Annotated in this window: 52 protein-coding genes, 2 pseudogenes and 1 riboswitch (2 of these 55 running past the window's edge); of the genes and pseudogenes, 29 read left to right on the top strand and 25 right to left on the bottom strand. The window is 70.2% G+C overall.

Features of this window, described 5'->3' with window-relative positions:
• Positions 1–262, top strand: partial view of a DUF3050 domain-containing protein gene (locus M2271_RS13825; RefSeq protein WP_280887466.1) — the 3' end only. Its footprint begins 548 nt before the window's first position; the window shows 262 of its 810 coding nt (coding positions 549–810); its start codon lies off the left edge, out of view; its stop codon occupies positions 260–262.
• A 160-nt stretch (positions 263–422) separates the two neighbouring features.
• Here the strand turns inward: M2271_RS13825 and M2271_RS13820 are convergent, their stop codons facing one another.
• Complete coding sequence (locus M2271_RS13820) at positions 423–1265, bottom strand: DMT family transporter (protein WP_280887506.1); 843 nt, start codon at positions 1263–1265, stop codon at positions 423–425.
• A 155-nt stretch (positions 1266–1420) separates the two neighbouring features.
• Here M2271_RS13820 and M2271_RS13815 point away from each other — a divergent pair, with 155 nt between their 5' ends.
• On the top strand, positions 1421–1786 hold the full coding sequence (locus M2271_RS13815) for a hypothetical protein (RefSeq protein WP_280887465.1): 366 nt from the start codon (positions 1421–1423) through the stop codon (positions 1784–1786).
• Between the two features lie 136 nt (positions 1787–1922).
• Positions 1923–3161, top strand: coding sequence for a glutathionylspermidine synthase family protein (locus tag M2271_RS13810; RefSeq protein ID WP_280887464.1), 1239 nt, complete (start codon positions 1923–1925; stop codon positions 3159–3161).
• 35 nt (positions 3162–3196) lie between these two features.
• On the opposite strand, the gene rocD is transcribed toward M2271_RS13810, so the two are convergent.
• Complete coding sequence (gene rocD / locus M2271_RS13805; RefSeq protein WP_280887463.1) at positions 3197–4441, bottom strand: ornithine--oxo-acid transaminase; 1245 nt, start codon at positions 4439–4441, stop codon at positions 3197–3199.
• 92 nt (positions 4442–4533) lie between these two features.
• Positions 4534–4623: riboswitch (ZMP/ZTP riboswitch) on the top strand.
• 41 nt (positions 4624–4664) lie between these two features.
• Between rocD and M2271_RS13800 the strand changes: the two genes are divergently transcribed.
• From M2271_RS13800 to M2271_RS13785, 4 genes and pseudogenes are all read left to right on the top strand, one after another.
• On the top strand, positions 4665–6116 hold the full coding sequence (locus tag M2271_RS13800) for a glycine hydroxymethyltransferase (RefSeq protein WP_280887462.1): 1452 nt from the start codon (positions 4665–4667) through the stop codon (positions 6114–6116).
• Between the two features lie 129 nt (positions 6117–6245).
• Positions 6246–6401: pseudogene (locus tag M2271_RS13795) on the top strand (RNA-guided endonuclease TnpB family protein); the annotation flags it as partial.
• Positions 6402–6529: 128 nt separating this feature from the next.
• Positions 6530–7543 (top strand): tryptophan--tRNA ligase, encoded by a 1014-nt coding sequence (trpS, locus tag M2271_RS13790; RefSeq protein WP_280887461.1) that lies wholly within the window; start codon positions 6530–6532, stop codon positions 7541–7543.
• A 174-nt stretch (positions 7544–7717) separates the two neighbouring features.
• Complete coding sequence (locus M2271_RS13785) at positions 7718–8296, top strand: 2'-5' RNA ligase family protein (protein WP_280887460.1); 579 nt, start codon at positions 7718–7720, stop codon at positions 8294–8296.
• 87 nt (positions 8297–8383) lie between these two features.
• Here M2271_RS13785 and M2271_RS13780 read toward each other — a convergent pair whose 3' ends face one another.
• Together M2271_RS13780 and M2271_RS13775 are read right to left on the bottom strand one after the other, a co-directional pair.
• Entirely contained in the window at positions 8384–9139 is a 756-nt protein-coding gene (locus M2271_RS13780) for a decaprenylphospho-beta-D-erythro-pentofuranosid-2-ulose 2-reductase (protein ID WP_280887459.1), read from the bottom strand.
• A gap of 217 nt (positions 9140–9356) precedes the next feature.
• Positions 9357–10712 carry an FAD-binding oxidoreductase gene (locus tag M2271_RS13775; protein WP_280887458.1) on the bottom strand — a complete coding sequence of 452 codons (1356 nt, stop codon included), beginning with the start codon at positions 10710–10712 and terminating at the stop codon, positions 9357–9359.
• Positions 10713–10933: 221 nt separating this feature from the next.
• Here M2271_RS13775 and M2271_RS13770 point away from each other — a divergent pair, with 221 nt between their 5' ends.
• Complete coding sequence (locus M2271_RS13770) at positions 10934–11986, top strand: YhjD/YihY/BrkB family envelope integrity protein (protein ID WP_280887457.1); 1053 nt, start codon at positions 10934–10936, stop codon at positions 11984–11986.
• Here M2271_RS13770 and M2271_RS13765 read toward each other — a convergent pair.
• Positions 11934–13292, bottom strand: a complete 1359-nt coding sequence (locus M2271_RS13765) for a D-alanyl-D-alanine carboxypeptidase (protein WP_348539167.1) — start codon at positions 13290–13292, stop codon at positions 11934–11936. The genes M2271_RS13770 and M2271_RS13765 overlap by 53 nt on opposite strands.
• A gap of 91 nt (positions 13293–13383) precedes the next feature.
• Here M2271_RS13765 and M2271_RS13760 point away from each other — a divergent pair, with 91 nt between their 5' ends.
• Complete coding sequence (locus tag M2271_RS13760; protein WP_280887455.1) at positions 13384–13623, top strand: hypothetical protein; 240 nt, start codon at positions 13384–13386, stop codon at positions 13621–13623.
• Between the two features lie 120 nt (positions 13624–13743).
• Positions 13744–15105 carry a metallophosphoesterase gene (locus M2271_RS13755; RefSeq protein ID WP_280887454.1) on the top strand — a complete coding sequence of 454 codons (1362 nt, stop codon included), beginning with the start codon at positions 13744–13746 and terminating at the stop codon, positions 15103–15105.
• 145 nt (positions 15106–15250) lie between these two features.
• Here the strand turns inward: M2271_RS13755 and M2271_RS13750 are convergent, their stop codons facing one another.
• The gene (locus M2271_RS13750; protein ID WP_280887453.1) at positions 15251–16846 is read right to left on the bottom strand and encodes a HAMP domain-containing sensor histidine kinase; all 1596 of its coding nucleotides are present in this window, start codon (positions 16844–16846) and stop codon (positions 15251–15253) included.
• Between the two features lie 8 nt (positions 16847–16854).
• The gene (locus tag M2271_RS13745; RefSeq protein ID WP_280887452.1) at positions 16855–17544 is read right to left on the bottom strand and encodes a response regulator transcription factor; all 690 of its coding nucleotides are present in this window, start codon (positions 17542–17544) and stop codon (positions 16855–16857) included.
• Between the two features lie 174 nt (positions 17545–17718).
• Between M2271_RS13745 and M2271_RS13740 the strand changes: the two genes are divergently transcribed.
• Positions 17719–20142 carry an MMPL family transporter gene (locus tag M2271_RS13740; RefSeq protein ID WP_280887505.1) on the top strand — a complete coding sequence of 808 codons (2424 nt, stop codon included), beginning with the start codon at positions 17719–17721 and terminating at the stop codon, positions 20140–20142.
• Between the two features lie 179 nt (positions 20143–20321).
• Here M2271_RS13740 and M2271_RS13735 read toward each other — a convergent pair whose 3' ends face one another.
• The 7 genes and pseudogenes from M2271_RS13735 to M2271_RS13705 all read right to left on the bottom strand — a co-directional run bounded on the left by M2271_RS13735 (position 20322) and on the right by M2271_RS13705 (position 24822).
• The gene (locus M2271_RS13735) at positions 20322–20942 is read right to left on the bottom strand and encodes a Uma2 family endonuclease (RefSeq protein WP_280887451.1); all 621 of its coding nucleotides are present in this window, start codon (positions 20940–20942) and stop codon (positions 20322–20324) included.
• A gap of 66 nt (positions 20943–21008) precedes the next feature.
• A complete protein-coding gene (locus tag M2271_RS13730) occupies positions 21009–21779 on the bottom strand; it encodes a TetR family transcriptional regulator (protein ID WP_280887450.1) in 771 nt (256 codons plus the stop codon).
• Between the two features lie 185 nt (positions 21780–21964).
• Positions 21965–22423: pseudogene (locus M2271_RS13725) on the bottom strand (DCC1-like thiol-disulfide oxidoreductase family protein); the annotation flags it as partial.
• Positions 22424–22527: 104 nt separating this feature from the next.
• Positions 22528–22932: a hypothetical protein gene (locus M2271_RS13720; protein ID WP_280887449.1), complete on the bottom strand. Its 405-nt coding sequence runs from the start codon at positions 22930–22932 to the stop codon at positions 22528–22530.
• Between the two features lie 127 nt (positions 22933–23059).
• Positions 23060–23470: a VOC family protein gene (locus tag M2271_RS13715; RefSeq protein ID WP_280887448.1), complete on the bottom strand. Its 411-nt coding sequence runs from the start codon at positions 23468–23470 to the stop codon at positions 23060–23062.
• Between the two features lie 292 nt (positions 23471–23762).
• Positions 23763–23960: a DUF397 domain-containing protein gene (locus M2271_RS13710; RefSeq protein WP_280887447.1), complete on the bottom strand. Its 198-nt coding sequence runs from the start codon at positions 23958–23960 to the stop codon at positions 23763–23765.
• Between the two features lie 10 nt (positions 23961–23970).
• Positions 23971–24822 carry a helix-turn-helix transcriptional regulator gene (locus M2271_RS13705; protein WP_280887446.1) on the bottom strand — a complete coding sequence of 284 codons (852 nt, stop codon included), beginning with the start codon at positions 24820–24822 and terminating at the stop codon, positions 23971–23973.
• 234 nt (positions 24823–25056) lie between these two features.
• On the opposite strand from M2271_RS13705, the gene M2271_RS13700 reads away from it, so the two are divergent.
• Both M2271_RS13700 and M2271_RS13695 read left to right on the top strand, forming a co-directional pair.
• Entirely contained in the window at positions 25057–25566 is a 510-nt protein-coding gene (locus M2271_RS13700) for an ATP-binding protein (protein WP_280887445.1), read from the top strand.
• 70 nt (positions 25567–25636) lie between these two features.
• Positions 25637–26254: a Uma2 family endonuclease gene (locus M2271_RS13695; RefSeq protein ID WP_280887444.1), complete on the top strand. Its 618-nt coding sequence runs from the start codon at positions 25637–25639 to the stop codon at positions 26252–26254.
• Between the two features lie 71 nt (positions 26255–26325).
• Here the strand turns inward: M2271_RS13695 and M2271_RS13690 are convergent, their stop codons facing one another.
• The 5 genes from M2271_RS13690 to M2271_RS13670 all read right to left on the bottom strand — a co-directional run bounded on the left by M2271_RS13690 (position 26326) and on the right by M2271_RS13670 (position 30748).
• Complete coding sequence (locus tag M2271_RS13690) at positions 26326–27105, bottom strand: succinate dehydrogenase iron-sulfur subunit (RefSeq protein WP_280887443.1); 780 nt, start codon at positions 27103–27105, stop codon at positions 26326–26328.
• Complete coding sequence (sdhA, locus tag M2271_RS13685; RefSeq protein WP_280887442.1) at positions 27105–28859, bottom strand: succinate dehydrogenase flavoprotein subunit; 1755 nt, start codon at positions 28857–28859, stop codon at positions 27105–27107. The genes M2271_RS13690 and sdhA overlap by 1 nt, the downstream gene beginning before the upstream one ends.
• A 19-nt stretch (positions 28860–28878) precedes the next feature.
• Positions 28879–29373 (bottom strand): succinate dehydrogenase hydrophobic membrane anchor subunit, encoded by a 495-nt coding sequence (locus tag M2271_RS13680; RefSeq protein WP_280887441.1) that lies wholly within the window; start codon positions 29371–29373, stop codon positions 28879–28881.
• An 8-nt stretch (positions 29374–29381) separates the two neighbouring features.
• Positions 29382–29762 (bottom strand): succinate dehydrogenase, cytochrome b556 subunit, encoded by a 381-nt coding sequence (sdhC, locus tag M2271_RS13675; RefSeq protein ID WP_280887440.1) that lies wholly within the window; start codon positions 29760–29762, stop codon positions 29382–29384.
• Positions 29763–30205: 443 nt separating this feature from the next.
• Positions 30206–30748: a 2-oxo-4-hydroxy-4-carboxy-5-ureidoimidazoline decarboxylase gene (locus M2271_RS13670; protein WP_280887439.1), complete on the bottom strand. Its 543-nt coding sequence runs from the start codon at positions 30746–30748 to the stop codon at positions 30206–30208.
• Between the two features lie 155 nt (positions 30749–30903).
• Between M2271_RS13670 and M2271_RS13665 the strand changes: the two genes are divergently transcribed.
• The 7 genes from M2271_RS13665 to M2271_RS13635 all read left to right on the top strand — a co-directional run bounded on the left by M2271_RS13665 (position 30904) and on the right by M2271_RS13635 (position 38102).
• Complete coding sequence (locus M2271_RS13665; protein WP_280887438.1) at positions 30904–32568, top strand: family 20 glycosylhydrolase; 1665 nt, start codon at positions 30904–30906, stop codon at positions 32566–32568.
• A 291-nt stretch (positions 32569–32859) separates the two neighbouring features.
• Positions 32860–33513, top strand: a complete 654-nt coding sequence (locus M2271_RS13660) for a hypothetical protein (protein ID WP_280887437.1) — start codon at positions 32860–32862, stop codon at positions 33511–33513.
• A 172-nt stretch (positions 33514–33685) separates the two neighbouring features.
• Positions 33686–34084, top strand: a complete 399-nt coding sequence (locus M2271_RS13655; RefSeq protein ID WP_280887436.1) for a hypothetical protein — start codon at positions 33686–33688, stop codon at positions 34082–34084.
• A gap of 205 nt (positions 34085–34289) precedes the next feature.
• Entirely contained in the window at positions 34290–34919 is a 630-nt protein-coding gene (locus tag M2271_RS13650; RefSeq protein WP_280887435.1) for an RNA polymerase sigma factor, read from the top strand.
• Positions 34920–35137: 218 nt separating this feature from the next.
• Positions 35138–35926, top strand: coding sequence for a hypothetical protein (locus tag M2271_RS13645; protein ID WP_280887434.1), 789 nt, complete (start codon positions 35138–35140; stop codon positions 35924–35926).
• Positions 35927–36345: 419 nt separating this feature from the next.
• On the top strand, positions 36346–37008 hold the full coding sequence (locus M2271_RS13640; RefSeq protein WP_280887433.1) for an RNA polymerase sigma factor: 663 nt from the start codon (positions 36346–36348) through the stop codon (positions 37006–37008).
• Positions 37008–38102: a hypothetical protein gene (locus M2271_RS13635; RefSeq protein WP_280887432.1), complete on the top strand. Its 1095-nt coding sequence runs from the start codon at positions 37008–37010 to the stop codon at positions 38100–38102. Before M2271_RS13640 ends, M2271_RS13635 begins: the two co-directional genes overlap by 1 nt.
• 154 nt (positions 38103–38256) lie before the next feature.
• On the opposite strand, the gene M2271_RS13630 is transcribed toward M2271_RS13635, so the two are convergent.
• Positions 38257–39114, bottom strand: coding sequence for a L,D-transpeptidase family protein (locus M2271_RS13630; protein WP_280887504.1), 858 nt, complete (start codon positions 39112–39114; stop codon positions 38257–38259).
• A 303-nt stretch (positions 39115–39417) separates the two neighbouring features.
• Here M2271_RS13630 and M2271_RS13625 point away from each other — a divergent pair, with 303 nt between their 5' ends.
• A complete protein-coding gene (locus M2271_RS13625; RefSeq protein WP_280887431.1) occupies positions 39418–40998 on the top strand; it encodes a methylmalonyl-CoA mutase family protein in 1581 nt (526 codons plus the stop codon).
• Positions 40999–41175: 177 nt separating this feature from the next.
• Here the strand turns inward: M2271_RS13625 and M2271_RS13620 are convergent, their stop codons facing one another.
• The 4 genes from M2271_RS13620 to M2271_RS13605 form a co-directional block, all read right to left on the bottom strand.
• The gene (locus M2271_RS13620) at positions 41176–41373 is read right to left on the bottom strand and encodes a hypothetical protein (RefSeq protein WP_280887430.1); all 198 of its coding nucleotides are present in this window, start codon (positions 41371–41373) and stop codon (positions 41176–41178) included.
• 19 nt (positions 41374–41392) lie between these two features.
• Positions 41393–42496 carry an acyltransferase gene (locus M2271_RS13615; protein ID WP_280887503.1) on the bottom strand — a complete coding sequence of 368 codons (1104 nt, stop codon included), beginning with the start codon at positions 42494–42496 and terminating at the stop codon, positions 41393–41395.
• 856 nt (positions 42497–43352) lie between these two features.
• On the bottom strand, positions 43353–44684 hold the full coding sequence (locus tag M2271_RS13610) for an alpha-2,8-polysialyltransferase family protein (RefSeq protein ID WP_280887429.1): 1332 nt from the start codon (positions 44682–44684) through the stop codon (positions 43353–43355).
• Positions 44684–45670, bottom strand: coding sequence for a glycosyltransferase family 2 protein (locus M2271_RS13605; protein ID WP_280887428.1), 987 nt, complete (start codon positions 45668–45670; stop codon positions 44684–44686). Before M2271_RS13605 ends, M2271_RS13610 begins: the two co-directional genes overlap by 1 nt.
• Positions 45671–45868: 198 nt before the next feature.
• On the opposite strand from M2271_RS13605, the gene M2271_RS13600 reads away from it, so the two are divergent.
• From M2271_RS13600 to M2271_RS13585, 4 genes are all read left to right on the top strand, one after another.
• A complete protein-coding gene (locus M2271_RS13600; RefSeq protein ID WP_280887427.1) occupies positions 45869–47233 on the top strand; it encodes a DUF6716 putative glycosyltransferase in 1365 nt (454 codons plus the stop codon).
• Between the two features lie 26 nt (positions 47234–47259).
• On the top strand, positions 47260–48549 hold the full coding sequence (locus tag M2271_RS13595) for an N-acylneuraminate cytidylyltransferase (RefSeq protein ID WP_280887426.1): 1290 nt from the start codon (positions 47260–47262) through the stop codon (positions 48547–48549).
• Between the two features lie 14 nt (positions 48550–48563).
• Positions 48564–49502: an N-acetylneuraminate synthase family protein gene (locus M2271_RS13590; protein WP_280887425.1), complete on the top strand. Its 939-nt coding sequence runs from the start codon at positions 48564–48566 to the stop codon at positions 49500–49502.
• A 102-nt stretch (positions 49503–49604) separates the two neighbouring features.
• Positions 49605–50729 (top strand): hypothetical protein, encoded by a 1125-nt coding sequence (locus M2271_RS13585; RefSeq protein ID WP_280887424.1) that lies wholly within the window; start codon positions 49605–49607, stop codon positions 50727–50729.
• A 142-nt stretch (positions 50730–50871) separates the two neighbouring features.
• Here M2271_RS13585 and M2271_RS13580 read toward each other — a convergent pair whose 3' ends face one another.
• Positions 50872–51531: a class I SAM-dependent methyltransferase gene (locus M2271_RS13580; protein WP_280887423.1), complete on the bottom strand. Its 660-nt coding sequence runs from the start codon at positions 51529–51531 to the stop codon at positions 50872–50874.
• A 426-nt stretch (positions 51532–51957) separates the two neighbouring features.
• Here M2271_RS13580 and M2271_RS13575 point away from each other — a divergent pair, with 426 nt between their 5' ends.
• The 4 genes from M2271_RS13575 to M2271_RS13560 all read left to right on the top strand — a co-directional run.
• Entirely contained in the window at positions 51958–53181 is a 1224-nt protein-coding gene (locus tag M2271_RS13575; protein ID WP_280887422.1) for a M20 family metallopeptidase, read from the top strand.
• A 464-nt stretch (positions 53182–53645) separates the two neighbouring features.
• Positions 53646–54701 (top strand): BMP family ABC transporter substrate-binding protein, encoded by a 1056-nt coding sequence (locus M2271_RS13570; protein WP_280887421.1) that lies wholly within the window; start codon positions 53646–53648, stop codon positions 54699–54701.
• Positions 54702–54864: 163 nt separating this feature from the next.
• A complete protein-coding gene (locus M2271_RS13565; RefSeq protein WP_280887502.1) occupies positions 54865–56424 on the top strand; it encodes an ABC transporter ATP-binding protein in 1560 nt (519 codons plus the stop codon).
• Positions 56421–57243: the 5' portion of an ABC transporter permease gene (locus tag M2271_RS13560; RefSeq protein ID WP_280887420.1), read on the top strand. The gene runs 305 nt beyond the window's last position; only the first 823 of its 1128 coding nucleotides appear in the window; the start codon lies at positions 56421–56423; its stop codon lies beyond the right edge, outside the window. Before M2271_RS13565 ends, M2271_RS13560 begins: the two co-directional genes overlap by 4 nt.

Raw genomic sequence — 57243 nt, 5'->3', positions numbered from 1 at the left:
GTTCGACCAGGTCATCAAGGAGGAGGGCACCGACCCGTTCCCCCTCTTCCGCGACTACCTGGCCCGCCACATCGAGGTCGACGGCGAGGAGCACACCCCCATGGCCATGCAGATGGTCGCTGACCTCTGCGGCACGGACGAGATCCGCTGGCAGGAGGCCGTCGAGACGGCGCACCTCGCGTTGGAGGCGAGGGTCCGGCTGTGGGACGGGATCACGGAGGCCATGGAGGCCACGGAGGTCACGGAGGTCACGGTGGGGTGAGGGGTGAGGGTGGGGTGAGGGGCGACGGTTGAAGCGAGGGGGAGAGGGGCCTTCCTTCAGGCACGGGATGTCCTTCGCCCCGTTCCTTGCCTCGCATGCCTCCTCACCCCGTGCGTCTCCTCATCCGTACGTCTCCTCGCCCCTCGCCCCGTATGTCTCCTCACCCCGCATCGGCAGCCGCCGGGGCCGGCGGTGCCTCTCCGAACCGGGCCAGCGCCAACGCCCCCACCACCGCGATGAGGAACCCCAGCACCGCCGCCCACCCCAAGCCCTCCCGGGTGCGGTCACCGAGCCAGATCACGCCCACCGCCGCCGGGCCGACCGTCTCGCCGATCACCATGCCGGCGGTGACGGCCGTGACCGAGCCGGTGCGCAGCCCTGAGGTCAGGGACAGGAACGCCGCCGCGCCGCCCAGCAGCAGGGCGTACGCAGCCGGATCGCGGAGGAGGTCCAGGAGGGCGACCGAGTCGATCAGCCGTACCGCCACCTCGACCACCCCGAACCCGAACCCGGCCCCCAGTCCGAGCACCGCGGCCCGCACCCGCTGCGGCAGCCGTCCTCCGGCCAGCCCGAGCAGCAGCACCGCCACCGCCACCCCGAGCAGCGCGTACGGCAGCGCCGTCGGTCCGCCGCGGTCCCCCTCCGTCCCGGAGGCGATCCCCAACAAAGCGAGCCCCGCGCACACCACCGCCACGGCACCCCACTCCCGCCCACTCAGCCGCACCCGCAGCAGCCGCGCCCCGACCACCGCCGTCACCGCGAGGCTGGACGCGAGGGCTGCCCCGACGGCGTAGATCGGGACCGATCGCAACGCGGCGACCTGGAACAGGAAACCGAGCCCGTCCAGCGCCAGCCCCGCCACATACCGCCACTGCCGGACCGCCCGCAGAAGCAGCGCCGCCTCCCCGTCCCCACCTCCCGCGGCGTCCACCGCCCGTGCCGCCATCGCCTGCAACACCGTCGCCGTACCGAAACAGACCGCGGCGCCGAGGGCGCACAGCATTCCAAAGAGCACGAAGCGACTGTAGGGGAGGGAATGAGCGGCGTCCCGCCCGTGCGCGGCGTCCTGCGGATCCCTAAACTGTCCGCCGGACATCGAACACGGGTCGCACACGGTTCCGGCTCAAGGGCTACAGGGCTACAGGGGGAGACACGAACATGGCGGACGCACGTCGGCAACTTCGCTCGGGAACGGTCGCACTCGGCGGCGTGGGACTGCTCGCCGTGGCCCTCACGGCCTGTTCCTCGGACCCCGACAAGCGCTGCGTCGACCGCGACAGCTACACCCGCGGCAAGGGGTACCAGGTCGTCGCCGACAAGCACTGCAAGTCCTCCACCAGGGTCAACGGCGTCTACTACTACGGCGGCAAGAAGAACAGCGGCTGGGTCAACGACGGCTCCTTCAGTAAGTCCGGCAAGAAGTCCGGCAGTTCGGGCGGCAGCGGAGGCGGCGGCGTCGACCGCGGCGGCTTTGGCAGCGGAGGAAACGGCGACGACGGCGGCAAGGGCAGCTCCGGCGGCTGACAGGCCATCCAGACAGGAAGGTCTGCCTGACGACCCGCCCGACGCCCGCACCGCCCGACGCCCGCACCGACGGCCGACGCCCACACCGCCGACAACCTGCCCGTCGACCCGTCAGAGAGCCCCCAGGGAACCCCGCGTGGAACGCCACACCATCGAGCCCCGCCCCGGCTGGCAGCAGACCGTCGAGGAACAGGGGCTCATCTACCCCCTCACCCGCTACCCCGACAACTCCCTGCGCCCCTACTGGGACGAGAGCGCGTACTACGCCTTCACGCTCCCCGAGGTCGAGGCTCTGGAGGAGGTCGTCGAGGAACTCCACGGTATGTGCCTCGCGGCGGCGGAGCACATCGTCTCCGCTGGTCGCTTCGCCGACCTCGGCATCACCGACCCGCGCGTCGCAGAGGCGGTCGCCGAGGCATGGCGACGGCGCGCCGAACTCCCGTCCGTCTACGGCCGCTTCGACCTCCGCTACGACGGCACGGGCCCGGCGAAGCTCCTGGAGTACAACGCCGACACCCCCACCTCCCTCGTCGAGGCCGCCTCCCCCCAGTGGTTCTGGATGGAGGAACGCTTTCCCGGCGCCGACCAGTGGAACTCCCTCCACGAACGCCTCGTCGCCGCCTGGAAGAAACAGGCGGCCCTCCTCCCGCCCGGCAACCCCCTGTACTTCGCGCACTCCTCCGCCGACGAACTCGGCGAGGACCTCATGACGGTCGCCTACCTCAAGGAGACCGCGGTGCAGGCGGGCCTGGACACCGACTGGATCTCCATGGAGGAGATCGGCTGGGACCCGCTGTCCGGCCGCTTCGTCGACAACCAACTCCGCTTCATCCGTGGCTGCTTCAAGCTCTATCCCTGGGAGTGGCTCACCACCGACCGCTTCGCCGGCCACGTCCTGGACACCCTCGACAACGGCGGCGGCACGGGCAGCACCCTGTGGATCGAACCCGCGTGGAAGATGCTCCTCAGCAACAAAGCCCTGCTCGCCATCCTCTGGGAGCTGTATCCAGGCCACCCGAACCTCCTCCCCGCCTACCTCGACGGCCCACGGGAGCTGGCCCGGACGACCGGTTACGTCGCCAAGCCCCTCCTCGGCCGCGAGGGCGCGGGGGTGACCATCCACGATCCGGAGACGTCCGACCCCTCCGGCCCCTCCGACCCCTCCGCCCCCTCCGCCCCCTCCGGCACCGCCACCGCCCTCCGCGACGAGCCCTGCTGCTACCAGGAGTTGGCCCCCCTGCCCGACTTCGACGGCAACCGCGTCGTCCTCGGCGCCTGGGTCGTCGAGAACGAGTCCGCCGGCCTCGGTATCCGCGAGTCCTCCGGCCTCATCACGGACGAGTACGCCCGCTTCCTGCCCCACGTGATCCGCTGAGCGTCGCCGTCCACAGAGCATGTCGGACGGCCGCCTCACCGACGCCCTGTTCTGACCTCTTCCACCTCCGCGTCCTCCACATCCAGTACGGCACGCAGCTGGGCCAACCCCCAGTCCAGGTCCTCCTCGGAGACGACCAGGGGCGGCGCGATCCGGATCGTCGCCCCATGCGTGTCCTTCACCAGCACGCCCCGCTCCATCAGCCGCTCCGACACGTCCCGCCCCGTGCCGTACGCCGGGTCGATGTCGACGCCCGCCCACAGTCCGCGCCCGCGCACCGCCGTCAACCGGCCCGTCCCCGCGAGCACCCTCAGCTCCCGCAGCAGATGAGATCCGAGCTCCGCCGCCCGCGCCTGGTACTCGCCCGAGCGCAGCATCGCGATCACCTCCAGCGCCACCGCACAGGCCAGCGGATTCCCGCCGAACGTCGAACCGTGTTCCCCGGGCCGGAACACCCCGAGCACCTCGGCGCCCGCCACCACCGCCGACACCGGCAGGATTCCGCCGCCCAGCGCTTTCCCCAGTACGTACACGTCCGGCACCACCCCCTCGTGCTCACACGCGAACGTCCGCCCCGTCCGCCCCAGACCCGACTGGATCTCGTCCGCCACGAACAGCACGTTCCGCTCCCGCGTAAGCTCCCGCACTCCCGCCAGATAACCGGCCGGCGGCACCAGTACCCCCGCCTCCCCCTGGATCGGTTCGAGCAGCACGGCGACCGTGTTCTCGGTCACCGCCGCCCGCATCGCCGTCAGATCCCCGAACGGCACGATCTCGAAGCCCGGTGTGTACGGCCCGTAGTCCGCCCGCGCCTCCGGATCCGTGGAGAAGCTGATGACAGTCGTCGTCCGCCCGTGGAAGTTGCCGCCCGCGACCACGATCTTCGCCATCTCCGCCGGCACGCCCTTGATCCGGTATCCCCACTTCCGGGCCCCCTTCACGGCCGTCTCCACCGCCTCCGCGCCGGTGTTCATCGGCAGCACCATCTCCATGCCGCACAGCTCGGCGAGCTCGGTGCAGAACGCCGCGAACCGGTCGTGATGGAACGCCCGCGACGTCAGCGTCACCCGCTCCAACTGCGCCTTCGCCGCCTCGACCAGCCGCCGGTTGCCATGGCCGAAGTTGAGCGCCGAGTAACCGGCCAGCAGGTCCAGATACCGCCGCCCCTCCACATCCGTCATCCACGCGCCGTCGGCCGTGGCGACCACCACCGGCAGCGGACGGTAGGTGTGCGCACTGTGGGCCTCCGCCGCGGCGATGAGCCGTTCGGTCGTGGACACGGGACCTCCCGGGGTCAGACTGCCCTCCCTACCTATAGTCGCTCGCATGGCGGACAGGGAACCTTGGCCGTTCGCCGCGCCCGGTAGGCTGGCCGACAGGCCGTGACTGGCGCGCTGGGATGGGACGGACCATCGGGGAGCGGCCTGCGAGTGACCGAGTGCCGTGCGCCTGGGCCGAACCGTGAACCGTGACCGTTGCAAGCCACGCAGCCCGGAGGCCGCCATGTCAGAGCAGCAGCCCCTTTCCAACGAGTCCACCGCCTTCCGCGCGGCCCTCGACGTGATCCGCGCCGTCGAACCGCGCGTCGCCGACGCCATCGGCCAGGAGGTCGCCGACCAGCGCGAGATGCTCAAGCTGATCGCTTCCGAGAACTACGCCTCCCCGGCCACCCTCCTCGCGATGGGCAACTGGTTCAGCGACAAGTACGCCGAGGGCACCGTCGGCCGCCGCTTCTACGCCGGCTGCCGCAACGTCGACACCGTCGAGTCCCTGGCCGCCGAACACGCCCGCGAGCTCTTCGGCGCCCGGCACGCCTACGTCCAGCCGCACTCCGGCATCGATGCCAACCTCGTCGCCTTCTGGTCGGTCCTCGCCGCCCGCGTCGAGGCGCCCGCCCTGGAGAAGGCCGGCGTCCGCCAGGTCAACGACCTCTCCGACGCCGACTGGGCCGAGCTCCGCCAGGCCTTCGGCAACCAGCGCATGCTCGGCATGTCCCTGGACGCCGGCGGCCACCTCACCCACGGCTTCCGCCCGAACATCTCCGGCAAGATGTTCGACCAGCGTTCCTACGGCACCGACCCCGCCACCGGCCTCATCGACTACGAGGCGCTGCGCGCGTCGGCGCGCGAGTTCAAGCCGCTGATCATCGTCGCGGGCTATTCCGCCTACCCCCGTCTCGTGAACTTCCGGATCATGCGCGAGATCGCGGACGAGGTCGGAGCGACCCTGATGGTCGACATGGCCCACTTCGCGGGGCTGGTCGCCGGCAAGGTCCTGACCGGCGACTTCGACCCGGTCCCGCACGCCCAGATCGTCACCACCACCACCCACAAGTCCCTGCGCGGCCCCCGCGGTGGCATGGTCCTGTGCGACGACTCCCTCAAGGACCAGGTCGACCGAGGCTGCCCGATGGTCCTCGGCGGCCCGCTCCCGCACATCATGGCCGCCAAGGCCGTCGCCCTGGCCGAGGCCCGCCGGCCCTCCTTCCAGGACTACGCCCAGCGCATCGTCGACAACTCCCGCGCCCTCGCCGAGGGCCTGATGCGCCGAGGCGCCACCCTTGTCACCGGCGGTACGGACAACCACCTGAACCTGATCGATGTCGCCTCCTCCTACGGTCTCACCGGCCGCCAGGCCGAGGCCGCCCTGCTCGACTCGGGCATCGTCACCAACCGCAACTCCATCCCCGCCGACCCGAACGGCGCCTGGTACACCTCCGGCATCCGCATCGGCACCCCCGCCCTGACCACCCGTGGCCTCGGCACCGCCGAGATGGACGAGGTCGCCGGCCTCATCGACCGCGTCCTCACCACCACGGAGCCCGGCACCACCAGCAAGGGCGCCCCCTCCAAGGCCCAGCACGTCCTCGACCCGAAGATCGCGGACGAGATCTCCCACCGCGCCACCGACCTGGTCGCCGGCTTCCCGCTGTACCCGGAGATCGACCTCGCCTGACCTGACCTGACCTGACCTGACCCGCGATGGCCGGGCTCGGAGGCGCCCGCTCGACCATCGACTCGGACCCGGCCGCCCCCCCCGCATCCAGCGAACGCCCGCCTTAAGGGCGTGGGGGGGGACCCCCAGCCCCTGGGTGAGCGCACCTACACCTGCACCGCATGCGGAGCCGCGTCCCCACGGGACAAGAACTCCGCACGCGTCATGCTCATCCGGGCTGGTCTCAACCCGGCTGGTGCCGAGGGCACAAGACCTCCTGGAGCGCTGCTCCAGGAGGCAGCCTGAGCCAGGAATCCAGGGAGGGGAGGATTCAAACTGTTGGTACACCGCCGGAGCCGGATCGGTTCCCACCCGTGTCCGCTCTGTTTCCGACCAGTTCCGGACCGCCCCCGAGACCTGAGAGAATGGTGAGCATGGCTTCTGACCGACCCCGGGTGCTCTCCGGAATCCAGCCCACCGCAGGCTCGTTCCACCTCGGCAACTACCTCGGCGCCGTCCGCCAGTGGGTGGCCCTGCAGGAGTCCCACGACGCGTTCTACATGGTCGTCGACCTGCACGCGATCACGCTCCCGCAGGATCCCGCGGACCTGCGCGCGAACACCCGGCTGGCCGCCGCCCAGCTCCTCGCGGCCGGCCTCGACCCGGAGCGCTGCACGCTCTTCGTCCAGAGCCATGTCCCCGAGCACGCCCAGCTGGCCTGGGTCATGAACTGCCTCACGGGTTTCGGCGAGGCCTCCCGCATGACCCAGTTCAAGGACAAGTCCGCCAGGCAGGGCGCCGACCGCGCCTCCGTCGGCCTGTTCACGTACCCGATCCTCCAGGTCGCGGACATCCTGCTGTACCAGGCCCACGAGGTCCCGGTCGGTGAGGACCAGCGCCAGCACATCGAGCTCACCCGCGACCTCGCCGAGCGTTTCAACGGCCGCTTCGGTGAGACCTTCACCGTCCCGAAGCCGTACATCCTCAGGGAGACGGCGAAGATCTACGACCTCCAGGACCCGTCGATCAAGATGAGCAAGTCGGCGTCCACGCCGAAGGGCCTCATCAACCTCCTCGACGACCCGAAGGTGACCGCGAAGAAGGTAAGGAGCGCGGTGACCGACACGGACACCGTGATCCGTTTCGACCCGGAGAACAAGCCGGGTGTGAGCAACCTGCTCAGCATCTACGCGACGCTCACCGGCGCGAGTATCACCGAACTGGAAGAGAAGTACACCGGCAAGGGCTACGGTGCGCTCAAGACGGACCTCGCCGAGGTCATGGTCGACTTCGTGACGCCGTTCCGGGAGCGCACCCAGCAGTATCTGGACGACCCGGAGACGCTGGACTCGATCCTGGCCGAGGGCGCGGAGAAGGCACGTGCCGTAGCCGCGGAGACGCTGTCGCAGGTGTACGAGCGGGTCGGGTTCCTGCCCGCCAAGCACTGAGACTCCGGCGCGCAGGCGTACCAGCGGACGGTGCGCGCGCGTACCACCGGGTAGAGCGCTGCACATCACTACGACTACGCCTGCCCAGAGCACAGCCGTGGACGTACAGTCGATTGCCGGACGGCTGACAACGAAACCGACACAGGATCAAACGACACGACGACAGGAGATGACGTGGGGACCGTAACGATCGGTGTGTCGATCTCGGTCCCGGAGCCTCACGGCAGCCTGCTCCAGGAGCGGCGCGCGGGCTTCGGTGACGCCGCGGCTCACGGCATCCCCACCCACGTCACCCTGCTACCGCCGACCGAGGTCGAGGCGGCGCTGCTGCCGGCGATCGAGGCCCACCTCGGCGAGGTCGCGGAGGCCGGTCGCTCCTTCCCGATGCGGCTGTCCGGGACGGGCACGTTCCGACCGCTGTCGCCGGTCGTGTACGTCCAGGTCGCCGAGGGCGCCGAGGCCTGCACCTGGCTGCAGAAGCAGGTCCGGGACGCCTCCGGCCCCGTGGCACGCGAACTGCAGTTCCCGTACCACCCGCATGTCACGGTGGCGCACGGCATCGACGACGAGGCCATGGACCGCGCCTTCGAGGCACTCGCCGACTACGAGGCGCAGTGGCCCTGCACCGGCTTCGCGCTCTACGAGCAGGGCCCCGACGGCATATGGCGCAAGCTGCGCGAGTTCGCCTTCGGGGGACCGGTGGTGCCGCCGCAAGCGGGACACATCGAGCACGGCACCATCAGGAGCCATTAGCTCCAAGGAGTCGTCAGCTTCTGGAAGCCGTTACCTCCTGGAAGCAGTTGCCTTCAACAAGCCGTCAGCTTCTGGAAGCCGTTGCTCCTAGACCGGCAGCCGCCGGAACACCCCTCGCGGCAGGTGCCGCAGCGCCGACATCACGGCCTGCAGCGACCCCGGCACCCACACCGTCTCCGAGCGCCGTCGCAGCCCCAGCTCGATCGCCGTGGCGACCGCCTCGGGTGTCGTCGCGAGCGGTGGCTCCTCCAGGCCGGCCGTCATCTTCGTACGGACGAACCCGGGGCGTACGACCATGACGTGCGCGCCCGTGCCGTGCAGCGCGTCGCCGAGGCCCTGGGCGAAGGCGTCCAGGCCCGCCTTGCTGGAGCCGTAGATGAAGTCGGACCGGCGGGCCCGCTCGCCGGCCACGGAGGAGAGCACGACGAGTGAGCCGTGCCCCTGGGCCTGCAACGCGCGCGCGGAGACCAGTCCCGCGGACACCGCGCCCGTGTAGTTGGTCTGCGCGACCCGCACCGCACTCACCGGCTGCCGCTCGTCGCGGGACTGGTCGCCGAGGATCCCGAAGGCGAGCAGCACCACGTCGATGTCGCCCTCGGCGAACACCTTTCCGAGCACCGCCTCGTGGGCGTCGGGATCGAGCGCGTCGAAGGTGACGGTGTGCACGTCGGCCCCAAGAGTGCGCAGTTCCGAAGCGGCCGTCTCCAGGGCGGCCGTAGGTCGCCCGGCCAGCCACACCGTGCGGGTGCGGCGGGCGATCAGTCGGCGCGCGGTGGCCAGCGCGATCTCCGACGTACCGCCGAGGACCAGCAGGGACTGGGGAATGCCGAAGGCGTCCTTCACGACAGCTCCTAGCTAGAGGTTGCCTGATGGCCCGGGAAAGGGCTTGGAAAGGGGGCCCGGTAGCGGTCTGGCCGGCCTGGCGGGGGTGTGGAGCAGGCCCGGTAGCGGCCTGGCGGTGACTTGGAGCAGGCCCAGTAAGGCTGCGATGGCTTGGAGAGCGGCCTGGCGGTGGCCCGGCAACGGCCTGGGACGGCTGACGATGGCTTGGCGATGGACCCTAGAGGGCGAGACGGCGGGACAGGTCCGAGGTGAACACGCCCCGCGGGTCCAACTCCGCGCGAAGGGCCCGGAAGTCGTCCAGCCGTGGATACATCGCGGTAAGCAGCTCGGGCCGCAGCCGGGAGTCCTTGGCGAGGCAGACCCGCCCGCCGGCCGCGGCCACCTCCTCGTCCAGTTCGTCGAGGAAGGCCCCGAGACCGGGCAGCGCGGCCGGGATGTCCAGGGCGAGCGTCCAACCCGGCACGGGGAAGGACAGCCAGCCCGGATCGGCGTCCCCGAAGCGCTTGAGGACCGCGAGGACGGAGGGGCACCGGCGCTCCGAGATGCGGCGCACGATCCGGCGTACGGCGTCCTCCTGGTCGTGTCCGACGACGAACTGGTACCGCACGAAGCCGCCGCGGCCGTAGATCCGGTTCCTATGGGGGACGCCGTCGAGGGGGTGGAAGAAGGCGGAGATCTTCTGCAGCTCGCCGGTACGCGCGCGGGGGGCCGTTCGGTACCAGAGGTCGTTGTAGAGGCCGACGGTTGTCCGGCTGAGCAGGCTCTCGGGGAGGATGGCGGGGACAGCCGGGAGACGGGTGGGACGGAAGGCCAGCGGTTCCCTCCGCGCGCGCGTGCCCTTCGGTAGCGCCTCCAGGGGCGCGTGGTCGCCGCGGGTCAGCACCGCGCGGCCCGTCGCCGTGCCGCGTGCCAGGAGGTCGATCCACGCGACCGAGTAGCGGTAGCGGTGGTCGGTGGCCGCCAGGCGTGCCAGCAGGTCGTCGAGATCCCGCGCGCGCTCGGTGTCGACCGACATCAGCGAGGTCTCGACCGCATGGAGCTGCACGGTCGCGGTCAGGATCACGCCGGTCAGGCCCATGCCGCCGGTCGTCGCGTCGAACAGGGGCGTGCCGCGGCCGACCGTGCGGATCTCGCCGTCCGCGGTGAGCAGTTCCAGTGACAGGACGTGCCGGGAGAAGGAGCCGGAGACGTGGTGGTTCTTGCCGTGGATGTCCGAGCCGATCGCCCCTCCGACGGTGACGTAGCGGGTGCCGGGCGTCACCGGCACGAACCAGCCGAGCGGCAGCAGGACGTCGATCAGCCGGTGCAGGGACACGCCCGCGTCGCAGAGCACGATCCCGTCGGCCGCGTCGATGACGTGGACGCGGTCCAGGCCCGTCATGTCGAAGACCGCGCCGCCCGCGTTCTGCGCCGCGTCCCCGTACGACCGCCCCAGGCCCCTCGGGATGCCTCCGCGGGCCCCGCAGTCGCGGACGGCGGCAGCGGCCTCCTCGTACGTCCGTGGGCGGATCAGACGGGCGGCGGTGGGAGCGGTGCGGCCCCAACCGGTGACGGAAACGGTGTCGGCAGACATGCCGGTGACCGTATCGTCCCTCTATGAGGGATCGGTTATGAAACATCCTAAACGTCAATGCACTCCCCGAAATGGGTGATCAATAGGACTTCGCTCAATATTGTGCCTGTGCCGCGGCGGAGGAGTCCCGGCAAGGCGGAGTCTTTCGACGCTCCGCGCCAGGGGTGCCCACCCGCGCACATCAGGACATTGGTCTTCCGCAACCAGGGCAGAGTCGGACCATGGAATGGCTGAAGAAACTCCCCGTCGTCGGGCCGCTGCTGGCGCGGCTGATGGCCACGCACGCGTGGCGGTCGTACGACCGGCTGGACCGGGTGAAGTGGACACGGCTGGCCGCCGCGATGACCTTCACCAGCTTCGTGGCGCTGTTCCCGCTGCTCACCGTGGCCGCTGCGATCGCCGCCGCCACGCTCAGCGGCAGGCAGCAGAACACCATGGAGGACAAGATCGCCGAGCAGGTGCCCGGCATCTCCGACCAGCTCGACATCGGCGGTCTGGTCCAGAACTCCGGCACCGTCGGGGGCATCGCGGGCGCCCTCCTGCTGCTCACCGGGATCGGCTGGGCCGGTTCGACGCGCGAGAGTCTGCGGGCGGTGTGGGAACTGCCCGACGAGGAGGAGAACCCGGTCCTGCGCAAGGCCAAGGACCTGGGCATCCTGGTCGGGCTCGGCGGCGCCGTGCTGGTCACGCTCGCCGCCTCGACCGTCGCCTCCGCCATGGTCGGCTGGATCATCGACCGGCTCGGTATCGACGAGGCCGGCTGGGGCGGCATGCTGCTGCGGATCGCCGCGTTCGCGGTCGCCGTAGTGGCGGACTTCCTGCTGCTCCTGTACGTCCTCACGCTGCTGCCCGGAGTCGAGCCGGAGCGCCGCCGGCTGATCGTGGCCGCGCTGACCGGCGCGGTCGGCTTCGAACTGCTGAAGCTGCTGCTGAGCGGCTATCTGCAGGGCGTGGCCGCGAAAAACATGTACGGCGCGTTCGGCGTGCCCGTGGCCCTGCTGCTGTGGATCAACTTCACGTCGAAACTTGTCCTGTTCTGCGCCGCGTGGACGGCGACGCAGAGCAAGGAGCCCGGTCCCGCGGAGGAGCCCGGTCCTGCGGACGGGGCTGGTCCTGCGGACGAGCCCGGCCCCACAGGCGAGCCCGGCCCCACGGACGGGGCCGGTCCCACGGGCGAGCCCGGTCCCACGGACGGGTCCCGCCCCACGGACGAGTCCGACCTTACGGACGAGTCCGGCGACGCATCAGATCCGGCAGCGGCCAGCGGCGGTTGACCAGGAACGCGGCCCCCGCGAGCAGTACCAGCAGCCCGCCGGTGATCGCCAGCGCGACTCCCATGCCGCCGGAGCGGCCGCCGGTCGCGGCACTCGCCACCGGCTTCGACGAGCCGTCGGCCTCCGTGCCCCCGGTGTCCGCACCCCCGGCTTCCCCGGACACGTCCGACCCTGGCTGGGCGCTGGGCTGCGCGGCGCTCTTCGGCGGTACCAGCTCACCCACCGGCTGCACCTTGCCGGCCGCCTTGAAGCCCCAGTCGAAGAGATTCGCGGTCTCCTTGTAGATCTCGTTGTGCTCGCCCTTCTCGGGCTTCATGACCGTGACGAGCAGGACCTTGCCGTTGCGCTCGGCGACACCGGTGAAGGTGGCCCCCGCGTTGGTGGTGTTGCCGTTCTTGACGCCCGCGATGCCCTGGTAGACGGGGACGTCGGAGTCGCCGGTCAGCAGCCGGTTGGTGTTCTGGATCTCGAAGGACTCGCGGGTCGCCTTGCCCTTGTTCTTACCCTTCTTGGCCTTCGTCGTCTTGCCGGGAAACTTGGTGCGGACCGTCGAGCAGTACTCGCGGAAGTCCTTCTTCTGCAGCCCGGAGCGGGCGAACAGCGTCAGGTCGTACGCGGAGGAGACCTGGCGGGGAGCGTCGTAGCCGTCGGGGCTGACCACGTAGGTGTCGAGGGCCTGGAGCTCCTCGGCGTGCGCGTTCATCTCCTTGACGGTGGTGTCGATGCCGCCGTTCATCTGCGACAGCACATGCACGGCGTCGTTGCCGGAGCGCAGGAAGACGCCGAGCCACAGGTCGTGGACCGAGTAGGTCTCGCCCTCCTTTATCCCGACCATGCTGGAGCCGAAGCCGATGTCCGCCAGCTCGGAGGGGACGACCTTGTGCTTGTCGGTCTTCGGGAACTTCGGCAGGACGGTGTCCGCGAAGAGCATCTTCAGGGTGCTCGCCGGGGGCAGCCGCCAGTGCGCGTTGTGTGCGGCCAGCACATCACCGGACTCCGCGTCGGACACGATCCAGGAGCGTGCCGTCAGGTCCTTCGGCAGTACCGGAACCCCGCTCGTCAGATTCACCTGGGTGCCGGTCTGGCCGAGGCGTTCTCCGCCGACGGAGGACATGGTCGCCGGGGGAGTGGCCGAGGGGCTCGCCGACGGCTTTCCCGACGGCTTTCCCGACGGGCCGGCCGACGGCTTCGCAGTCGGTGACGGGCCGGGTGCGGCCCCGGAGACGGGCGCGGTCAGCGCGAGGGACGACAGGACGGCGGAGGCGACCAGCAGGGATCGCCCGACGGTCTTCTTCGGTGCGGGCACGGTGAGGAACGTACATGCCACAGGGCGTGAAGTCCCACCGCCCTCCCCACCCCGGACACGGAACCGGACACCCGGCGGCGATACTGGACGCATGAAGCTCAGCCGCCCCGTCTCCTGGTTCCTGCTCGCCTTCGGGGTGTGGAGCTGGGTCATCTGGGTCACTTTCGTCAAAAACCTGATCAAGGACAGCAGCGGGCTCGCCTTCGACGACGGTCACCCGACGGCGTACTTCTGGGTGCATCTGACGCTCGCCGTCGTCTCCTTCGTATGGGGGACGGTTGTCGGGGGCATCGGGTTGCGCGGAGTGCGCGCATTGCGCCGCACGTCATAACCGGCCGACGAATCCGGCCGACGAATCCGGTCGACGAATCCGGTCGAGAAACTCCGCCGATGATTCCTGCCGACCTCATCGCCGACAGCCCTGACCGCCCACAACGGGGGACACGACACCGTGGTCATACTCTTCGTCCTGCTCGCCCTCGCCGTCCTGGCCGTCCTGGTGGCGGCCAACTGGTACCTGTGGCGGCGCCTGTTCCGCGACACGACCCAGAGACCGGGCCTCGCGCGGCGTGCGGGCGTGGTGCTGATCGCCGGGGGGTGGGCGCTCGCGATCGGGGCGGTCGTGTCCGAACGCGCCGGCGCGCCCTTCTGGCTCCAGCGTGTGCTCGCCTGGCCGGGCTTCCTGTGGATGGCCCTGTCGGTCTACCTGCTGTTGGCGGTGATCGCGGGTGAGGTCGTACGACCGCTGCTGCGACGGTTCCTGGAACGGCGGGCACGCGCGGGGACGGCCGTACGGCAGCCGGTGCAGGGGACGGAGCAGGGGCTGGTGCCGGAAACCACGGCACCGGACCCTGTGCCGGAAACCACGGCACCGGACCCTGTGCCGGAAACCACGGCCGTGTCCGGTGCGGAACCGCAGGCCGGCCCGGCCGGGCCGACCGCCCCGCACACGTCCTCCTCCTCCCTCACTTCCGACCTCACCCCCGCACCCTCGCGCCGCCTCTTCGTCTCCCGTGTGGTCGGCGGTGCCGCCGCCGCGGTCGCTGTCGGCACGGTCGGCTACGGCACGTACGGCGTCCTGAACGGCCCCACGGTCAAGCGGGTCACCGTGCCGCTGGCCAAGCTTCCGCGCGCGGCGCACGGTTACCGGATCGCGGTGGTCAGCGACATCCACCTGGGCCCGGTGCTGGGCCGGGGCTTCGCGCAGAAGGTCGTCGACACGATCAACTCCACTCAGCCCGACCTGATCGCGGTCGTCGGTGACCTGGTCGACGGCAGTGTCAAGGACCTGGGCCCGGCGGCCGCGCCCCTGGCCCGGCTCAAGGCCCGGCATGGCGCGTACTTCGTCACCGGGAACCACGAGTACTTCTCCGGCGCCCAGCAGTGGGTCGAAGAGGTACGACGGCTGGGCATCCGCCCGCTGGAGAACGCCCGCACCGAACTGGCCCACTTCGACCTGGCGGGCGTCAACGACGTGGCGGGTGAGGACGAGAGCCAGGGGCCCGACTTCGCCAAGGCGCTCGGCGACCGCGACACGGCACGCGCGTGCGTGCTGATGGCCCACCAGCCGGTGCAGATCCACGACGCCGTCGAGCACGGCGTCGACCTCCAGCTCTCCGGCCACACCCACGGCGGCCAGCTCTGGCCCGGCAACTTCATCGCGGCCGCCGCGAACCCCACCGTCGCGGGCCTGGAACGCTACGGCGACACCCAGCTGTACGTCAGCCGCGGCGCCGGCGCCTGGGGCCCGCCGACCCGCGTGGGCGCCGAGTCGGACATCACCGTGATCGAACTGGCGTCACGACAGGCGTGAGCGGACTACGCGGGGACCGACGGATGCTCGGGAGCGTCACGCCCCGCCGTCCTGTGAGCCCGATCGGAGCCTCACGCCTCGGCATCCCCTGAGTCTGCCCGATCGGAGCCTCACGCCTCGCCATCCCCTGAGCCTGACCGGAGCGTCACGCCCCGCCGCCCCCCGTGGCCGACCCCCCATTCCCGCTCTCGCTCCCGCCGCTCCCCTTCCCGCCCCCCGCCGGCAGCGTCACCGTCACCGCCAGCCCCTCACCACGTTCCGTCCGAACCGCCACCTCGCCCTTGTGGGCCCGCACCACCCCCTGCACGATCGCCAGGCCGAGCCCGCTGCCCGCGCCCCCGCCGGTCCGGAAGAAACGGTCGAAGACCCGGGCCGCGTCCTCCGGGCCCAGCCCCGGCCCCTTGTCGGCGACGCACAGCCGTACGACCCCGTAGGCGCGCTCCACGCCGAGCCGCACCGGCACGTCCTCGGGTGTGTGGGTGCGGACGTTGGCCACCAGGTTGCCGAGGACCTGCCGCAGCCCGGACTCGTCGGCGCGCACCAGCAACGAGCCGTCGGCGTCGACGGTGATGGGCCGCCCCGGCTGCTGCACCCGCAGGTCCTCGGCCATGTCCCGCACCAGACGGCTCACGTCCACGTTCCGGAAGCGCAGTTCGGGCTGCTGGTCCAGCCGGGCGAGGGTGAGCAGCTCGTCGACGAGCCGCCCCATGCGATCGGCCTCGGCCAGCACCCGCTCCCAGGCCCGTTCACGGTCGGCCGGGTCGCTGAGCATGCCCTTGTCGTACAGCTGGAGATAGCCGCGTATCGCCGCCAGCGGGGTGCGTAGCTCGTGCGAGGCGTCGGCGACGAAGCGGCGCAGCTGGGCGGCGCTGCGCTCGCGCGTGCGGTACGCCGACTCCACCTGGTGGAGCATGGAGTTGAGGGCGAGCCGGAGCTGTTCGACCTCCAGGGTGGCCTCACGGCTGGAGGGGACACGCCGCGTCAGATCACCCTCGGCGATCGCCGACGAGGTCTCCACCATGTCCTCCAGCGGCCGCATACGTCGACCGACGCTCATCATCGTCAGCAGTGCGAGCAGCGCGAGCAGCAGCGTGCCGATGGCGAGGTCGAGCTTGAGAGCCTTGGAGACGCCCTTGTGCAGGGCGTCGGTCGAGGTGGCGAGCAGGATCCGCGTGCCGTCGGCGAGCCGGACGCCGGTGACCCGGTAGGGGGAGCCGTGCACGGTGACGTCGTGCGGTTCGGGGTCCTCGATGAGGGCGCCCGGGTCACGGACGGAGTGCGCGAGGCCGCGCTGGGCGTCGGTGGGCTTGAACCCGAGAATGCCGACGGGTTCACCGCTGCCGTCGATGACAGTGAAGATCGAGTCCGGTCTCGGCTGCTCGTTCGTGGCCTGCGGGGCGATCCGGTCACGGAAGAAACTCAGCGCGCTCAGCGAGTCGAACTGCCGCAGGGTGAGCTGCGAACCGCCCAGGGAGTCACGGGTCTTGGTGAGCTCGGTGTCGACCTGGTCCAGCAGGTAGTACCGCATCCCCATCAGGCTCACGGCTGTCGCCGCGGCGATCCCCAGGGCGAGCAGTGCCACGTTGGCCAGCGTCAGCTTGCCGCGCAGCGAGTGGACGCCCCGCCTCCCGCGCAGCGAGTGGCCCCGCAGCGAGCGGACGCCCCACTTATTGCCGCGCGTCTTATGGCCGCGCGTCCGCCCCTGGTTGCGCGCCGGCCACCACGACCCCGGGAGATTCATGCCGGCCTTCATGCCAGTCCGTATCCCACACCCCGCCGGGTGGTGATCAACGGCGGTCCCAGCGCGTCGAGCTTGCGCCGCAGATAGCTGATGTACGTCTCGACCACGGTCGACTCCGGCGGGGTGTGCTCGTACTGCCAGACATGGCGCAGAAGTTCCTCCTTGGGCACGATCCGGCCCCCGTTGCGCACCAGGAAACGCAGCAGGGCGTACTCGGTGGGGGTCAGTTCGACCGAGCGGCCCGCGCGGTGCACCGAGTACGTCGTCTCGTCCAGCTCCAGGTCGCCGTAGCGCAGGGGCGGCCGCTGCGGGAGGACGTCGGCCGGTCGGGTCCGGCGCAGGACGGCCGTGATCCGCGCGACGACCTCGTCGATGTTGAACGGTTTGGTGATGTAGTCGTCACCGAAGCCGAGCGCGCCGACGATCTCGGCGGGCGAGTCACGCGCAGTGAGGAAGACGACCGCCAGGTCGGGCCGGCGCTCGCGCAGGCGCCGGCCCAGGGCGCGGCCGTCCCCGTCCGGGAGCATGATGTCGAGCAGCGCGCAGTCCGGGAGGGTGCGCTCGGCGAGCGTGAGCGCCTCGCGGACCGTGCCCGCCGTCATCACCTCGAACCGGTGGTAGCGCAGGGCGATGGCGAGGACGTCCGCGATGCTCTCCTCGTCCTCCACCACCAGCACGGTGCCTGAACCCGTCGTCATGCCCCCAGTATCGGCGGACCCACTGACAACCGGACGGGTTCGCTGCTTTGGAGTTCCTTGAGAGTCATGGCGCGGCGCCCCCACGCGCGCGCGGCGCCGCCAATCCTGTTGCCGAGGACCTGGGGGACCAACCGACCGAACAAACCGAGTAAGGAGCTGTTGAGCGTGGCGGCATTGGCACGGTGGTGCTATCGGCACCGGCTGGTGGTCCTGTTGCTGTGGGTGGGGGCACTGTTCGGCCTGGGGCTTTCGGCCTCGACGGCGGGCACGGACTACGCGAACGTCTTCTCCCTCCCGAACACGGACTCCAAGCGCGCGTACGACCTGATGGAGAAGGCCTTCCCGCAGACCGCGGGCGACACCGACACGGTGGTGTGGAAGGTCGACGAGGGCTCGGTACGGGACCAGGCGGTACGGTCCCGTATCCAGCCCGCGCTCGACAAGATCGCCGGCATGAAGGGCGTCGGCGGGGTCACCAGCCCCTACAGCGGCGGCGCGGCCGGGATCAGCGGCGACGCCGCGGCGCAGATCGGCGGCGACGGGCGGATCGCGTACGCCCAGATCACCTTCGCCGACCAGGCGAACGCCGTACCCAAGGAACTGGTGCAGGACGTCGTCGACACCGCGCAGGGCGTCGAACGCGCCGGGATGCAGGTCGAGTTGGGCGGCCAGGCGATCCAGCGGGTGCAGGAACCGCCCTCCGGTCTCGCCGAGATGGTCGGCATCGTCGCGGCGGCCGTCGTCCTGTTCCTGGCCTTCGGATCGCTCTTCGCGATGCTGCTGCCGCTCGCCGTCGCCATCTTCGGAGTCGGCACCGGCATGTTCTCCACCCAACTGCTCAGCCATGTCACCGACATCCCCGACCTGGCCCCGCTGCTCGCCACCCTCATCGGCCTCGGCGTCGGCATCGACTACGCCCTGTTCATCGTGACCCGGCACCGCAAGGGCATCCTGCGCGGCATGGATCCGGAGGAGTCGGCGGTCACGGCCCTCAACACCTCCGGCCGCGCGGTGCTGTTCGCGGGCGGCACGGTGTGCATCGCGCTCGCCGGGATGCTGGTGACGAACCTGCGCTTCCTGGACGGTGTCGTCATCGGCACCTCGCTGACCGTGGTGCTGAGCGTCCTCGCGGCCACGACCCTGCTGCCGGCGCTCCTCGGTTTCCTGGGCCCGCGGGTGCTCAGCCGCCGGCAGCGGCGCAAGCTCGCGGCGACCGGGCCCGAGCGGGAGCGGGCGAGCGGACTCGCGGCCCGCTGGTCGGCGGGCGTGCAGAAGCGCCCGCGCCGGATCGCCGCGCTCGCCCTCGTCGTCATGGCCGTCCTCGCGCTGCCGGTGCTGTCGCTGCGCCTGGGCGCGACGGACCAGGGCAACGACGACACCACGACGACCACCAGGAAGGCGTACGACCTGCTCGCCGAGGGCTTCGGCCCCGGCTTCAACGGACCGCTCCAGGTGGTCACCGACGGCGGCGACACCACCGCCCTGGTCAAGGGCATCCAGGGCACGGACGGGGTCGCGCGGGTCGCCGCGCTGCCGTCCGCGCGGGGCGTGACGGTGATCCAGGTCGTCCCGACCACGTCACCGCAGTCAGAGGAGACCGACCAGCTCATCGACACCCTTCGGGACAAGGTGATCCCGCAGGCCGGGGCCCCGGCCCACGTCGGCGGGGTCACGGCGGTCTCGAAGGACTTCGCGACCGTCACGGGCGACCGGCTGCCGCTCTTCATCGCGACCATCATCGGCCTGGGCTTCCTGCTCCTCCTGGTCGCCTTCCGCTCCCTGGTGGTGCCGCTGACCGCCGCCCTGATGAATCTCATCGCGGCGGCCGCCTCCTTCGGAGTCCTCGTCGCGATCTTCCAGTGGGGCTGGGGACTCGACCTGCTGAGCCTCGGCAAGGAAGGCCCGATCAACGCCTTCCTGCCGGTCATCATGCTGTCCCTGCTCTTCGGCCTCTCGATGGACTACCAGGTGTTCCTGGTCAGCCGGATGCACGAGGAGTGGGTCCACACCAAGGACAACGCCCGCGCGGTCCGCGTCGGACTGGCCGAGACCAGCCGCGTCATCAACTCCGCGGCCCTCATCATGGTCTGCGTCTTTCTGGCCTTCGTCCTCAGCGGCGACTCCGGGGCGGCGATGGCGGGCGTGGGCCTGGCCGCCGCCGTGGCCCTGGACGCGTTCATCCTGCGTACGGCCCTGGTGCCGGCGGCGATGCATCTGCTCGGCAACTCCAACTGGTGGCTGCCGGGGTGGCTGGACAAGCGGCTGCCGCACTTGGCGGTGGAGCCGAAGGAGGAGGCGGAGTCGGGGCCTGCGACGGACGGGCCCGCTTCGGTGGTCCACGGTTTCATCCGCACCCCCGAGGGTGAGCCGGTGCGCGGCGCGGCGGTGACGCTGCTGTCCGAGGGCGGCCGTCAACTGGACCGAGTGACCTCCTTGGCCGACGGGTCGTACGCCCTCTCAGTCCCGACGCCGGGGACGTACCTGCTGGCGACGACGGCGGCGACGTACGGCTCGCGGGCGCGGCATGTGGTCGTGGAGGAAGGGCCGCTGGTCTGTGACGTGGAGTTGGCTGAGGGGGAGGTGGACGCGGTCAACTAGCGCCGTGGCAGGCACTAGTGCCGCGACAGGCAATGTTCGCCCCGTCGCGACGCCTGGCACGCACTCTCGCCGCACCGGGCGAAAGCCCAAGTACATCCAGTACGAGGGCTTCCGCCCGGCACGCCGATAGCACGCACCAGACGCCGCTCCTTCTCGGGCAAACATTGCCTGCCGCGGCACTAGCTACTGGCTTTCCTCTTCCCGGCCTTGATGATCTGGTCCACGTCGAGAGTGACCTCGGCACCGATCGAGTCGGGCAGGGTGATGACCTCGCCGGGGGCGTGGACGCGGTGGCTCGCGTACTCGTTCCCGGCCGGGTCTGTGAGCAGGTGGAGGCGCTGGTGCTTGCGGTCGACGACGAGGTAGACGGGGACCTTGGCCTCGGCGTAGGCGGCGACCTTGGTCTTCAGGTCGTCCTTCCCGTTGCTGGAGGTGACCTCGAGCACGAGGCGGAAGCAGACCGGGTCGTACGCGTTGTTCTCGACGAAGTGGTCGTCGATGTCGGCGTCCACCACCACGAGGTCGGGGATGGCGTAGTCCTCGGCGCCAGTGGGCAGCCAGAGCCCGACGTTCTGGAGGACCTCGGTTTCTGAGTCGTGCAACCCGGCGGCAATGAAGGGCACCATGAGGCCGGTCAGGGCACGGGCGTGGGGGGCATCCGGTGATGGGGTCACGAGGAGGTGGCCTCCGATGATCTCGACTCGGTAGCCCGGATGGCGCTCCATGATCTCGTCGGCGATGGCCGTGAGCGAGAACGGCCGGTCGTCGTCGAAGGGCTGCTCGACGGATGCAGCGGACATCGCGTGCCTCCTAGGGGCTGGTGTCGAGAGCATCATCGTAGGCAGGCCGGGACCCGAACGTCCCGTTCAGGCGTACTCACCCGACAGTGGATCATCCCGCCCGCCCCTTGGCGCCCCCGGATCCGGCATCACCTTCGTCATCCCGGGCAGGAAGTCCGTGAACAGCTCGTGCACCTCCCGTACGAGCGGCCGCAGCACCCTGAACCGGGCGAGCGACACCCCGCGCGCGGTGAGCCGGGCCCCCCGCTCGGCCAGCCGGTAACTCCGCTCGCGCCCTTCGGTCCGGTCGAAGATCCAGTACAGCACCAGCCCCATCTGGGCCAGCCACATCAACTCGGGGAGGATGTCCCGCAGCTCCTCGGGAACCTTCGTCCTCGTGGCCCCCGCCAGCACCTGCCGGTGGACGCTGACGGCCTCCACGCGCGCGTGCTCCGACTCGGGGGAGAAGGGACTGAGCGGGCTGTCCGGATCGGCGGCGTTCTTGAAGAACTGCACCGCGAACTCGTGGTACGGCCCGGCGATGTCCAGCCACACCTTCAGCACACCCGCGAGCCGCGCCTCCAGGTCGGTCTCCCGGGCCAGCACCTCCCGGACCGCCACCTGGTGCTCGGCGGCGATCCGGTCGTAGAAGCCCTGGATCAGGTGCTCCTTGCCCGCGAAGTAGTAGTACGCGTTGCCCACGGAGACGCCGGCCTCCTGGGCGATGGCCCGCATGGTCGTCTTGTCGTAGCCCCGTTCCTGGAACAGCCGCATCGCCGTCTCCAGGATCAGCGCGCGGGTCTGCTCGGACTTGCTCGGGGTACCGCCCTGGTCGGGGCGGTCATGGTTCGCAGGCACGAGAAGAGAGCCTAACGAGTGGGGCGGGTACCGCTGCCGCGGCCGGGTGGGTTGTGGTCTCCACTGGGGCTGGGACTGGGGCCGGGGCCGGGACTGGGGCTGGGGCTGGGGCTGGGGCCGGGCGGGTTGTGGTCGGGGTCGTGGTGGCGCCCGGACGGGTTGTGGTCGGGGTGCGCGGGTAGGTGGTACGTCCATCCCTCGCCGGGGTCGTACGCCCATCCGTCCACCCGGCGATAGACCCGCCCGCCCCACTGGTCCTCTCCCCTCCCCGGATCCCCTTTCTTCCGCCGGCCCCATTTGTTCCCCTGGGCCCCTTCGTCCCTCTGAGCCCCGCGCCACTTCGCGGCGGCGAGCACCGCGCCCCTGGCGAGCCGGGCCCCGGCCGGGGTGCTCAGCCGGTGGGCGAGCGGCCGGTGTTCCCGCAGCGCCCACAGGGTGACGATCCAGGCGGCGGCCTCCCGGTAGACCTGCCCCGCGTCGCCCACGACGGTGACCTCGTCGAGGGTGGCTCGGTGGTCGAGCCCGGGAAACCGCCGCCGGGCCTGCGGCGACCCCGCTGGCACCAGCTCCAGCGGCACCAACTGCGGCTGTCGTACGAGCCAGTCCCGCACGAAGACGCAATGGGAGCACTCGGCGTCGTACAGGACGGTGAGCCGGTGGACGGGGGCGAGGAGCGGTGGGGCCGTCTCGCCGGGCCGGGAGACCGGGGCGCGCCCGGCGCCCCGGTCCTCGGTGGCCGTCACGGTGCTCACGCCCCCTGGGTCCCGACCCAGCCCTGCGGCGCGACCGGCGGCAGCTGCTCCCGCTCCAGGACGCCCCGCCGCCGGATCCGGTTGAGGAGGTACACGTTGGCCAGGTGCATCGCGCCGAGCACGAGCAGCACCACGCCCAGCTTGGTCGACAGGGCCTCGAATATCCCGCGGGTGTCCCGGATGGTGTCGTCCCCGCTCAGGTAGAGCGCGACGAACCCGAGGTTGACGAGATAGAAGCCGACCACCAGGAGGTGGTTGACGGCGTCGGCGAGCTTCTCGTCGCCCTGCAGTACATCGGCGAGAAAGACCCGCCCGTTCCGGCTGAGTGTCCGGGCCACCCAGATGGTCAGCGCGATGCTGACGACCAGGTAGATGACGTAGGCGACGACGGTGCGATCCATGGCCCCACCCCTTCTTGAACGCGTTCAAAACGCTGACAGGGGAGACTCTAGACCTGTTTTTGAACACGTTCAACCCGGGTCGTGGGAGGTGTGCCGAAGGAAGGGCCGCCCTGGTGGGCTCACTGCCTCACGATCTGCGTGCGAGCTCCGGCCGCTTGCTGTAATCCGTGAACCCGAGGACGTTTCCCCATGGATCGGCGAACTCGACGGTCCGACCGGTCGCCCCGGAGAACGGCGCGTCGAGCGGCGCGATCCCGGCGGCGGCCAGCTCCCGCGCGGCCGCGCGGGCATCCGGCACCTCCAGCCACACCCGCGGGGTGGGCCGGCCCGGCGGCCGGTGCCCGAGCCCCTCCTCCAGCTGCAGTAGGATCCCGGGCGTCTCACCCCCGACCTTGAGCAACGCGATCCCGCCCTTGTCGAACCGGAACCCCAGGGTGAACCCGGCCCGCTCGTAGAAGCGGACCGCCTCGTCGAGGTCCCCGACGGGGAACAGGATGTTGTCGAAACCGAGCAGCTCGTACGACTCGTCATCTGACATGTCGTCAGATTAGGTGGGAATCACCGACTTCGTGCAGAAGGCCGACCGCGAGGCGCGGCGAGGTCACCCGGAAGGATCCCCGCCACCACGGCCCAGCCGGGCCCGTCGGCCACGGCCCAGCCGGGCCCGCGTCAGCGGAGACCGCCAAGTCGTCGTAGTCGCCTGCCGGATCGTGTCCATCGCCTCCTGAGGGACAGGAACTGCCCGTCACCGGTCAACCGGGGCCCACCCCTCGGTGCGCAGCAGCAGACCCCGCTCCCGAATGGGCTGTGCAGCAAACGAGGTCGATACGTCATCTCCGGTTAGCACACACAGACCGCAGGGTGCGTATCAGTGCGTCGAACTGGCGGGGGCCGGTGGCAATGATCGCGTCCGGTTCGTCGCTCTCGCGGAGGAGAATCGTTCCGGCGGGGGTGGTGGCGAGGTAGACGCAGGAGGAGGCCTCCTCGCTGTAGGTGGACTTCTGCCAGGTGTGTTCGGTGGCGGTCATGGCTCGGCTTTCATGTCTCTTGGGCGATGCGGTCGATGAGTTCGCGGGAGGCCGCGTGGTCCAGGGTGGCCTCCTCCATGCGGTCAAGGATCAGCCGGTACTTCGTCAACTGTGCTACGGCATTGATGAGTTCGCTGCCATGTGCGGCGTCGAGTTGTGCGGTGTCGAGGGCCGGGACGGGGCCGTAGGCGTAGTCCAGCCCGTGGCCCACGGTGGGGAAAGCAGTGCCGTCGAAGGGGATCACCCTGAGCGTGACGTGCGGCTGTTCGCTCATCTTGACGAGGTGGTCCAGTTGGGCGCGGGCGACCTCTCCGCCACCGAAGCGCATACGCAGGGCAGCCTCGTGGATCAGTGCCGTGTACTTCGGTGGCTGTTCGCGGTGCAGGATGGCCTGACGCTTGATGCGGTGGGAGATTCGGTACTCGATTTCGTGCGGGCGCAGTGCCGGGACCGCCTGGCGGAAGAGTGCGCGGGCGTGCTCCGGGGTCTGCAGCAGGCCGGGGATGTTGATGACCTGGGCCACGCGTAGGGCCACCGCGTGGTGCTCCATCTCCGCCACGTCCAGGAAGCGGGGCGGGAGCGTGTCGCGGTACTCCTCCCACCAACCGCGTTCGCGGTGCGCGGCCATGGCCACGAGGGCGTCGATCAGCGGTTCGTTGGTGCAGTCGTAGTTGTTGGCAAGGGTGCGGATGCGCTGCTCGCTCAGGCCAAAGCGTCCCGTCTCGATGTTGCTGATGCGCGCTTGATTAGCGCCGATCATCTCGCCGGCCTCGCGGGCTGTGAGTCCCGCGCTCTCGCGTAGCTTGCGCAACTCGACCCCCAGGCGGATTTGGCGTGCCGTAGGTGTTTGCCGCGGCGGCATGTTCCCGCTCCCTTGCCTTGCGTCGTACGAGGTCACCCACACGAGTGGAACGTCGGATACATCTGCAGATTTTGTAGTAACCATTCTACGCGGGTGGGTACGGTGAAACCCAAGCCGCTCAACCGCCCCCGCCGCCAAGCCGGAAGCGCACCGCGCCGCACCTCACGCGCGCGGCACTGCCACCGCCCGGCCGGGTGGTCGAGCGAACCACGTTCCCCACCGCAGGAGGGCTTCATGGTCACCGTATCCTCGTCGGAGTGCGAAGTGTCCCCAACTTGGGCGTACGCACTTCAACTACCCAACGACCCGCGCGCCGCGCGCATCGCCCGGGTCACCCTCCGTGCCGTTCTCGTCGGTCACGGCATGTCCCAACTCCAGGACAGCGCTGAGCTGTTGGCCTCAGAAATGGTCACCAATGCCTACCGGTACTCGACCGGCCCCGCGACCCTCCGCCTCCGTGGTCTGGACCGCAGTCGGCTAAGGGTGAGCGTCTGGGACGCCAACCCGCACATCCCGCCTCCGTTCGACAAGCGATCAGGTCCCCTCGGTCCCGTGCCGACCGAGGCCGACGGTGGGCGTGGGCTGTTCCTCGTATGCCATTACGCGGACGCGTGGGGTGGGTATCCGCTCGGAGATGATCTCTTCGGCCGGGGAGGGAAGCTGTTGTGGTGCGAGATTCGGTCGTCAGCCGGAAGAGCTGCCATCACCTGCCCGGAGGCGGCCGTCCGAGGGATCACTCGTTGAGGTGAGGCGGCTGTCATTGCCCCTGGGTACGCTGGGCCCACAGGCGAGACTCCGTCGCATGGGAGCACTGATGAGCGCCGCATCCGAGAACGGGCTCGACGACGAGCGGGCGTACCGCTGGCCGATCCCGCCCCCCGAGGGCTGGACCGCGGACGACCTCGACCGGATTCCGGGCCTCCCGCCGCACACGGAGTTGATTGACGGGAGTCTCGTCTTCATGAGTCCGCAGACCCGGTTTCACCTGCGCTGCATGCGCCTGCTGGAGTACAGCCTGCTGAGCCAGGCACCGGAGCACATGGATGTGGACCGCGAATTCACCGTGCGGCTGGATGACAAGAACCGGCCCGAGCCGGACCTCCTTGTGATTCCCGCCGAGGCGGCCACCGGCCCGTCCCAGACCTGGCACAGACCGGAGGACGTCATCCTCGCGGTCGAGGTCGTTTCGCCGGATTCCCGTGAACGTGACCGTGAGGTCAAGCCCCGCAAATACGCGACAGCCGGGGTGCCGCATTTCTGGCGTGTCGAGCAGGACGACGACAAGGGCCTCCCCGTCGTCTACGTCTACGAGCTCGACCCGGCCTCGAAGTCCTACGGTCTCACCGGCATCTTCCACGACCGGCTCAAGGTGTCCGTGCCGTTCGACACGGAGATCGACCTGACGGCGATCAACCGGCGCCCCGGCGCGTGACGACGCGGAGGGCCCCGCCCCCGGTGTCGAACCGGGGGCGGGGCCCTCACCCACGTACGGAAGACGACGTGTCAGAAGCGGCGCGTGATCAGCGCCCGCTTCACTTCCTGGATCGCCTTCGTGACCTCGATGCCGCGCGGGCAGGCGTCCGTGCAGTTGAAGGTCGTGCGGCAGCGCCAGACGCCGTCACGGTCGTTGAGGATCTCCAGGCGCTGCTCGGCCGCCTCGTCACGCGAGTCGAAGATGAAACGGTGGGCGTTGACGATGGCCGCCGGGCCGAAGTACTGGCCGTCGTTCCAGAAGACCGGGCAGGAGGAGGTGCAGGCCGCGCAGAGGATGCACTTCGTGGTGTCGTCGAAGCGCTCGCGGTCCTCCGCCGTCTGGAGGCGTTCCCGGGTCGGCTCGTTCGTGTCCTTCGTGATGAGGAAGGGCATGACGTCGCGGTACGCCTGGAAGAACGGGTCCATGTCGACGACCAGGTCCTTGAGGACCGTCAGGCCCTTTATGGCCTCGACCGTGATCGGCTTCTCGGGGTTCAGGTCCTTGATCAGGGTCTTGCAGGCAAGACGGTTCTTGCCGTTGATCCGCATCGCGTCCGAACCGCAGATGCCGTGGGCGCACGAGCGGCGGAAGGTGAGCGTGCCGTCCTGCTCCCACTTGATCTTGTGGAGGGCGTCGAGGACACGTTCCTTCGGGTCGATCTCCAGCTGGAAGTCTTCCCAGACCGCTTCCGCCGAGACCTCGGAGTTGAAGCGGCGGATGCGGAAGGTGGCCGTGATGTACGGGGAGTCGGCGAAGCCGGGCTCGGGCGTGCCGGCCGCGTCCGCCTTGTCCAGGGTCGGGGTTGCCATCAGTACTTACGCTCCATCGGCTGGTAGCGGGTCTGGACGACCGGCTTGTAGTCGAGACGGATCGACTCGGTGCCGTCGTCACCCACCTCGCGGTACGCCATGGTGTGGCGCATGAAGTTGACGTCGTCGCGGTTCGGGTAGTCCTCGCGGTAGTGACCGCCGCGGGACTCCTTGCGGGCCAGGGCCGACACCGCCATGACCTCGGCCAGGTCGAGCAGGTTGCCCAGCTCGATGGCCTCCAGCAGGTCGGTGTTGAACCGCTTGCCCTTGTCCTGGATCGAGACGTTCAGGTAGCGCTCGCGGAGTTCCGCGATCTTCTCGACCGCCGTCTTGATCGTCTGCTCGGTGCGGAACACCATGACGTTCGCGTCCATGGTCTCCTGCAGCTCGCGGCGCAGGACCGCGACCCGCTCGGTGCCGGTGGCGTCGCGGAGCCGCTCGACCTGGTCGAGCACCAGCCGCGCCGGGTCCTCGGGCAGCTCGACGTAGTCGGCCGTCTGCGAGTAGTCGGCGGCCGCGATGCCGGCCCGCTTGCCGAACACGTTGATGTCCAGGAGCGAGTTCGTGCCCAGACGGTTGGCGCCGTGGACCGACACGCACGCGACCTCGCCGGCCGCGTACAGGCCCGGGACCACCGTGGTGTTGTCGGAGAGCACCTCACCCTGGACGTTCGTCGGGATGCCGCCCATCGCGTAGTGCGCGGTGGGCTGGATCGGGATCGGGTCCGTGTACGGCTCGATGCCCAGGTAGGTGCGCGCGAACTCGGTGATGTCCGGGAGCTTGGCGTCCAGCTGCTCCGGCGGGAGGTGCGTCAGGTCCAGGTAGACGTGGTCGCCCTCGGGGCCGCAGCCGCGGCCCTCGCGGATCTCCGTGTAGATGGAACGGGAGACCACGTCCCGGGACGCGAGGTCCTTCATGACCGGCGCGTACTTCTCCATGAAGCGCTCGCCGTCCTTGTTGCGGAGGATGCCGCCCTCACCGCGGGCGCCCTCCGTCAGCAGGATGCCCATGCGCCAGATGCCGGTCGGGTGGAACTGGAAGAACTCCATGTCCTCCAGCGGGAGGCCGCGGCGGTAGACCGCCGCCTGGCCGTCGCCCGTCAGGGTGTGCGCGTTCGACGTCACCCTGAAGAACTTGCCGGTGCCGCCGGACGCGTAGATCACGGCCTTCGCCTGGAAGACGTGGATCTCGCCGGTGGCCAGCTCGTACGCCACGACACCGGCCGAGCGCTTGACGCCGTCGACCTCGGTGATCAGCTGGTCCAGGACGTAGAACTCGTTGAAGAACTCCACGCCCTCCTTGACGCAGTTCTGGTACAGCGTCTGGAGGATCATGTGGCCGGTGCGGTCGGCCGCGTAGCAGGAACGGCGGACCGGGGCCTCGCCGTGATTGCGGGAGTGACCGCCGAAGCGGCGCTGGTCGATGGTGCCGTCCGGGGTGCGGTTGAACGGCAGGCCCATCTTCTCCAGGTCGAGGACCGAGTCGATGGCCTCCTTCGCCAGGATCTCGGCGGCGTCCTGGTCGACCAGGTAGTCACCGCCCTTGACCGTGTCGAAGGTGTGCCACTCCCAGTTGTCCTCCTCCACGTTGGCCAGCGCGGCGGCCATGCCGCCCTGCGCGGCGCCCGTGTGGGAGCGGGTCGGGTAGAGCTTGGTGAGCACCGCGGTGCGGCTGCGCTTCGTCGACTCGATGGCCGCGCGCATGCCCGCGCCACCGGCGCCGACGATGACGGTGTCGTACTTGTGGATCTTCATGATTCTCGCAGCCCCGTGCCTAGCGGATGTTCGGGTCGAAGGTGAAGATCACCAGCGTGCCCAGCAGGATGGTGAACACCGTGGCGGTGTAGAGCAGGCCCTTGAGCCACAGCCGGGTGCCCGGCCGCTCCGCGTAGTCGTTGATGATCGTGCGCAGGCCGTTGGCGCCGTGCAGCATCGCGAGCCACAGCATCAGCAGGTCCCAGACCTGCCAGAACGGGGACGCCCAGCGGCCCGCCACGAAGGCGAAGCCGATCTTGGAGACGCCGCCGTCGAGCACGAGCTGGATCAGCAGGTGGCCGATGACCAGGACGACCAGCACGATGCCGGACAGGCGCATGAACAGCCAGGCGGCCATCTCGAAGTTGCCCCGCGTGGACTTCGGGGACTTCTTGGTGCGCTGACGCGGGGCCTCGATCAGAGGGGCCGGGTTGTCGACGTCGTAGAGGGACCCGCCCTCGACGGGGCCGACCCCGGCCGCGGTGGTGTCAGTGGTGACGGTGTTGTTCGACATCGCGCGCGTCAGCTCCCGAACAGTTCACGAGCGGCGTGGCCGAGGACGGGGTAGATCGCCCCGAGCATCAGCACGACCCACACACCGGCGACGGCCCAGAACATCTGCTTCTGGTAGCGCGGGCCCTTCGACCAGAAGTCGACGGCGATGACGCGCAGGCCGTTGAGCGCGTGGAACAGGATCGCGGCGACGAGGCCGTACTCCAGGCACGCGACGAGCGGTGTCTTGTAGGTGGCTACGACCTTGTCGTAGTCCTCGGGCGAGACACGGACGAGCGCGGTGTCCAGCACATGGACGAACAGGAAGAAGAAGATGAGGACGCCGGTGACTCGATGAGCCACCCAGGACCACATTCCTTCCCGGCCGCGGTACAGCGTTCCAGCCGGCACGGAAGACCCTCCGGGAGCGGGGATTGGGGCCGCGCCGGCTTCTGTGTCGGACGGGCCAGGCCGGGTAGGTCCACCGGCCCCCAGCATCGTAGCGAGGCGCTGGCGCTGGGCTTACGCCGGGCCTACCGGTGTGATCAAAGTGGCACGCTTATGGGCCAGGCTTGACACCATCTGCGGTGGTTCGTGCGTGTTGCATGGCATCTGCAGGTATGCCGTCTACAGGTATGCCCTTTGCGGGTGCGTCGGGGCTGGTCGCGCGCGGGTCGTGGGCTGGTCGCAGGCGGGTGTGTCGGGGGCGGTCACGTGCGGGTGGGTCGGGGCTGGTCACGTGCGGGGCGTTGGGGCTGGTCGCGTGCAGGGGGTCGGGGCCGGTGTGCGGGTGCGTCGGGGCTGGTCGGGCCGCGCGGCGGAGTGGGTCACGCCCTGCGGCGGAGCCGCACAGGTCACAGCCCCGGGCCCCGGAGGCGGTCCACCAGGCGTCCCTTCGCCAGGCGCCGGAGTTCCTCGGCCGTGACGGCCCGTTCTTCCTCGGGATCGTTTGTCAATCGTGACCGGATGGCCGCCAGGAGGTGGTCGGGGAACTCCGAGGGAGGAATGCCGTCGAGGCAGATGGCGAACGTGTGTCCGAATCGGGCCTTGTAGGCCGACTGGGCGGCGCTCAGCGCCATCCGGGCGGCCGAGTACGCGTCGGCGGGCAGGGCGGGTAGGGATTCTCCGGCCAGGGCCTCGGCCAGGTCGGTCGCCGTGAGGTCGTACGCCGCCTCGTCCGACGCGGCCAGGAGGGCGTCGAGAGTGGGGTACGGGCGATGGGCGGTGAGGCGGCGGGCCCAGCGGAGGCTGCGGAGGCAGGTGAGGAGGAAGGGCTCCACCTCGTCGGCCCCGGCGGTGTTGAAGTGGTCCAGCGGGGCAGGTGGGGCGGGTGCGTTCCGGGCCTGCTCGGGCAGTGACGGTATGGCGACTCGGCCAGGGAGATGTGTGGGCGTCACGAGTGTTTCGGCAGATGATGGTGTGAGAGATGTGCCGTCACGTTATCGAGGGTGGACATGACGTGTCCGACGGATGCCCGCATTTCATCCGAACGGGAGAGCTTCAGAACGTGTGGTGGACGCATGCAGCGGTCGCGCGGGCTTAGGTTGGCGCCGTGAGTCAGCACAGGCGCCGGACACCGGCGAAGAGCGCGTTGAAACAGACGTGGGTGCTGGTCGTCGCGGTGGTTGTCGTGACGGTCGCGGCCGGCGTGAGCCTCGGGGTGTGGGCCACCGGGGGCGGCGGTGATGGCAGCGGGCCCGGGACGTCGGCAGGGCAGTCCTCCTCGGACACGTCCGGGGGTTCGTCCGCCGTCGGGTCCGGGGCCCCGAGCCCTACCCCCACCCGCTCCTACCCCTTGTCCAAGGCGCCCCGCACCATTCCCGCCGTCCGTGAGTTCACCGCGGCGCGCGGTCCCGGGTGGAAGCCGCAGAAGGGGCTGCGGGTGGTCGTGAACGACGGGGGCCTGGCCGACGAGGGGCGGCTGGTCGCCGGTGAGCTGGGGCTGACGTACGCGGGCGAGAAGGACGACGTGCGCGCCGGGGACGTACGGCTGTCGCTCAACGACGACGAAGGCGCGGACCCGGAGTCGTACACGATGACCGTGCGCGGGGGGCGGGTGAACATCAGCGGGCCGGCGGAGTCCGGGGTGTTCTACGGGACCCGGACGCTCAAGCAGGAGGTGCGTGGCGGCGGTACGGCGCCGGAGGGTGTCGTACGGGACGAGCCGGCGAAGCCGGTGCGCGGGCTGATGCTGGACATCGCGCGCAAGTACTTCACCGCGGGCTGGATCGAGGACCGGGTCCGGGAACTCGGCGATCTCAAGTTCAACCAGCTCGGGCTGCACTTCTCCGACGATCAGGGGTTCCGGATCGAGTCCGACTCCCACCCGGAGATCGTGTCCCAGGAGCATCTGACGAAGGCGCAGGTGAAGCGGATCGTCGCCCTCGCGGCCAGCCGGCACATCACCGTCGTGCCCGAGATCGACTCGCCGGGGCACCTGGGCGCCGTGATCGCCGCGCACCCGGACCTGCAGCTGCGCAACACGGGCGGCGTGGCGACCCGGGGCGCGGTCGACATCTCCAAGCCGAAGGCCGGTGAGATCGTCGACGACCTGCTGAACGAGTACGCACCGTTGTTCCCCGGCGGTCAGTGGCACCTCGGCGGCGACGAGTACCAGGCACTGACCGTGTCCGACCCGCAGGCGTCCTACCCGCAGCTGGCCACCGCCGCCAGGGAGGCCTACGGCTCCGGCGGCACCGTCTCCGACCTCACCACCGGCTGGCTCAACGACCGCGCCGACACGGTCCGCGCCCACGACAAGAGCCCCCGCGCCTGGAACGACGGCTTCTTCCGGGGTACGTCCGTGCAGGCCGACAAGGACATCCAGGTCGCGTACTGGACGGGCAAGGAGATCGGGGCGCGGACACCGGTGGAGTACCTGAGCACCGGACGCAAGCTCATCAACTACAACGACGAGTTCCTGTACTACGTGCTCGGGGAGCCGCTGACCTTCGTCTATCCGACCGGGCAGCGGATCTACGAACAGTGGACCCCGCTGGTCGTGCGCGACACACAGGCGGTGCCCGCGAAGTACAACGACCAGATCCTCGGCGGGTCCTTCGCGGTGTGGTGCGACCTGGCGAACGCCCAGACCCAGGCGCAGGTCGCGGCCGGCATCCGGATGCCGCTCAGGGCGACCGTGCAGAAGCTGTGGGACCCGGGGAAGCCCGAGCTGACCTGGACGGAGTTCCGGGCGCTCGCCGACCAGGTGGGGTGAAGCGGGCGTCCGGCGCGAAGTCCCCGGTGCCGGGTGCCGGGTGCCGGGTGCCGGGTGCCGGGTGCCGGGTGCCGGGTGCCGGGTGCCCGATGTCCGGCTGCTCGACGTGCCGCGTGCCGTGCCGGGGCCGACCTCGCCGCGGACGGGCTGGCCGAAAACCTCTTCTTCCGCCTGTTCGACCGGCTCGGCGTGGTGCCTTGTGGTGCCTCTGTGACATTCCCGGTCTGTCGCGCGCAGTAAGGGAATGTGCGGACTCCGTCAGGGATCACCGCCCGGCGAGGGAGGCGTGGGATGAGCCTGGTGGAACTGATCGCTCAGGCCGACGAGCGTGGTCTGGCAGTCAGCGGGTTGGCTTGTTTGGATCGGTGTCTACCCCTGCTGAGCGGTGACGACGAACTCCTGCGCCCCCTGTGGGCCGGCCTCGCCGACGGTGAGGACGCCGACGCCTGGGGCGAGCGGCTGGAGCAGATCCGCAGCAAGCTCGGCGACGGGGGCCTGGAGGAGCCGGGCGGTGACAGGGCCATCGGCATCGCGGCCGGCGACAACGCTGCCGTCGGCGGCCCTGCCGTCGGTGACGAGGCCGTGCTGCTCGCCCGTCGGATGCTCGCGGTCGCACCGCCCGTGCTCTCGGTCGCCGAGGTGCGGGTGTGGGCCGACGTCTGCTCGGTCGCCTTGCTCCGGATCCACCGGCTCCTCGGAGGTGCGGCACCCGGTGAAGCGGACGCCGCCTTGGCCGAAGCCGCCCTGGCCGACGCCCGCCGGGAGGGTCGTACGGAGGGCATGCCGCCGCTCGTCGCCGCCGAACTGCGCCGTCAGGTCGTCGTGCTGGAGCTGCTCGCGGAGCACGGCGCGGGCGGGCTGCGGCGGGCGCTGGAGGTGTCGACGGAGGGGCGGCGCGTGCTGCGCGCGGTGGTGTCGCGCAGGGCGCGCGGGAAGCGGGGCTGAGCGGTCACCGGCTCCGGGGGCCCTGACGCTCCGTGAGGCGTCGACCTCGTAAACCTCGCTGGTGGGCGAGTCCTGTGACCGTCGTGCGGTGGCGCTGGGGCGGTCCTGCACCGGTCCCGGGCAGTCCCCGGATCCGGGTGACGAATCGCTGAGCGATGACGCTTTCCGGGAGGTGACGACATACCAGGAGACCAGGCCCTCGGCTGCGGCGAAGCCGGTGCGGTGGGCGGCGGACGCGGTGGCGATGATGCGCGAGGGGGCGCGGCTGCGGCTCGACTACTCGGCGCAGAGTCTGTGGCGCGTCGACCGGATGATCGAGGGGATACGCAAGGAGGGAACGCCGTACGCCGCCGTGGAGAGCGTGCTGCGCGGCTTCGGTGCGTACGCCGGTGAGGTGATCGCCCGTCAGTCCGGAGCCGAGTGGTGGGCGACCGGTGGCGACCACTGGCTCCGCACCCCGGACGGCAAGCTGTGGGACCCGATCGACGAGGCCCGCCGAACCTTCGCGGGGGATGGCGGGTCGCTGCGGTTGCTGTGCAGGGACGCGGCACGAGGGGCCGTACGGCGGTAGAGCGGCCGGCGCCGACGCCGACGTCCGGTGGTGGCGCTCCATGCTGAACCAGTGCCCTGACCGGTGCTGTGGCCGGTGCCGTGACGTTTCTTGCTGTGACACTTCTGTGGGTTCCGGCGCTGATCACCGTGGGGGGCGGAGGCAGACGGCGGCTGTGCCGGGGGCCGCGGATCCGCCACGAACTCGGTACGGACGAGGACAGTTCTTGGGCCAGGGAGGGCAACCCCGACGCGCGCAGGCGTACGACGGGGAACTGGGCGCGGCCGTCGCGCGGGCCCAGCAGGGGGACGAGGCGGCCTTCGCGGTCGCCTACCGGATCGTGCAGCCCGGGCTGCTCGGGTATCTGCGCGGGATCGTCGGCGACGACGCCGAGGACGTGGCCTCCGACGCCTGGCTGGAGATCTCCCGGGACCTCGGACGGTTCAAGGGCGACGGCGCCGGGTTCCGGGGCTGGAGCGCGACCATCGCCCGGCACCGGGCGCTGGACCATCTGCGCCGGCAGCGGGTACGGCCGCGGGCGGCGACGCTCGAACAGGACATGCTGGAGCTGCCCGGGGCGAGCAGTACGCACGAACAGGCGCTGGAGTCCCTCTCCACGGAGTACGCCCTGGAGTTGGTCCGGGGGTTGCCGCGGGACCAGGCGGAGGCGGTGCTGCTGCGCGTGGTCGTCGGCCTGGACGGCCCGGCCGCCGCCCGAGTCCTCGGCAAGCGGCCCGGCGCGGTGCGCACGGCCGCGTACCGGGGGCTGAAGCGGCTGGCCCGCGAGCTGGGCGGCGAAATGGGCAGCGAAGGTGTGACGGATGAGGTCCCCCGGACGCTGGGGGAATCGACATGACGGACTACGGAGACCGGATCCCGGACGGCCGGACAGAGCCGAACAGGTACGGACAGGGCGGACACGGCATGGGTGAGCGACAGAGCGGCGAGGGGGCCCCCGGCCACCGCCGCGCGCACCCGGCGCCCGGTCCGATGCCCGGTGGTGCTGAGGCTCCGGGGCCCGGTTCGGGTGCCGTTCCGGCGTCTGGTTCCGTGCCCGGTTCGGGGGGCGAGCCGGTGCCCCGCTCTGCATCCGGCTCGCCCGGAATGGGTGACAGCTCCGACCTCGAAGCGCTGCTCGGTGCCGCGCTGCGTGGGGGGCGTGTCGACGGTGAGGGGGAGCGGCGGGCCGTGGCTGCGTTCCTGGCCGCTCGGGACGCGGGGGCGCATCGGGCACGTGGTCGGCGCCGGGACGACTGGCGGCCCCGTGAGCGGCGACGGGGTGCCCGTTCGGTGCGGGCCACGCTCTGCGTGGTGCTCGCGAGTCTCACGCTGGGAGGTGTCGCCTTCGCCACGATCGGAAGCGGGGGCTACGGCACGGACGGCGCGGGGGACCGGCCGAGCCGTCCGCAGTGGTCGACGAGCGGTGCCCAGCCCGGCCCGAGCGGTGGCTTGTCCTCCCCAGGCGCCCCCTCCGCCTCTGCCTCCGCGCCCGCGGACCGGCCGACCACCGCCAAAAGCACCGAGGCCCACTGCCGTGTCTACGAGCAGGTCCAGGGCCGCGGCAAGGCGCTGAACTCGACGGCCTGGCAGCGACTCGTCGCGGCCGCGGGCGGCGAGGCGAACGTCCACGCCTACTGCGCCGAACTACTGGCCGGGGCGACGTCCGACACCAAGCCGGGCAAGTCGAGCAAGCCGAAGAAGTCAAGCAAGCCGAAGAAGCTGAACAAGTCGAGCAATTCAAGCAAGCCGGACAAAGCGGGCCAGCCCAGCAATGCCGACGAAACGCCATCAGGGTCGGGTGGGAGCGTCGGCAACGGCCAGGACACCGGCAAGGCCGACGAGGCCACGGGGAAGAAGGAGTAACCCGGCGGTCAGCGGCGCGCCCCCGGCGTCTCGTCGTACAGCCACGGCGTCAGGTAGTACAACCACGGCGTCCAGGTAGTACAACCACGGTGTCCAGCCGTCCTGTTGTCCGCCCCGCTCGCAGACCCGCATCCCGCCACGCCAACGGCCGGGGCCGCCACCCCCCACAGGAGAGGCCCCGGCCGTCGTGCGGGACGGACCGCGCGGCGGTCCGTACTCCCTACAGCGTCGCGAGTGCGTTTTCTGTCACACCCTGCGTGTCCTTACCGCATCACAAGGTAGTTGCATCTTTTACGGACATGGACGAGCGGCGGTTTCAGGTCGTAACGTGCTTTTCGCGCCGGGGTTCGGAGGACACCTGACCACCGCAGCCATCTGCGGTCCCGAATACCGCAACCATCACAAAGAGGGAAGCACGGGTGCTGGGGGACGACGCGGAGATCACGGCCGCGGTGCTCGCGGCGCAGGACGGGGACGAGACCGCGTTCCGGACTGTGTACCGCGCCGTGCACCCGCGGCTGCTCGGCTACGTCCGCACCCTGGTCGGCGACCCGGACGCCGAGGACGTGGCATCCGAGGCCTGGTTGCAGATCGCCCGTGACCTGGACCGCTTCAGCGGGGACGCGGACCGCTTCCGCGGCTGGGCCGCCCGGATAGCCCGCAACCGCGCGCTGGACCACATACGCATGCGCGGGCGCCGCCCCGCGACCGTCGGCGACGAGACCGAGCTGACCGGCAAGCCCGCCGAGTCCGACACCGCGGGCGAGGCCATCGAGGCCCTGGCCACCGGCACCACGTTGTCCCTCATCGCCCGGCTGCCGCAGGACCAGGCCGAAGCCGTCGTACTGCGGGTGGTGGTGGGCCTCGACGCGAAGAGCGCTGCCAAGACGCTGGGCAAGCGTCCGGGTGCGGTACGGACGGCCGCGCACCGCGGTCTGAAACGGCTCGCCGAACTCCTCGACGGCGATCCGGAATCGGCCGGAGTGCTCGACGCCCTACCGCCCCAGCGAGAGCCGCGCGATGGTGCGGTGACGTCGGCGATGGTGACGCGTATGCACGCGCGGACGCAGAAGGACATGTGATGGCCGACGAGCAACACAGGTGGCTGGACCGCGAAACGGCGGAGCGTCTGCTGAGCGGAGAGCCCCTCGAAGGCGTCGGCACGGCCGCCCGCGACCAGGCCGAACGGCTCGCCAGAACACTGGACGCGCTCTCCGTGGAACCCTCGCGGACAAGCACCGAACTCCCCGGCGAGGCAGCCGTGCTGGCCGCCTTCCGCAAGGTACGCGCGGATCGTGTGGACGACTGGGGCAGTGAGCGTGCCGGTGAGCACACCGCCTCCGGGCATCGCTCCCGCCCCCGTCCCGCCGACGCCCCACTGGTCCGCATCGGCGTCCTGAACCGGCACGACTCGCGCCCCCGCCGGGGCCGGACCGTCCGCTTCGGACTGGTCGCCGCGCTGGCCGTCGGCATGGTCGGCGGTGTCGCGGTCGCGGCCGGAACCGGAGTCCTGCCGACGCGCTTCGGCGAAGCGGAACCGGACCCGGCCGCCTCGATCTCGGCCGCGGCGACACCGGACCGCCCGCTCGTCCCACCGTCGCCCGAGGTGGCCCCGCGGGACGAGCCCTCGCCCGACGGGGCCACCGGCAGCTCCGGCCAGGGAAGCTCGCGCGACACCGCACGGGGCGGCTCCGCCCCGGCCACCGGCACCACCACCGGCTCCGAGAGCCGGACCGGTGGACCGGGGCCCGCCTGGCCCGGGGCCCTCTCGGCCTGCCGCGACATACGCGACGGCAAGGGACTGACCGCCGACCGCAGGCACGCCCTGGAGAGCGCGGCGGGCGGATCGTCGTACGTGAAGAAGTACTGCAAGGGCGTACTGGCCGACAGTAAGGGCCAGACCAAGAAGGCCGACAAAGCCGATAAGGCCGACAAGGGCAGCAAGAACAGCAAGAGCGACAACGGCGACAAGAGCAAGAAGAGCAAGAAGAGCAACAAAGAAGACAAGAAGGCCAAGGAAGGCAAGGAGGGCAAGGGCGACAAGGCCGACAAGGACATGACGGCGCTGCCGGAACCCGGGACCCGTCGGTCACTCCCACGTACCGCACCCTCTGAGCGGCATGCCGTCTGGCCTGCGGTTTCTCAAGCGGAGGAAATTTTTTCGCGGAGGGTGTGACGTTTTGGGCCGGTGGGGCGCAGTAATGAGTGTGCCGACTGGTCATCGGCCGTAGCACTGAGCCGGGGTTCCCCCCGTACCTTCGGCTCGTGCACCTCGGCGCGGGCGGGACACGTTCCCCCGGTCCCGCCCGCGCCCACTTCAGCCGCTGGTCTCACCAGTACACGACGACCTTGTCGCCGTTCCTCACCTGCGCGAACAGCTCCGCGATCGCCGCTTCGTCCCGTACGTTGACGCAGCCGTGCGAGCCGCCGGAGTAGCCGCGGGCCGCGAAGTCGTACGAGTAGTGCACGGCCTGGCCGCCGCTGAAGAACATGGCGTACGGCATCGGCGAGTCGTAGAGCGTGGACACATGGTGGCGGGACTTCCAGTAGACGCTGAAGACACCTTCGCGGGTGGGTGTGTACTGCGAGCCGAAGCGGACCGGCAGCGTCATCACCGTGCGGCCGTCGACCATCCAGCGCAGCGTGCGGCTCTCCTTGTTGATGCACAGCACCCGGCCGGTCAGGCAGCGGGCGTCCGGCGCGGCGGCCGGCTGGCCGCCCATCAGGTACAGCTCCCACTTTCCCGGTTCGTGCGTCATCCGCAGCAGCCGCCGCCAGGTGACGCTGTCGGCCCGCCCGGTCTCTGGCAGCCCGCGCTTGCGCTGGAACCCTTTGACCGCCTGCTCGGTCAGGTCGTCGTACGTCCCCGTCGGCCCGTCGAAGAGCCAGGCGGCCTGCCGCAGCCGGGCCTGGAGCTCGCGGACGTCCCGCCCGCTGTCGCCCCGGGACCACAGGACCACGGGAGCCGGGACCACGGGAGCCGGGGCGCCGGGAGCCGGGGCGCCGGGAGCCGGGGCGCCGGAGGGCGGCGGGCTGCCGGGCTTGTCGTCTTCGGCCGGTGCCGTACGGCTGACCTCGATGTGGACCGGTGATCGGGAACGGCCCTCCCCGTCCGAGGCCTGCACGGTACAGCCGCACACCGTGACCAGGGCCGCCGTACCGGCCAGGACGGCGAGCGATCTCCGTATCCCATCCCCATCCCCGTCGCCATCCGCTTCTCCACCCCCGTCGCCATCCCCCACCCCATATCGGAACCCCTCTCCATATCTGAATCCCTCCCCATCCGCATGCCTGAGATGTTCCCCGCTGATGACGGCTCGCGAACAGCGCGGCATTGTTGTGACCGGGACCTCAATCACCCTGTGAGCAAGGTCCCAGCGTGCTCCTCTCCACGGGGTGCACGCACACCACTACAGTCCGTCGAAGAGTCGGACCGTAGTGGCTGACAGCTGATAACTGGCGAGCAACTGCTCAGCGGAAGGCAACACACCATGGCGCGCGAGTCGGAGTCCGGGCTGCCCATCGAGCCGGTGTACGGTCCGGAGGCCCTGGAGGGCTGGGAGCCGGCGGAGAAGCTGGGCGAGCCGGGGAAGTATCCGTTCACCCGGGGCGTGTATCCGTCGATGTACACGGGCCGCCCGTGGACGATGCGCCAGTACGCCGGTTTCGGTACGGCGACGGAGTCCAACGCCCGCTACAAGCAGCTGATCGCCAACGGCACGATGGGTCTGTCGGTCGCCTTCGACCTGCCGACCCAGATGGGCCACGACTCGGACGCGCCGATCTCCAGCGGCGAGGTCGGCAAGGTGGGCGTGGCGATCGACTCGATCGACGACATGCGGGTGCTGTTCGGCGGGATCCCGCTGGACAAGGTGTCCACGTCGATGACGATCAACGCCCCGGCCTCGCTGCTGCTGCTCCTGTACCAACTGGTCGCCGAGGAGCAGGGCGTGAGCGCCGACCAGCTCACCGGCACGATCCAGAACGACGTGCTGAAGGAGTACATCGCGCGCGGGACGTACATCTTCCCGCCCAAGCCCTCCCTCCGTCTGATCGCGGACATCTTCAAGTACTGCAGGGCCGAGATCCCGAAGTGGAACACGATCTCGATCTCCGGCTACCACATGGCGGAAGCGGGCGCGTCCCCGGCGCAGGAGATCGCCTTCACTCTCGCCGACGGCATCGAGTACGTGCGGACGGCGGTCGCGGCCGGCATGGACGTCGACGACTTCGCCCCGCGCCTGTCGTTCTTCTTCGTCGCCCGTACGACGATCCTGGAGGAGGTCGCGAAGTTCCGCGCCGCCCGCCGGATCTGGGCGCGGGTGATGAAGGAGGAGTTCGGCGCGAAGAACCCCAAGTCGCTGATGCTGCGCTTCCACACGCAGACGGCCGGCGTCCAGCTGACGGCCCAGCAGCCCGAGGTGAACCTGGTCCGGGTCGCGGTCCAGGGCCTGGCGGCGGCTTTCGGCGGCACCCAGTCCCTGCACACCAACTCCTTCGACGAGGCGATCGCACTGCCGACGGACAAGTCGGCCCGTCTGGCCCTGCGCACCCAGCAGGTCCTCGCCTACGAGACGGACGTGACCGCGACGGTCGACCCGTTCGCCGGCTCCTACGTGGTGGAGAAGATGACCGACGACGTCGAGGCGGCGGCGATCGGACTGATGGCGAAGGTGGAGGACCTGGGCGGCGCGGTCGACGCGATCGAGCACGGCTTCCAGAAGAGCGAGATCGAGCACTCCGCGTACCGCATCGCCCAGGAGACCGACTCCGGCGAGCGGGTCGTGGTCGGCGTCAACCGCTACCAGCTCGACGCCGAGGAACCGTACGAGCCCCTGCGTGTCGACCCCGCCATCGAGGCCCAGCAGGCCGAGCGGCTGGCCAAGCTGCGGGCGGAGCGGGACCAGGCGGCGGTGGACTCCGCCCTGGACGCCCTGAAGAAGGCGGCCGCGGGCGAGGACAACGTCCTCTACCCGATGAAGGACGCGCTGCGGGCCCGGGCGACGGTGGGCGAGGTGTGCAACGCGCTGCGGGGGGTTTGGGGGACTTACGTGCCGTCGGATGCGTTCTGAGCTGGTGATCACCTGTATGGGTGAAAAGCTGAACTCCACCGGCGCGAGCACGTGGAACTGCGGCAACAGGGTCTCCTGGGTCCTCCGTTCGCCCCTGTTCCAAGATCGGTGGAAGGACGGCTGCTCACACCTTCGCCAAGAGTGCGCGTGTCTCCGCTGCCGAAGCCGGGCCTGCCTTCAGGGAGAGGAACTCGGCTGGGGCGCTGCCGGCCGCCAGGGAGCCGAACGACCCGCTGGGAGCAGGAGTTCGAACAGGATTTTCTGGGTGCGCCACTGCGGCAGCATCCACGGCTCGGAGTACGACGAGTCCTCGGTCGCCTCCGCCGGGTCGAACATCCGGTGCTCGCCCAGTTGCTTCCCGTCCAGCCAGAGCATCCCGACCGGATAGAGGAGGTCAACGGACCTTCGCCAGCGCCGCCCGCAGCCGCGGTGTCAGCGGATTCTCGACGAACGTGTTCAGCAGCCAGGCCAGCAGCAGCATCGAGGCGATCGTCAGGAAGAACACCGCGGCCGACGGCAGCCCCAGCCCGATGTGCAGCTCGTGGATCACCACCCAGCCGAGGTGCTCGTGGACCAGGTAGAACGGGTACGTCAGCGCCCCGGCCACGGTCAGCCAGCGCCAGTTCGCCCAGTTGAGCCAGCCCAGCGCGATCGCCGCGACGGCCACGAAGCCGAAGGCGACGACGAGGACGATGCCGAGCGTGGTGCGGTGGGCGAAGGCGTTCGGGTTCGACGCGTTCCACAGGTCGGCCACCGCGTAGTGCTGTCCGATAAGGAAGCTGACCGCCACGATGCCCCAGGCGTAGACGTCCTTGCGGTCCCGGTGGGCCAGGTAGATGCCGACACCGCCGATGAAGAAGGGGGCGTACTCCGGCATGAACACGATGTCGAGCAGGGGCTGGTGCGCGCCCTGGGTGATCGCGGCCGCGAGGGTCCAGCCGGCGCAGAACATGATCACGCGGCGGCGGGAGGCCCCGGGCAGGACGACGCACAACGCGAACAGGGCGTAGAAGCGGACCTCGGCCCACAGGGTCCAGCACACGCCCAGCACCCGGTCGACGCCCAGCGGGTACTGAAGCATCGTCAGGTTCACCAGGGTGTCGCTCGGCGACAGTGCCTTGTACGTGACCATCGGCAGCGCGAACACCGCCGTGACCAGCAGCACCGCCGCCCAGTAGGCCGGCATCAGCCGGGACACGCGGGAGGCGAAGAACGCCTTCAGGGACCGGCCCCAGCCGCTCATGCAGATGACGAACCCGCTGATGACGAAGAAGACCTGGACGCCGAGGCAGCCGTAGGTGGCGAACAAGTGCAGGGTGGGGAACTGCTCCTTCGGTGAGCCGCCCCAGGCCCGGGTGACGTCGCCTTCGCGCCCGGCGTAGTGGTAGACCGCCACCATCAGAGCGGCGATGAGCCGCAGCCCGTCCAGGGCCCGGAGCCGGCTTTCCCGGCGCTTCGGCGCCGCCGGGAGCGGAGTGTTCAGTTCCGGAATGTGCACAGCCGCGGCGGACTGTGGCTTGGATGTGCTCACGACCGTTTCGGTCACGCTGATACCCCTCGCAGTACGCCGCGGGTTGTTTGGTGCGCGTTCCGGACCGAATGCGGTCGGGGCACCGGAGAAAACGTCAACGGGAATACTATGTCTTCACCCTGAGGACTTTTGTTCGGTGAGGTGACCGTTTACGTGTCCGTCGCCCAGGGTTCACCTGCACGCGGGAAATCCTTCGCGCTCTCTTCTCCGTCAGTCGGAATTCGGCAGCCGGGCCGAGCGATTGCCGTTGCCGGTCTGCATTACGGATCGCCTCTTTGCGGGCGGGCCGCCGTGATCGCGTCGGCGGCGAGCAGCTTGACGGGCCGTGATGCGCACCGGCACAACGGCCCGCGGACGCAGCGACGCAGCGACGCAGCGACGCAGCGACGCACCGGCGCAGCGACGCACCGGCGCAGCGACGCACCGGCGTCCTTCGTCTGTCGGCGGGTGGTGCTGGAGCGGGCCGCGTGCAGCAGGGCCGGGTCGGCGGCGCTGCGGCCGAGTGTGCCGGTGATGTGGACGGGCGGTCGGCGTCCGCTCAGGCGCTCAGGCGCTCAGCCGTCGGCGGTGGCCGGACCCCCGGACGCAGACGGCGGCCGGGGAGAAGAAGGGGAGAGGGAACTGTCGGCAAACACAGCGATACGCAAGGTGCGTCAACCGCTCAGAGCAGCGAGAACGCCTTCTTTCGAGTGAGGGGAACAGGGCTTCGTTCCCCTGGTGGTCGACCACCAGGGGAACGAAGGGGGAATCGCGTGCCGATGCTGTATGCGCTGTACATGCCGTATGTGCCGTATGTGCTGCATGTGCGCGAAGCTGTGGTGAATCAGCGCTGCACGGACTTACGGATCGCCCGGGCCCTGCGGACGACCCGCCGCGCGGTCGAGTTGCGCGGCAGGAACGCCAGCCGCTGTGGAATCCCACCCGGCAGACCCAGCGCGGTCAGCCGCTTCCGCTTGAAGTAGCGCCGGGTGCGCGGCCTGAAGCGCTTCGCGAGGTAGCGTTCCGCCGCCGGGCGCAGGGACGGGTAGATCTGCGGCTGCATGCTGAAGCCGACCGCGGTGACCAGGCCGTCGAGCTCGTCGGCCGGGATCGGGTCCTCGCCCGCCCTGCCCTCCAGGTCCGCCAGCACCGCGTCGGCGAGCAGGGCCGGCACCCGGTTGCTGTTCTGGTACGGCGTGAGCCGCTCCAGGAGCGACTCGGTGCCGATGCGGGCCACCGGAAGGTCGTAGAAGGCTGACGCCGTGAAGAGGGCCGTGGAGAAGCAGCCGACGACCAGTCCGGGCCGCGCCTGCTCGAACAGCGCCTCCGCCAGTACGGGTGTGTCCAGGACCGTGAGGTCGGCGCCGAGCTTCTCGGCCTCGGTCTCCAGGGCACGGCTGTAGCGGGCCGGCGCGGTGGGGTGCGGCTTGAACACCACGGACCGATGCCCGCGCTCGACCGCCCCGCGCATCATCCGCACGTGCAGGTCCTCCTCCTCCTCGGGGGAGAGGATGTTCAGCGCGGACAGGTACTGGCCGAGCAGCAGTGCCGCGTTGTCCGGCAGGGCGGGCAACGCGGAGACCGTCGCGGTGAGTTCGCCCATCACCTTCAGGAAGGCGGACGTCGGCACCACATGCGGCGGTACGTCGAACTCGGTCAGCAGCATCGGAGTCAGCCCCGGCACCAGGTCCAGGTGCAGCAGCCGGCGCACCCGGGTGCCGACCAGCGGGTCGAGCTTGTTGCGGGTGGGGCCGTAGCTCATCAGGCCGTCGGCGTAGACGTCGACGGGGGCGCCGGTGAACAGTTGGGCCACCGTGAGGGCGGGGGTGACCTGGATGGACTCCAGGGCCAGCTCCACACGGTCGTCGCCGAGGTTCCACAGGAGGCGCAGATAGCGCTCCCAAAGGGGGATGTCGTCGGCGCGCGGGGTCCAGGCTCCGGGGTGGAAGGGGCGGATGGTCTCGTTCCAGGACAGGACGTCGTCGAAGTGGGTGCGCAGCGGCTCGAAGCCCGGCATCTCGTCGAGCGACGGGGTGATCTCCGGGGTCGCGGAGTTGTTGAAGACCAGCAGCACCCGCCGGTCCGGCTCGGTGAACAGGTCGGATTCGATCGCGGCGGCCAGGGTGGCGACGCCGTACAGCGTCGAGGCGCAGAAGATCTGGGTGGTACGGGGCATCAGGAGGCCGCCTTCGCTGTGGTGACCCGGCGCCGCAGTCGTCGCAGCTTCGCGGAACGTTGCAGGTCCATGGTGTCGAGTACGTCACCGAGCACGTCCTGCGGCATGCGCTTGATCGCCGCCGCGCTCATCGCCCGCAGCTGCCTGGCCACGGACGGTTCCCACTTGGACTCGTCCGAGAGGTGGTGGGCGATGATCGCGCAGTAGGTGCGCATCGCTTTCGGCAGCAGACGGTCGGCGTCCGGGTCCGCGGCCGTCTCCTCGATCACCTGGTCGAAGGCGCGGATGAAGTCGAGCTGGCGGGCGTCGCCGATCTGGGTCAGCGAGGAGGCGACCCCGCGCCGGTAGAACACGCCCAGCAGGCCGACCACGGCGAACGACTCCGCCTCGCGGTGCAGCTTCCAGATCCACGGCCGGTCCTCGGCGGTGCGCAGCCCGTCGGTGAAGCGCAGCAGGCCCTGGTCGAGGAGGCGGCGGTGGTAGACGCCGGCCCAGGCGAAGGCGTAGTCCACCGAGGTCGACCGGTCGGCCGGCAGGATCGCCTCACGCGGGTTCAGCACCTCGTTCCTCCGCCCGACCGGGACCCGGTGCACGGACCGGGCGCGGGCGGTGGCCTGCACATGGTCGGTGCGGACGAAGTCGCAGCCCAGTCCCTCGATGGCCGACACCAGTTCCGAGAGGTGGCCGGGGGCCAGCCAGTCGTCGCCGTCCAGGAACGTCAGGTACTCGCCCTGTGCCGTGTCCAGGCCGGTGTTGCGCGCGGTGGCGAGCCCCCCGTTCTCCTTGTGACGGACGAGGCGGACCTGGGCGACCTCCGACAGCTCCTCGACGGCGCGTTCGAGAATGGCCGGGGTCTCGTCCTTGGACTTGTCGTCGACCAGCACGAACTCGAAGTCCTGCCGGGCGTTCAGGCGAAGACTTCGGAGAGTGTCCGGGGCGTATTGCTGCACGTTGTAGAACGGCACGATCACGGAAAGCTTTGGCACCTGCGAAACCCTAGGAGGCTGCCCGGCTGCGGAACTTTCCGGTACACGTACAGGGGGTGAACTCCATGTGTCGGAACGGTGCATCGCGTGTACTTTCCGCTTTTCGGCGGGCCAGTTCGGCTGCCGGTGGGCTGTTGTTAACTTTTCGTTGAGTCGCGGTTGGGCAGGACCTAAGAATTGCTTCCTAGCGTTTTCGTCGTGCCGTCAAGTACAACGAAGCCCCCGCGAATCGCCGTCCTCGCGGACTCGGACACCCGCTGGAAATGGGGTGCTCTGACCGCGGACCGCATCGCTCCGGGTCCGACCATGGAAGCCGCATCGCGCGAGGACACGCAAGTCCGCCCCGCGCTGAGCGGGTTCCTGCTGCGCGGCCGGGCCACGCCCACCCCCCGTCAGCTGGAGGAAGTGGGGGTGGTCGCCGACTCCCTGCGGGAGGTCACGGCCGTCGAGTTCCTGCGCGCCATGGCCGAGGAGTCGTACGACATCGTCGTACTCGCCCTCGTCGGCGGTGGGGTGCAGGCGATGCTGCACGGCCTCAAGCGGGTGTGGGAGGGCCGGGAGAAGCGGCCCGTCGTCGTCACCGGCTATGTCGGCGTCGTCTACGAGAAGCTCGCCGACGGCCTGCTGCTGCGGCACGGCGCCGACGTCGTCCTCGCCAACTCCCGCCAGGACGCCGAACGGTTCCGCGCGGTGTACGACGGTGTGGGCGCCGACTCCTCGTCGGTGACCGAGGTGGCTCTGCCGTTCCTCGGCGGCGACCCCTACACCGGCGAACACGACCCGTACACCGTGGTCTTCGCGGCCCAGCCGTCCGTGCCGGACAGCCGTAAGGACCGCACCTACCTGCTGGAGCGACTGGTCCGGCACGCGCGGCTGCACCCCGAGCGCGAGGTGCTGCTCAAGCTGCGCTCCAAGCCGGGCGAACACACCACCCACATCGAGGAGTTGCCCTACCAGAAGCTGGTGCAGCGGCTCGACCCGCCGGCCAACTTCCGCATGGTCTACGGCAACATGGGCGAGGTCCTCGACCGGACCGACCTGCTGGTGACCATCAGCTCCACGGCCGCCCTCGAGTCACTGCACCGCAGTATCCCCACCGTCGTCCTCACCGACCTCGGTGTGCGCGAGGTGCTCGGCAACCACCACTTCGTCGGCTCGGGGTGCCTCGCCTCCTGGGACCAGCTGGACGACGGCCACCGGCCGGCGCCGGACGAGGAGTGGGTGGCCCGGCAGGGCGTCGTCGCCGGGGGGCCCTCCTCCGGGGGAGGCTCCTACGCCCACGCCTTCGACGTGGCCCGCGAGCGCATCGCCAAGCTGCTCGACCGGCCCGGCGGTCTGCCGCCGATGACCCCGTACTACACCCCCGCCACGGCGCCCGGCTATCTGCCCGGCCTCCTCGCCCGCCACCACCTCGGCCCGGACGGCTCCCCGCTGCCCGGCGCCCCCGCCGCCGACAGGGAGCCGGGCCCGGTCCGGCAGATCGTGCGCCGGGCGGCGCGCGGCGCCTACCGGCACGGCGTGCAGCGGGTCGCTCCCGTCATCCGGCGGATGGGGGAGCTGTGATGACCTCTCTTCAAGGAGTAGACCCCATGTCCCACCCGGCAGCGGGCCACGGCGCATCGGCACGCCGGGTGCTCGCGGTGATCCCCGCGCGCGGCGGCTCCAAGGGCGTGCCCGCGAAGAACCTGGCCTCCGTCGGCGGTGTCCCGCTGGTGGCGCGGGCGGTGCGCGAGTGCCGCGCGACCCGGCTGGTGACGGACGTGGTCGTCTCCACCGACGACCAGGCCATCGCGGCCGCCGCCCGCCAGGCCGGCGCGGAGGTCGTGCTGCGGCCCGCCGCCATCGCCGGCGACCTGGCGACCTCCGAGGCCGCGGTCCTGCACGCCATGGACGCCCACGAGGCCCTGCACGGGGCGGCCGTCGACGTCGTACTGCTCGTGCAGTGCACCAGCCCGTTCATCCTCCGCGAGGACATCGACGGGGTGGCCGGCGCGGTCACCGAGAACGGCGCCGACACCGCCGTGACCGTGGCCCCGTTCCACGGCTTCATCTGGCGCGACGCCGACTACGCCGACGACACGGCCAACTCCGGTGAGGTGACCGGCGGTTACGGCGTCAACCACGACAAGTCCTTCCGCCCCCGCCGCCAGGACCGCCCCCAGGACCTCCTGGAGACCGGCGCCGCCTACGCGATGGAGGCGGCGGGCTTCCGCAAGCACCAGCACCGCTTCTTCGGCCACACGGAACTGGTCCGCACGGATCCGGCCCGCGTGCTGGAGATCGACGACCCGCACGAGCTGGCCCGCGCCCGCGCGCTGGCCCCCCTCTTCGACGCGGACCTCCCCCACTCTCGACTTCGCTCGAGCGGGGGGACCCCCATCGGTTCGCTGCCGACCGCCGACGACATCGACGCGGTCGTCCTGGACTTCGACGGCACCCAGACCGACGACAGGGTGCTGATCGACGCCGATGGAAAGGAGTTCGTCTCCGTGCACCGCGGAGACGGCCTCGGCATCGCCGCTCTGCGCAAGAGCGGCCTGAACATGCTGATCCTCTCCACGGAGCAGAACCCGGTCGTCGCCGCCCGGGCCCGGAAGCTCAAGATCCCGGTCCTGCACGGCATCGACCGGAAAGACCTCGCGCTGAAGCAGTGGTGCGAGGAGCAGGGCATCGCGCCTGAGCGCGTGCTCTACGTCGGCAACGACGTCAACGACCTCCCGTGCTTCGCCCTCGTGGGCTGGCCCGTGGCGGTCGCGAGCGCCCACGACGTCGTGCGCGGCGCCGCACGCGCGGTCACCACCGTCTCCGGCGGCGACGGCGCGCTCCGAGAGATCGCCAGCTGGATCCTCGGCCCTTCTCTCGACTCCCTCCACAAGTAAGGACAGTTTTTTCCATGAGCACCAACTCCCGTCTGCGCCAGTTCGGTTCGAAGACCGCCGGTCCCGGTCACCCCGTGTACATCACCGGCGAGATCGGCATCAACCACAACGGCGACCTGGAGAACGCGTTCAAGCTGATCGACGCGGCCGCGGAGGCCGGCTGTGACGCCGTCAAGTTCCAGAAGCGCACCCCTGAGATCTGCACCCCGCGCGACCAGTGGGACATCGAGCGCGACACCCCCTGGGGCCGGATGACGTACATCGACTACCGCCACCGCGTGGAGTTCGGCGAGGCCGAGTACCGCCAGATCGACGAGCACTGCAAGAAGCGCGGTATCGACTGGTTCGCCTCCCCGTGGGACACCGAGGCCGTCGCCTTCCTGGAGAAGTTCGACGTCCCCGCCCACAAGGTGGCCTCCGCCTCCCTGACCGACGACGAGCTGCTGCGCGCGCTGCGCTCCACCGGCCGTACGGTCATCCTCTCCACCGGCATGTCCACCCCGAAGCAGATCCGTCACGCGGTCGAGGTCCTCGGCTCGGACAACATCCTGCTCTGCCACGCCACGTCGACCTACCCGGCCAAGGCCGAGGAGCTCAACCTGCGCGTGATCAACACCCTGCAGGCCGAGTTCCCGAACGTCCCGATCGGCTACTCCGGCCACGAGACCGGCCTGCAGACCACGCTGGCCGCGGTCGCCCTCGGCGCCACCTTCGTCGAGCGTCACATCACTCTGGACCGCGCGATGTGGGGCTCCGACCAGGCCGCCTCCGTCGAGCCGCAGGGCCTCACCCGCCTGGTGCGCGACATCCGCACCATCGAGGCCTCCCTCGGTGACGGCGTCAAGAAGGTCTACGAGTCCGAGCTCGGCCCGATGAAGAAGCTGCGCCGCGTCAGTGGCGTCGTCGCCGAGGCGGAGATCGCCGCGGCCGCGGGTGAGCCGGTCTCGGTCTGAGCCCACGCTCCCGGAGAACCACCCCCAGAGAAGCACCGTTAGAGAACCACCCCCCGAGAAACACCCTCAGAGAATCACTCACGACGGGACGGTCGTCCGTAGATGAGCCCCCGCGCCGGGTCCGCCGACCCCCGCACCCTCGCCTTCGTGGAGAGTCCGGTACAACTGCTGAACGTGCTGGAGTGGGCGCACGAACACGCGCTCACGCGGGAGCACGCGCACGTGTCCGGCGCGGGGCTCACCCTCGTCGTCCTGTCCCCGATCGATCCCATGACCCGCGGCCAGCTGCGCCGCATGTCCGAACTCGCCCGCGAGGACGGCCACGAGGTCCGCTGGGAGGAGGCGCGGGGCGGCGCGATGGCCCCGTTCCACACCATCGGCGGCCTGACCGGCCTGCTCCGCCGGGCCGACCGGATCGTCCTGGGCGACCCCTTCTCCCGTTACGTACAGCTGCTGCTGACCATCACCCGGGCCCGCGACCTGGTCGTGGTCGACGACGGCACGGCGACCATGGAGTTCGTCGCCCAGCTCGCCAGCGGTGAGCGCCTGGTGCGCTGGCACCGCAAGGGCGGCCGCCCCGGCCTCCGCGACCTGGTCTTCGCCCCGGTGTCCTCGGTGGCCCGCAGACGGCTGACGCCCAGCGACAAGCGCCGGGTGGAGATCTTCTCCTCGATGCCGATGGAGGCGCCTCCGGCCGGTGTCACGGTCACCGCCAACACCTTCGCCTGGACCCGGGCCCGCTTCGGCCCGCCCCGCATCACCAAGGGCGCGGACATGGTCGGCACCTCGCTGGTGGAGACGGGGGTCGTCGACGGCGACCGCTATCTGGTGGCCGTCCAGACCCTGGCCAAGGCCCACGGCGCGACCCGCTACTTCGCCCACCGCCGCGAGAGCACCGAGAAACTCCACCGGCTGGCCGTCGAGACGGGCCTGGAGATCGTCCGCCCGGACCTCCCGCTGGAGCTGATCGCCCGCCGCGGCCCGATCGGCCGCACCATCCTCAGCTTCCCCTCGACCGTCGTCCACACCCTCCCGCTCGCCCTGGTCGGCACGGAGGTGAAGGTCGCGGTCTGCGACATCGACCCCGAATGGCTGACGGAGAACGCCTCACCGAGGGCCCAGGGCTTCCTGTCGGGGGTGACGGGGACGGCCCGCGATGTGACCCGCTTGTCGGCGGTCACGGCGGTCACGGCGGTCACGGCGGTCACGGCGGTCACGGCGGTCTGAGGACCAGGACGCGCGTCTCTCGCCGTCCAGGAGCCGTCCAGGGGCTGGCCAGGAGCTGTCCTGCTCAGGCCGACAGCCGGTCGACCAGCTGTCGGCCGTCACGGCCGTGTCTGTCGGGGCCGTCACGGCGGCGTGAGGGCCCCTACGCAGGCTTCCTGGCCAGAACGAACGCGCGCGGGCGCGCCTCGTCCTCGTACGGCTCCCGTAGTACCCGGGCCTCCACCCGCAGGTCCGCCTTGGCGAGGTGGGCGGCCACGGTCTCCGGGGAGCGCACGTGGTAGTCGAGCGAGATCTCCCGGCCGAAGCGTTCCGCGAGGTGCAGACGGTCGTCCTCGTCGCCCGACTGGAAGCAGAGAAGGATGTGCCCGCCGGGCGCCAGGACCCGGTGGAACTCGGCGAACGTGCCCGACAGGCGCTCGTCGGGGACGTGGATGATCGAGTACAGGGCGACGATCCCGCCGAGGGTCCCGTCCGGCAGGTCCAGGTCCGTCAGCGAACCCACATGGAAGCGCAGCCCGGGATGGGCCAGGCGGGCCAGCTCCACCATCCGGGGCGAAAGGTCGACCCCGAAGACCGGCAACCCCAGCGCGGACAGCCGGGCGGTGACGTACCCGGGGCCGCTGCCGAGGTCCGCCACAGGGGCCGATCCGGTCTCGCGGACCAGCTCGGCGAACGCGGTGAACAGGCCACGCTCCAGGGGTCTGTCGCCGAGCCCGTCGGGATGCCGCTCGCTGTAGGCGTCGGCGATCGCGTCGTACGAGCTTCGGGTGGCCTGTATGAAGTCCGGGGTCTCGTCACTCACGCTGCCGCACCCTAGCCGCCCCACCCCGACCGGCGCGGGCAGTTCACCAGGGCTGCGCGCAGAGTTTCCGGGGCCTGGGCAGGCCGCGTCATGGGGTGAGGGTGCCCGCTGCGGGCGGCCCGGGTACGTAGCGTCGCGCGGCCGTCGCCCGGCGGGGTGATTCCGGGATGCGGGCCCGTGCCCCCTCCCGCATGGTCCCGACAGGTGAACAGATCGGCTTCTTTTCGGCCAGGCGTGGTATCCGTGGAGGAAGGGATGGGGGCCGCTCGGCATCCGCTCGGCCGGAAAATCCGGTGAGTTTACCCACCCCGAACGGTACATATGCGTCCGGCGGTCAGATTTTCTTCCGCTGACGGGCTGATCTTTTGTTGATCGAGGTCCGTTCAGCGGGTCGGGCGTCCTACCCTTCAGAGGGTGAAGCCATTGATGTCCCTAGAGTCCGAGGCCGATCTTCCCGGGGAAGCGCTGCTTCCCGGAGCGCTTCCCGAGGCGCTCCGTGCCGAGCTCGTCGCCTTCCGCCGCGACCTGCACATGCACCCCGAGCTCGGCAACCAGGAATTCCGCACGACCGCGGCGATCAAGGAACGGCTGGAGAGGGCCGGGCTGAGGCCACGCGTACTCGCCGTCGGGACCGGCCTCGTGTGCGACATCGGCGAGTGGGACGGGAGCAGGCCCATGCTCGCCCTCCGCGCCGACATCGACGCCCTGCCCATCCCGGACATGAAGACGGAGTGCTCGTACCGCTCCACCGTGCCGGACCGCGCCCACGCCTGCGGACACGACGTGCACACGACCGTCGTGCTGGGCGCCGGCCTCGTGCTCGCCGAGCTGCACCGCCAGGGCCTGCTGCCCCGGCCCGTGCGGCTGGTCTTCCAGCCCGCCGAGGAGGTGCTGCCCGGCGGCGCCGCCGACGCCATCGCCGACGGTGTCCTCGAAGGCGTGGGACGGATGATCGCCGTGCACTGCGACCCCCGGGTCGACGCCGGACGGATCGGGCTGCGTGAAGGGTCGATCACCTCCGCCTGCGACCGGCTGGAGATCGCCCTCGACGGCCCCGGCGGCCACACCGCCCGCCCCCACCTCACCACCGACCTCGTCACGGCCGCCGCCCGCGTCATCACCGACGTGCCCGCCCTCGTCGGCCGCCGCGTCGACACCCGCGCCGGGCTCGCCGTGACCTGGGGCCGGATCGAGTCGGGCCACGCCCCGAACGTCATCCCGCAGCACGCCGAGCTCTCCGGGACGGTGCGCTGCCTGGACATCGACGCCTGGCGACAGGCCCCCGACATCGTGGTCGCAGCGATCGACGAGGTCGCCAACCTGCACCGGGCCAAGTCGGAGATCAACTACGTGCGCGGAGTCCCGCCCGTGGTCAACGACGCCGAGGTGACCGGGCTGCTCCGCAGCGCCATGACCGCCCGCCGGGGCGCCGAATCCGTCGAGGACACCGAGCAGAGCCTCGGCGGCGAGGACTTCTCCTGGTACCTCCAGCACATCCCCGGCGCCATGGCCCGCCTCGGCGTCCGCACCCCCGGTGAACGCACGGTGCGCGACCTCCACCAGGGCGACTTCGACGCCGACGAGTCGGCGATCACGGTGGGCGTGGAGCTGTTCACGGCGGCGGCGTTGGTGGACGCGGCCGAGCGGTGACGCGGCCGAGCTGACACGACCGAGCGCCGACACGACCGGAGTGGTGACACGACCGGAGTGGTGACGACGGCCCTCGGGCGGGGCGGACGATCCCTTCGGGTTGGGCGGACAGGCTTTCGGGCTCCGCGGGCGAGCCCTTCGGGTTGCGCGGACGGGCGGGGTGGGTGGATGGCCCTTCAGGTGGGGCGGAACGGCCCTTGCGAGGGCCGTTCCGCCGCCCAGCGCAACACACTTGTAAGCCAATCGTGAACTACCCGCAACGCACGGTGTGAAGCGGCAAGACCCTGAGTTCAGATGCCGTTTGCCTCGAATCGATAACGGCTTTGGAAGAGGTCTTTTTCTGACATCTACGCGCGTTACGATGCCGCGAAGCCGACGCCGCAGGGGCGTCCGGGCCCGAGCATCGACAAGGTGCTCACATGAAGCGCCGAAGATGGCGCTCAGGTCAGGTGAAGGAGCCTCCCGTGCGCCGGGTAGCAAAGCTTTCCGCTGCGTGTATAGCATCCGCAGCTCTCGCAATGACTGCCACTGCCTGTGGCAGCACCTCCGCCGACAACGAGGGTTCCTCGTCGTCCTCCTCCGGCGGCGACGGCGTCAAGATCGGTCTCGCCTTCGACGTCGGCGGCCGCGGTGACCGTTCCTTCAACGACTCCGCCGCGCGCGGGGCCGACAAGGCCAAGACCGAGTTCGGCGGCTCGATCAAGGAGTTGACCGCCAAGACCTCCGACACCGAGGCCGACCGCGAGCAGCGCCTGTCGGACCTGGCCGACGCCGGTTACAACCCGATCGTCGGTGTCGGCTTCTCCTACGCCACGTCCATGGGCAAGATCGCCGCGAAGTACCCGAAGGTCAGCTTCGGCATCGTCGACTCGGTGGTGGACGCCAAGAACGTCGACAGCATCACCTTCACCGAGGAGCAGGGCTCCTACCTGGCCGGTGTGGCCGCGGCGCTGAAGACCAAGAAGAGCCACGTCGGCTTCGTCGGGGGCGTCGACACCCCGCTGATCAAGAAGTTCGAGGCGGGTTACGTCCAGGGCGTCAAGGACACCAAGCCGAAGGTCAAGGTCGACGTCCAGTACCTGACCCACGGCTCCGACCTCTCCGGCTTCTCCAGCCCCGACAAGGGCAAGGAGGCCGCGTCGGGCATGCTCGACAACGGCGCCGACGTCGTCTACACGGCGGCCGGCTCCTCCGGCAACGGTGCGATCGAGGCCGTCTCCGGCGTCAAGGGCACCTGGGCGATCGGCGTGGACTCCGACCAGTACAACGTCCCCGGCCTGGCCAAGTACAAGGCCTCGATCCTGACCTCGATGGTCAAGAACGTCGACGTCGGTGTCTACGACTTCATCAAGTCCGTCCATGACAGCAAGCCGCTGGCGGGCCAGAACAACTACTCGCTCGCCAAGGGCGGTGTCTCGCTGGCCACCAGCGGCGGCTTCATCGACGACCTCAAGTCCCAGCTGGACGCGGCCAAGAAGAAGATCGTCGACGGCACCATCAAGGTCAAGACCACCCCGTGACCTGACGGTTCCGCCGGACCACGGCTCGGCGAGGGGGTACGGCCACCCCCACGCCGGGCCATAACAATGTGTCAACTCTACGCGTGTAGCCCGGAGTTGCCGCGCTAGCGTCGCCGACGCCTGCCCTCCCCTACGCAGCCCCTTTCCCCCAGGAGAGTGCGCCATCAACGCGTCCAGCCCTCCCGCTGCCGTCGAACTGCGCGGCATCACCAAGCGATTCCCCGGCGTCGTCGCCAACCGTGACATCGACATCACCGTCCGCACAGGAACCGTCCACGCCCTGTGCGGTGAGAACGGTGCCGGCAAGTCCACCCTGATGAAGATCCTCTACGGCATGCAGCAGCCGGACGAGGGCACCGTCACCGTGAACGGCGAGCGGGTCACCTTCCACAACCCCGCCGACGCCATCGCGCGCGGCATCGGCATGGTGCACCAGCACTTCATGCTCGCCGACAACCTCACCGTCCTGGAGAACGTCGTCCTGGGCGCGGAGAAGCTGCACGGCATCGGCGCCAAGGCACGTACGAAGGTCAAGGAGCTCTCCGACGCGTACGGGCTGAACGTCCGGCCCGACGTCCTCCTGGAGGAGCTCGGCGTCGCCGACCGCCAGCGCGTGGAGATCCTCAAGGTCCTCTACCGCGGCGCCCGGACCCTCATCCTGGACGAGCCCACCGCCGTCCTGGTGCCGCAGGAGGTCGAGGCCCTCTTCGACAACCTGCGCGAGCTGAAGGCCGAGGGGCTCACCGTCATCTTCATCTCCCACAAACTGGGCGAGGTGTTGTCCGTCGCCGACGAGATCACCGTCATCCGGCGCGGCACCACGGTCGGCACGGTGGAGCCGAGGGACACCACCACCAGGCAGCTCGCCGAGCTGATGGTCGGCAGCGAACTGCCCACGCCTCAGACCGAGGAGTCCACCGTCACGGACGTCCCGATGCTCAAGGTGGCCGGGCTGCACCTGAGCCAGACGGACCTCGACGGCGTCGAGCGGACCATCCTCGACGACATCACCCTCACCATCCATCGGGGAGAGGTCCTCGGTATCGCCGGTGTGGAGGGCAACGGCCAGTCCGAACTGGTCGAGGCGATCATGGGCATCCGCCACCCCGACGCCGGCGTCATCACGCTGGGCGACAGGGACATCTCCCGCACCCCCACCCGCCACCGCCGCGAAGCGGGCGTCGGCTACATCCCCGAGGACCGTCACCGGCACGGCCTGCTCCTCGAAGCGCCGCTGTGGGAGAACCGCATCCTGGGCCACGTCAGCGAGCGGCCCAACTCGCGCGGCGGACTGCTCGACCTCAAGGCGGCCCGCGCCGACACCGAGCGCATCGTCAGCGCGTACGACGTCCGCACGCCCGGCATCGAGGTGACCGCCGCCTCCCTGTCCGGCGGCAACCAGCAGAAGCTGATCGTCGGCCGCGAGATGAGCCACGCGCCCAAGCTGCTGATCGCCGCCCACCCCACGCGCGGCGTGGACGTCGGCGCGCAGGCCGCGATCTGGGACCACATCCGCGAGGCCCGCCGCGAGGGCCTGGCCGTGCTGCTGATCTCGGCCGACCTGGACGAACTCATCGGGCTCTCCGACACCCTGCGGGTGATGTACCGCGGCCGTCTGGTCGCCGACGCGGACCCCGCCACGATCACCCCCGAGGAGCTGGGCTCCGCCATGACGGGTGCGGCCACCGGCCACCTGGAGCACACAGAGGACGACGACCGATGAACAAGCTCACCGCACGGATCGACAGGGAGCGGCTGCTCCTCGGGATCGCGGCACCGCTGCTGGCGCTCGTCGCCGCGATAGTCGTCACCACCCTGGTGATCCTCGCCACCGGCAAGAACCCGGGCGCCGCCTTCAGCGACATGCTGACCTACGGCTCCGCCAGCGACAGCCAGGTCTACATCCTCAACAAGGCGACGACGTACTACCTGGCGGGCGTCGCGGTGGCCATCGGCTTCCGCATGAACCTGTTCAACATCGGTGTCGACGGCCAGTACCGGCTCGCCGCGTTCGTGGCCGCCGTGCTCGGTGGCGCGCTGACCGTTCCCGGGTGGATCGCCGTCCCGCTGATCATCCTGTGCGCCATGGCGACCGGCGCGCTGTGGGCGGCCATCGCGGGCATCCTCAAGGTGACCCGCGGGGTCAGCGAGGTCATCTCGACGATCATGCTCAACTCGATCGCCACCGCCGTCATCGCCTACCTGCTGCAACCCGGAAAGCTCGCCCAGCTCGACGCGGCGGGAACCACCGTCTCCACCAAGCCGCTGCCCACGTCCTCGTACTTCTTCAACATCGACACCGGTGCCGCCGGCGAGCTGTGGGGCTTCATCATCATCGCCGCGCTCGTCGGCGTCGCCTACTGGTTCGTGCTCGGCCGCACCCGGTTCGGCTTCGACCTGCGCACCGTCGGCCAGTCCGAGAGCGCCGCCGCCGCGAGCGGTGTCTCCGTCAAGAAGATGATCGCCACCAGCATGATCATCTCGGGTGCGGTGGCCGGCCTCATCGGCATGCCGACCCTCCTCAACGACAGCCACCAGTTCA

This window comes from Streptomyces sp. LBL (genome assembly GCF_029893585.1).
Taxonomy (GTDB): domain Bacteria; phylum Actinomycetota; class Actinomycetes; order Streptomycetales; family Streptomycetaceae; genus Streptomyces.
This window is presented reverse-complemented; position numbering and strand designations above follow the sequence as displayed.

Excerpts from the sequence above, each read along its gene's own strand:
- M2271_RS13820 (WP_280887506.1), bottom strand. The coding sequence starts at position 1,265 with ATGCTGTGCGCCCTCGGCGCCGCGGTCTGTTTCGGTACGGCGACGGTG.
- M2271_RS13815 (WP_280887465.1), top strand. The coding sequence starts at position 1,421 with ATGGCGGACGCACGTCGGCAACTTCGCTCGGGAACGGTCGCACTCGGC.
- M2271_RS13800 (WP_280887462.1), top strand. The coding sequence starts at position 4,665 with ATGTCAGAGCAGCAGCCCCTTTCCAACGAGTCCACCGCCTTCCGCGCG.
- trpS (WP_280887461.1), top strand. The coding sequence starts at position 6,530 with ATGGCTTCTGACCGACCCCGGGTGCTCTCCGGAATCCAGCCCACCGCA.
- M2271_RS13775 (WP_280887458.1), bottom strand. The coding sequence starts at position 10,712 with ATGTCTGCCGACACCGTTTCCGTCACCGGTTGGGGCCGCACCGCTCCC.
- M2271_RS13770 (WP_280887457.1), top strand. The coding sequence starts at position 10,934 with ATGGAATGGCTGAAGAAACTCCCCGTCGTCGGGCCGCTGCTGGCGCGG.
- M2271_RS13760 (WP_280887455.1), top strand. The coding sequence starts at position 13,384 with ATGAAGCTCAGCCGCCCCGTCTCCTGGTTCCTGCTCGCCTTCGGGGTG.
- M2271_RS13750 (WP_280887453.1), bottom strand. The coding sequence starts at position 16,846 with ATGAATCTCCCGGGGTCGTGGTGGCCGGCGCGCAACCAGGGGCGGACG.
- M2271_RS13745 (WP_280887452.1), bottom strand. The coding sequence starts at position 17,544 with ATGACGACGGGTTCAGGCACCGTGCTGGTGGTGGAGGACGAGGAGAGC.
- M2271_RS13735 (WP_280887451.1), bottom strand. The coding sequence starts at position 20,942 with ATGTCCGCTGCATCCGTCGAGCAGCCCTTCGACGACGACCGGCCGTTC.
- M2271_RS13720 (WP_280887449.1), bottom strand. The coding sequence starts at position 22,932 with ATGGATCGCACCGTCGTCGCCTACGTCATCTACCTGGTCGTCAGCATC.
- M2271_RS13715 (WP_280887448.1), bottom strand. The coding sequence starts at position 23,470 with ATGTCAGATGACGAGTCGTACGAGCTGCTCGGTTTCGACAACATCCTG.
- M2271_RS13710 (WP_280887447.1), bottom strand. The coding sequence starts at position 23,960 with ATGACCGCCACCGAACACACCTGGCAGAAGTCCACCTACAGCGAGGAG.
- M2271_RS13705 (WP_280887446.1), bottom strand. The coding sequence starts at position 24,822 with ATGCCGCCGCGGCAAACACCTACGGCACGCCAAATCCGCCTGGGGGTC.
- M2271_RS13700 (WP_280887445.1), top strand. The coding sequence starts at position 25,057 with ATGGTCACCGTATCCTCGTCGGAGTGCGAAGTGTCCCCAACTTGGGCG.
- M2271_RS13695 (WP_280887444.1), top strand. The coding sequence starts at position 25,637 with ATGAGCGCCGCATCCGAGAACGGGCTCGACGACGAGCGGGCGTACCGC.
- M2271_RS13690 (WP_280887443.1), bottom strand. The coding sequence starts at position 27,105 with ATGGCAACCCCGACCCTGGACAAGGCGGACGCGGCCGGCACGCCCGAG.
- sdhA (WP_280887442.1), bottom strand. The coding sequence starts at position 28,859 with ATGAAGATCCACAAGTACGACACCGTCATCGTCGGCGCCGGTGGCGCG.
- M2271_RS13680 (WP_280887441.1), bottom strand. The coding sequence starts at position 29,373 with ATGTCGAACAACACCGTCACCACTGACACCACCGCGGCCGGGGTCGGC.
- M2271_RS13660 (WP_280887437.1), top strand. The coding sequence starts at position 32,860 with ATGAGCCTGGTGGAACTGATCGCTCAGGCCGACGAGCGTGGTCTGGCA.
- M2271_RS13635 (WP_280887432.1), top strand. The coding sequence starts at position 37,008 with ATGGCCGACGAGCAACACAGGTGGCTGGACCGCGAAACGGCGGAGCGT.
- M2271_RS13625 (WP_280887431.1), top strand. The coding sequence starts at position 39,418 with ATGGCGCGCGAGTCGGAGTCCGGGCTGCCCATCGAGCCGGTGTACGGT.
- M2271_RS13620 (WP_280887430.1), bottom strand. The coding sequence starts at position 41,373 with ATGCTCTGGCTGGACGGGAAGCAACTGGGCGAGCACCGGATGTTCGAC.
- M2271_RS13610 (WP_280887429.1), bottom strand. The coding sequence starts at position 44,684 with ATGCCCCGTACCACCCAGATCTTCTGCGCCTCGACGCTGTACGGCGTC.
- M2271_RS13595 (WP_280887426.1), top strand. The coding sequence starts at position 47,260 with ATGTCCCACCCGGCAGCGGGCCACGGCGCATCGGCACGCCGGGTGCTC.
- M2271_RS13590 (WP_280887425.1), top strand. The coding sequence starts at position 48,564 with ATGAGCACCAACTCCCGTCTGCGCCAGTTCGGTTCGAAGACCGCCGGT.
- M2271_RS13585 (WP_280887424.1), top strand. The coding sequence starts at position 49,605 with ATGAGCCCCCGCGCCGGGTCCGCCGACCCCCGCACCCTCGCCTTCGTG.
- M2271_RS13575 (WP_280887422.1), top strand. The coding sequence starts at position 51,958 with ATGTCCCTAGAGTCCGAGGCCGATCTTCCCGGGGAAGCGCTGCTTCCC.